The sequence below is a fragment of the Lactobacillus huangpiensis genome, from assembly GCF_019972815.1.
Classification (GTDB): domain Bacteria; phylum Bacillota; class Bacilli; order Lactobacillales; family Lactobacillaceae; genus Lactobacillus; species Lactobacillus huangpiensis.
On sequence record NZ_BPPA01000006.1, the window covers coordinates 1 to 57671 of the forward strand.

General features: G+C 35.9%; 50 protein-coding genes. 4 read left to right on the forward strand and 46 right to left on the reverse strand.

From position 1 onward, the window contains the following. Nucleotides 1-108: 108 nt before the first annotated feature. The 12 genes from LDM90_RS05510 to LDM90_RS05565 all read right to left on the reverse strand — a co-directional run bounded on the left by LDM90_RS05510 (nt 109) and on the right by LDM90_RS05565 (nt 11724). Nucleotides 109-504 carry a MerR family transcriptional regulator gene (locus LDM90_RS05510; RefSeq protein ID WP_198213705.1) on the reverse strand — a complete coding sequence of 132 codons (396 nt, stop codon included), beginning with the start codon at nt 502-504 and terminating at the stop codon, nt 109-111. A 12-nt stretch (nt 505-516) separates the two neighbouring features. Further along, complete coding sequence (locus tag LDM90_RS05515; protein WP_198213703.1) at nt 517-1371, reverse strand: aldo/keto reductase; 855 nt, start codon at nt 1369-1371, stop codon at nt 517-519. Nucleotides 1372-1452: 81 nt separating this feature from the next. Next, a complete protein-coding gene (locus LDM90_RS05520) occupies nt 1453-2022 on the reverse strand; it encodes a GDSL-type esterase/lipase family protein (protein ID WP_223896900.1) in 570 nt (189 codons plus the stop codon). A 305-nt stretch (nt 2023-2327) separates the two neighbouring features. Beyond that, nucleotides 2328-2693 (reverse strand): hypothetical protein, encoded by a 366-nt coding sequence (locus LDM90_RS05525; RefSeq protein ID WP_223896899.1) that lies wholly within the window; start codon nt 2691-2693, stop codon nt 2328-2330. A 122-nt stretch (nt 2694-2815) separates the two neighbouring features. Beyond that, entirely contained in the window at nt 2816-3457 is a 642-nt protein-coding gene (locus LDM90_RS05530; protein WP_223896898.1) for a hypothetical protein, read from the reverse strand. A gap of 135 nt (nt 3458-3592) precedes the next feature. After that, nucleotides 3593-4171 (reverse strand): hypothetical protein, encoded by a 579-nt coding sequence (locus tag LDM90_RS05535; RefSeq protein WP_223896897.1) that lies wholly within the window; start codon nt 4169-4171, stop codon nt 3593-3595. A 155-nt stretch (nt 4172-4326) separates the two neighbouring features. Then, on the reverse strand, nt 4327-5082 hold the full coding sequence (tpiA, locus tag LDM90_RS05540) for a triose-phosphate isomerase (protein WP_198213403.1): 756 nt from the start codon (nt 5080-5082) through the stop codon (nt 4327-4329). A 24-nt stretch (nt 5083-5106) separates the two neighbouring features. Beyond that, entirely contained in the window at nt 5107-6318 is a 1212-nt protein-coding gene (locus tag LDM90_RS05545; protein WP_109586101.1) for a phosphoglycerate kinase, read from the reverse strand. A 106-nt stretch (nt 6319-6424) separates the two neighbouring features. Next, a complete protein-coding gene (gene gap, locus LDM90_RS05550; protein WP_034977515.1) occupies nt 6425-7441 on the reverse strand; it encodes a type I glyceraldehyde-3-phosphate dehydrogenase in 1017 nt (338 codons plus the stop codon). Nucleotides 7442-7504: 63 nt separating this feature from the next. Beyond that, the gene (locus LDM90_RS05555) at nt 7505-8536 is read right to left on the reverse strand and encodes a sugar-binding domain-containing protein (protein WP_045927821.1); all 1032 of its coding nucleotides are present in this window, start codon (nt 8534-8536) and stop codon (nt 7505-7507) included. A 422-nt stretch (nt 8537-8958) separates the two neighbouring features. Further along, on the reverse strand, nt 8959-9951 hold the full coding sequence (argF, locus tag LDM90_RS05560) for an ornithine carbamoyltransferase (RefSeq protein ID WP_198213401.1): 993 nt from the start codon (nt 9949-9951) through the stop codon (nt 8959-8961). Nucleotides 9952-10197: 246 nt separating this feature from the next. Then, on the reverse strand, nt 10198-11724 hold the full coding sequence (locus tag LDM90_RS05565; RefSeq protein WP_223896896.1) for an LBA0864 family S-layer associated protein: 1527 nt from the start codon (nt 11722-11724) through the stop codon (nt 10198-10200). 165 nt (nt 11725-11889) lie between these two features. Here LDM90_RS05565 and LDM90_RS05570 point away from each other — a divergent pair, with 165 nt between their 5' ends. Together LDM90_RS05570 and LDM90_RS05575 are read left to right on the forward strand one after the other, a co-directional pair. Continuing rightward, nucleotides 11890-13326, forward strand: coding sequence for an APC family permease (locus LDM90_RS05570; protein WP_198213397.1), 1437 nt, complete (start codon nt 11890-11892; stop codon nt 13324-13326). Nucleotides 13327-13413: 87 nt separating this feature from the next. Then, nucleotides 13414-13860, forward strand: a complete 447-nt coding sequence (locus tag LDM90_RS05575; protein WP_223896895.1) for a Fur family transcriptional regulator — start codon at nt 13414-13416, stop codon at nt 13858-13860. Nucleotides 13861-14149: 289 nt separating this feature from the next. Here the strand turns inward: LDM90_RS05575 and LDM90_RS05580 are convergent, their stop codons facing one another. The 5 genes from LDM90_RS05580 to LDM90_RS05600 all read right to left on the reverse strand — a co-directional run bounded on the left by LDM90_RS05580 (nt 14150) and on the right by LDM90_RS05600 (nt 20721). After that, nucleotides 14150-15202 carry a hypothetical protein gene (locus tag LDM90_RS05580; RefSeq protein ID WP_223898729.1) on the reverse strand — a complete coding sequence of 351 codons (1053 nt, stop codon included), beginning with the start codon at nt 15200-15202 and terminating at the stop codon, nt 14150-14152. A gap of 474 nt (nt 15203-15676) precedes the next feature. Further along, nucleotides 15677-17086, reverse strand: coding sequence for a zinc ribbon domain-containing protein (locus tag LDM90_RS05585; RefSeq protein WP_223896894.1), 1410 nt, complete (start codon nt 17084-17086; stop codon nt 15677-15679). A 23-nt stretch (nt 17087-17109) separates the two neighbouring features. After that, nucleotides 17110-18084, reverse strand: a complete 975-nt coding sequence (locus LDM90_RS05590) for a zinc ribbon domain-containing protein (protein ID WP_198213389.1) — start codon at nt 18082-18084, stop codon at nt 17110-17112. Between the two features lie 280 nt (nt 18085-18364). After that, nucleotides 18365-18517, reverse strand: coding sequence for a hypothetical protein (locus LDM90_RS05595; RefSeq protein ID WP_223896893.1), 153 nt, complete (start codon nt 18515-18517; stop codon nt 18365-18367). Between the two features lie 491 nt (nt 18518-19008). Continuing rightward, nucleotides 19009-20721, reverse strand: a complete 1713-nt coding sequence (locus tag LDM90_RS05600) for an SH3-like domain-containing protein (protein WP_223898731.1) — start codon at nt 20719-20721, stop codon at nt 19009-19011. A gap of 160 nt (nt 20722-20881) precedes the next feature. Here LDM90_RS05600 and clpP point away from each other — a divergent pair, with 160 nt between their 5' ends. Next, on the forward strand, nt 20882-21466 hold the full coding sequence (gene clpP / locus LDM90_RS05605; protein WP_034977497.1) for an ATP-dependent Clp endopeptidase proteolytic subunit ClpP: 585 nt from the start codon (nt 20882-20884) through the stop codon (nt 21464-21466). 58 nt (nt 21467-21524) lie between these two features. Here the strand turns inward: clpP and whiA are convergent, their stop codons facing one another. The 17 genes from whiA to LDM90_RS05690 all read right to left on the reverse strand — a co-directional run bounded on the left by whiA (nt 21525) and on the right by LDM90_RS05690 (nt 42374). After that, nucleotides 21525-22460, reverse strand: coding sequence for a DNA-binding protein WhiA (gene whiA, locus LDM90_RS05610; protein ID WP_198213386.1), 936 nt, complete (start codon nt 22458-22460; stop codon nt 21525-21527). A gap of 6 nt (nt 22461-22466) precedes the next feature. Next, complete coding sequence (gene mgfK / locus LDM90_RS05615; protein ID WP_198213385.1) at nt 22467-23492, reverse strand: gluconeogenesis morphogenetic factor MgfK; 1026 nt, start codon at nt 23490-23492, stop codon at nt 22467-22469. Between the two features lie 4 nt (nt 23493-23496). Beyond that, entirely contained in the window at nt 23497-24375 is an 879-nt protein-coding gene (gene rapZ / locus LDM90_RS05620) for an RNase adapter RapZ (protein WP_034977488.1), read from the reverse strand. Nucleotides 24376-24468: 93 nt separating this feature from the next. Then, nucleotides 24469-25032 carry an HdeD family acid-resistance protein gene (locus tag LDM90_RS05625; protein ID WP_255358030.1) on the reverse strand — a complete coding sequence of 188 codons (564 nt, stop codon included), beginning with the start codon at nt 25030-25032 and terminating at the stop codon, nt 24469-24471. 29 nt (nt 25033-25061) lie between these two features. Then, the gene (uvrA, locus tag LDM90_RS05630; RefSeq protein WP_223896890.1) at nt 25062-27914 is read right to left on the reverse strand and encodes an excinuclease ABC subunit UvrA; all 2853 of its coding nucleotides are present in this window, start codon (nt 27912-27914) and stop codon (nt 25062-25064) included. Then, complete coding sequence (uvrB, locus tag LDM90_RS05635) at nt 27904-29946, reverse strand: excinuclease ABC subunit UvrB (protein ID WP_034977480.1); 2043 nt, start codon at nt 29944-29946, stop codon at nt 27904-27906. Before uvrB ends, uvrA begins: the two co-directional genes overlap by 11 nt. A 100-nt stretch (nt 29947-30046) precedes the next feature. After that, on the reverse strand, nt 30047-31771 hold the full coding sequence (locus tag LDM90_RS05640; protein ID WP_223896889.1) for a phospho-sugar mutase: 1725 nt from the start codon (nt 31769-31771) through the stop codon (nt 30047-30049). Between the two features lie 132 nt (nt 31772-31903). Continuing rightward, nucleotides 31904-32833 (reverse strand): thioredoxin-disulfide reductase, encoded by a 930-nt coding sequence (gene trxB, locus LDM90_RS05645; RefSeq protein ID WP_223896888.1) that lies wholly within the window; start codon nt 32831-32833, stop codon nt 31904-31906. A 57-nt stretch (nt 32834-32890) separates the two neighbouring features. Next, nucleotides 32891-33910: an NAD(P)H-dependent glycerol-3-phosphate dehydrogenase gene (locus LDM90_RS05650; protein WP_223896887.1), complete on the reverse strand. Its 1020-nt coding sequence runs from the start codon at nt 33908-33910 to the stop codon at nt 32891-32893. A gap of 30 nt (nt 33911-33940) precedes the next feature. Next, nucleotides 33941-34777, reverse strand: coding sequence for a prolipoprotein diacylglyceryl transferase (gene lgt, locus LDM90_RS05655; RefSeq protein WP_223896886.1), 837 nt, complete (start codon nt 34775-34777; stop codon nt 33941-33943). Continuing rightward, on the reverse strand, nt 34774-35736 hold the full coding sequence (gene hprK, locus LDM90_RS05660; protein WP_223896885.1) for an HPr(Ser) kinase/phosphatase: 963 nt from the start codon (nt 35734-35736) through the stop codon (nt 34774-34776). The genes lgt and hprK overlap by 4 nt, the downstream gene beginning before the upstream one ends. 16 nt (nt 35737-35752) lie before the next feature. Beyond that, entirely contained in the window at nt 35753-36028 is a 276-nt protein-coding gene (locus tag LDM90_RS05665) for a hypothetical protein (RefSeq protein ID WP_223896884.1), read from the reverse strand. 8 nt (nt 36029-36036) lie between these two features. After that, nucleotides 36037-37153, reverse strand: a protein-coding gene (gene prfB / locus LDM90_RS05670) for a peptide chain release factor 2 (protein ID WP_223896883.1) whose coding sequence is annotated in 2 segments (ribosomal slippage) — nt 36037-37080 and nt 37082-37153 — 1116 coding nt in all. Because the reading frame shifts where the segments join, the coding sequence is not laid out codon by codon here. A 79-nt stretch (nt 37154-37232) separates the two neighbouring features. Beyond that, nucleotides 37233-39632: a preprotein translocase subunit SecA gene (gene secA, locus LDM90_RS05675; protein ID WP_223896882.1), complete on the reverse strand. Its 2400-nt coding sequence runs from the start codon at nt 39630-39632 to the stop codon at nt 37233-37235. Between the two features lie 130 nt (nt 39633-39762). Beyond that, nucleotides 39763-40311 carry a ribosome hibernation-promoting factor, HPF/YfiA family gene (gene hpf / locus LDM90_RS05680; RefSeq protein ID WP_223896881.1) on the reverse strand — a complete coding sequence of 183 codons (549 nt, stop codon included), beginning with the start codon at nt 40309-40311 and terminating at the stop codon, nt 39763-39765. Nucleotides 40312-40404: 93 nt separating this feature from the next. Beyond that, complete coding sequence (locus LDM90_RS05685; protein WP_223896880.1) at nt 40405-41094, reverse strand: ComF family protein; 690 nt, start codon at nt 41092-41094, stop codon at nt 40405-40407. After that, nucleotides 41091-42374, reverse strand: coding sequence for a DEAD/DEAH box helicase (locus tag LDM90_RS05690; RefSeq protein WP_223896879.1), 1284 nt, complete (start codon nt 42372-42374; stop codon nt 41091-41093). The genes LDM90_RS05685 and LDM90_RS05690 overlap by 4 nt, the downstream gene beginning before the upstream one ends. A gap of 42 nt (nt 42375-42416) precedes the next feature. Here LDM90_RS05690 and LDM90_RS05695 point away from each other — a divergent pair, with 42 nt between their 5' ends. Next, nucleotides 42417-43079, forward strand: coding sequence for a YigZ family protein (locus LDM90_RS05695; protein WP_223896878.1), 663 nt, complete (start codon nt 42417-42419; stop codon nt 43077-43079). 134 nt (nt 43080-43213) lie between these two features. Here LDM90_RS05695 and LDM90_RS05700 read toward each other — a convergent pair whose 3' ends face one another. The 12 genes from LDM90_RS05700 to LDM90_RS05755 form a co-directional block, all read right to left on the reverse strand. Then, entirely contained in the window at nt 43214-44368 is a 1155-nt protein-coding gene (locus LDM90_RS05700; RefSeq protein WP_223896877.1) for a glycosyltransferase family 4 protein, read from the reverse strand. 167 nt (nt 44369-44535) lie between these two features. Further along, on the reverse strand, nt 44536-46332 hold the full coding sequence (locus LDM90_RS05705; protein WP_223896876.1) for an FAD-dependent oxidoreductase: 1797 nt from the start codon (nt 46330-46332) through the stop codon (nt 44536-44538). A 21-nt stretch (nt 46333-46353) separates the two neighbouring features. After that, nucleotides 46354-48159, reverse strand: coding sequence for an FAD-dependent oxidoreductase (locus LDM90_RS05710; protein WP_223896875.1), 1806 nt, complete (start codon nt 48157-48159; stop codon nt 46354-46356). Between the two features lie 16 nt (nt 48160-48175). Beyond that, complete coding sequence (locus tag LDM90_RS05715) at nt 48176-49168, reverse strand: AraC family transcriptional regulator (protein WP_223896874.1); 993 nt, start codon at nt 49166-49168, stop codon at nt 48176-48178. Nucleotides 49169-49326: 158 nt separating this feature from the next. After that, on the reverse strand, nt 49327-50955 hold the full coding sequence (gene rny / locus LDM90_RS05720) for a ribonuclease Y (RefSeq protein WP_373307181.1): 1629 nt from the start codon (nt 50953-50955) through the stop codon (nt 49327-49329). Nucleotides 50956-51090: 135 nt separating this feature from the next. Next, on the reverse strand, nt 51091-52203 hold the full coding sequence (recA, locus tag LDM90_RS05725; RefSeq protein WP_034977431.1) for a recombinase RecA: 1113 nt from the start codon (nt 52201-52203) through the stop codon (nt 51091-51093). 146 nt (nt 52204-52349) lie between these two features. Continuing rightward, nucleotides 52350-53015, reverse strand: coding sequence for an ABC transporter permease (locus LDM90_RS05730; protein WP_223896872.1), 666 nt, complete (start codon nt 53013-53015; stop codon nt 52350-52352). Next, nucleotides 53015-53920: an osmoprotectant ABC transporter substrate-binding protein gene (locus LDM90_RS05735; RefSeq protein WP_223896907.1), complete on the reverse strand. Its 906-nt coding sequence runs from the start codon at nt 53918-53920 to the stop codon at nt 53015-53017. The genes LDM90_RS05730 and LDM90_RS05735 overlap by 1 nt, the downstream gene beginning before the upstream one ends. Before the next feature lie 43 nt (nt 53921-53963). Continuing rightward, complete coding sequence (locus LDM90_RS05740) at nt 53964-54587, reverse strand: ABC transporter permease (RefSeq protein ID WP_034977425.1); 624 nt, start codon at nt 54585-54587, stop codon at nt 53964-53966. A 2-nt stretch (nt 54588-54589) separates the two neighbouring features. Then, nucleotides 54590-55768: an ABC transporter ATP-binding protein gene (locus LDM90_RS05745; protein ID WP_198213357.1), complete on the reverse strand. Its 1179-nt coding sequence runs from the start codon at nt 55766-55768 to the stop codon at nt 54590-54592. A 161-nt stretch (nt 55769-55929) separates the two neighbouring features. After that, the gene (gene pgsA / locus LDM90_RS05750) at nt 55930-56490 is read right to left on the reverse strand and encodes a CDP-diacylglycerol--glycerol-3-phosphate 3-phosphatidyltransferase (RefSeq protein ID WP_198213355.1); all 561 of its coding nucleotides are present in this window, start codon (nt 56488-56490) and stop codon (nt 55930-55932) included. 24 nt (nt 56491-56514) lie between these two features. After that, nucleotides 56515-57642 (reverse strand): helix-turn-helix domain-containing protein, encoded by a 1128-nt coding sequence (locus tag LDM90_RS05755; protein ID WP_223896871.1) that lies wholly within the window; start codon nt 57640-57642, stop codon nt 56515-56517. Between the last annotated feature and the right edge of the window lie 29 nt (nt 57643-57671).

Genomic DNA, 57671 nt, shown 5'->3' on the forward strand with positions numbered 1-57671 from the left:
AAGTAGTTGAATATTTAGTCATGAAAAAAGTGCTCCTAATAGTCAGATTAATGTCTAACTATTATGGAGCACTTCAAAACCTAATTTTAAGAGGACTTTTGGGTTGAATTAAATTTCAACTGCGTTTTCATATGCCAATTTTTCTTTTTCAAAAGTTAACAAGTGATCATCAAAATGATCGATTTTATAATTAAGATAATTAATTGTTTTTTGAATCTCTATCATTTGTTTTTTCAGTTGGTCTCGCTGATCAGTTAACAAACTTTTTCGCTTATCAGAAGATGAACCGACTTGATATATGTTTACAAAATACTTTAATTGCTTTACTGAAATGCCCGCTTTACGCAAAACCTTAATATAGAAAACCCAATTCTCTTCATACTGATCATAGACACGATAGCCGTTCTCGTCTCGTTTAACAGGAGGAATTAACTTTTCCTTTTCCCAATATCTTATTGTATCTTTTGTTAAATCAAATTCCTGACTTATTTCTTTAATTGTCAACGTTATTTTCCTTCAATCTACATTTCTAATTAAATCATGAATATTTTGAACTGCAACCGGGTCACGATGGTCAAAAAACTGACTTTCATTTCTATCTAATGTTCTGATTTGATCCATTTCTTTATGACTTAACTCGAAATCAAAGATTTTACTGTTTTCAACAATTCGTTCGTGATGAACTGACTTTGGGATCACTACTATTCCTCTTTGAATTAACCAGCGTAAAATGACTTGTCCGGTAGTTTTATGATATTTAGCACCTATTTTTGACAACAAAGAATTAGTAAAAACATGGTGTTTACCTTCTGCAAATGGAGCCCAAGCTTCTGGCTGAATATGATGGTTTTTTAAGAAAGAAATTTCATTTGTCTCTTGCATCCATGGGTTAGTTTCAATTTGATCTACTGCAGGAAGAACATCATTATACAAACTTAAATCAAGTACACGGTCGGAAGTGAAATTAGAAACACCTATTGCTCTGATAGTTCCCGCTTTATAAGCTTCTTCCATTGCGCGCCAAGAGCCATAAATATCACCATATGGCTGATGAATAAGATAAAGATCTAAATAACTAAGCTGTAATTTTTTTAATGAAGTTTTAATTGCGCGTTTGGTCGCTTCATATCCAGTATCAGATACCCACAATTTTGTAGTAATAAACAAATCTTGTCGATTAACTCCACTATTTTTAACAGCTTTTCCTACCGCTTCTTCATTGCCATAAGAAGCAGCTGTGTCAATTAAACGATAACCAGATCTAATTGCATCCTCAACCACACGTTCAGCAATACCCAAATCAGTTATTTGAAAAACTCCAAAGCCCAATATAGGCATTGTAATACCATTATTTAGTTTGATTTCTTTCATTTTGTTGCTCCTTTATAAGATTACAAAAAGATTGTAAACCTTAGAGTTAACTCTATAGCAAACAAAATAAAGGAGTATTTTTTAACTTTTTAGTTCGTTTACCAGTAAATCTGACAACAACTTGTATCCCTCTGTTCCAAAATGCAAGCCATCATTCAATTGTCCTTGACAAAGAGTTTTTAAGTCACCATGTTTAATCATAGCTTGAAATAGGTTAATAAAATTCAAATTATAAGTTTCGGCTAGTTTTATTAATTCTGTAGTATAAATAGCTATTTCACGATTGTTCCTCTTTTTTTGTCTGGTCTCATCAACTGCAGGCGGTGAAATCAAAATTACATTTTGCGGATAATATAAACAAATTACGCTGGAAATTATGAGAGACATATTTTTACTAAATTGTGTAACTGGAACATTTTTGTGCAGGGCCAAGTCATTAGTTCCCAAGAGTAGAATTAATTTGTCACAACGCTCAACTTTTAACACTAGATCTGGCAATAATGCGTAAAATGCTCCTGAGTTAATACCAGAAACTGCCGTATTAACTAAATTTGTGCCTGGTATTTTTTCTTTTATCTCTGCATTAATACGAGGCTCTTTTAAGCCTTCTTTGCGTGCAATAATGCTATCCCCTGTTAACAGTAGTTTCACGAGTTTCTCCTAACTTTTCATAAAAAAACTGTAATCACAAAGAGTTGAGACTACAGTTTAATATCTTAACGTGGATTAATTTTACTATACTTCATGTTTTTAAATTCATGAGCACTATACTTATTGGTTAAAGCTTTGGATTTAAAATATTGATTTATTACCAACCCATTTTTTGGATTACCTTGAAATAAAATTTTATGTTTTTTACCAGCTAATTTTTCATTTTTGATTGTAAAAGCAAAACCGTTTTTAAAAGAGTTCTCTTGGACTGGGCTTAGAATGATCCATTCATTACCATTTATTTTTCAAGTTGTAACACGCATGTATTTAGCAAGTTCATTTTTATTACTTTGTTTCCATGAATTAGGCATTTGCCAGGGATACTTTTTTGTTCCTTTAACGAAACCTGTTTTCACAACTTTAACATAATCATTTGCCCAAGGAGTATTAAAAGCAGACTTGTGAATAAACATGGGACTTGGTGTAAGATTATTGTTGCTAAACCACTTACCTTGCCATGTCTTTGGGAATTTAAATTGCTGTCCCAGCATAAACTGGTTCTTCTGATTTTGCGCTGCCTGCACTGTTTGCGTCTGATTTGATTTAATTGGCACATTAAGTGATAGAGTAAGAGATGCTATGGCAGTTAATGCAGTAATTATTTTTGACATTCATTTTCTCCTAAAATTAATTATTATATAGTAATAATTATAAACTTGCTACTCAATTTAAGAAATACATTTTTAAAGCAAAAACTGGTTCCATTTAAAAACCAGTTTTTATTCTGAAATATTTACTTTTTTTGATATTGATTAAAAACAGGAGCATACGTTTCATTCTTAAAATGATAATTTTGGTATTTCTGTGCTAATTTTGGTGAACGGTAAAATTGATCATAGATTTCGCCAGTCTTAGGATTAGCTTCAAACATTACTTTCTGAGTTTTACCGTCAATTTTTTTATTTTGTAAACTGAAAGCATATCCTATTTTGATATTATTTTCATCAATTGGACTAAAAACTATCCACTTTTTATTTTTTAAGTTTTTAGTTGTTACTCGTCCCAAATTTTTGAATATTTTATTGTGTTTTGTAAACCAACTCTGGGGCATTTGCCATAAGTATTTATTAGTACCTTTAACTTTGCCGACCGAAACTAATTTAACGTATTCTCCTGTCCAAGGTGTGTTGAAACCATTTTTCTTAATAATCATGTTGCTCAAGTGACCATGTATATTACTAAACCACTTGCCCCGCCATGATTGTGGAAATTTGAAATCTCTTTTAAAGCCATACTTAGTTTTATTACTGATTTTCTTAACGGATTTTTGCACCTTAACAGTCTGAGCTTGATTTGTCTGGCTATTAATAATTCCACCAGCTGCAGCTAAAGCAATTACTGCTGCTGTCCAAATCGCAGTTTTACGAAGTTTCATAGTATTGCCTCCCTTACTATAATTTTTACCTCATATTATGGACAGGTATTTCCCTTATTGCAAGCGGTATCATTGAAAGTAAACAAAAAGCCACTATGAATAGTGACTTCGATTACTTAGGAAAAATGCATGAAATTACCATTCTCCGTATCTTTTAAGCTCTTTAGGCTTATGACCTCCATATTTTTTAGCCAGCTTGCGCGTTTTCCAATAAACATTAGTAATTCTAAATGAAGATGTAGTTCTATCAATTAAAACCTTATGTCCTTTGTAATGATATAAGCCAAGACTCTCACCAGATAAAACCGGACTTACCCACGGATACATGGATATGTATTTTATACCCTTATCTTTTTTAAACTTTACTGGATAATATGTTCTCGACCAGTTCCGAGCCGCCTTTGGTATTTTGGTACCTTTAAAATTGGCTTCTTGTTTATGCAATGGACTCCCAGCAATTGTGTGGGCAGTAATCTTTATCTTATCAACTTTCTTTGCTTTAATACCATTGATGTCAAAATATTTGCCATACCATGTGCCGCGCATTTTTTTAGGTACAGTAAATTTTCCTAAGTCTCCCTTAACATGTTTTGCGTCTACAGTATTACTAAAACCAGCAAAATTGTTACTATCTTGAATACAGAATCCTAAAATTAGCACTCCCAAGAGTGCTACCAATATTTCTGCTAGTTTAAAATTAACTTTCTTTTTCATTTCACTGCCTCATTTTATTATTTATATATAAATTGTTTATAAAATTATAGTATTTTATATTTTATTACAAATCAAGCACAAAATAATTGTATTTTTCGGTTAAACAAAAAAGTTTCTGCGAATCGCAGAAACTTTTTGATAAATTACATTTAAAACTAATCTTGATAGTTTACTAATTCTAAGAATGAATCAGGCTTAAGTGAGGCACCACCAACTAAACCACCATCAATGTCTGGTTTAGCCATTAATTCTTTAACATTACCAGGATTTACTGAACCACCATATTGAATTCTAACGTTCTCAGCAGTTTCTTCGTTGTATAAATCTTTAACAGTGTCACGAATAGTTTTGCACATTTCTTCAGCTTGATCAGAACTGGCAGTCTTACCTGTACCTATTGCCCAGATAGGTTCATAAGCAATAACTAAGTTAGAAACTTGGTCAGCAGAAAGACCGGCAAGAGCGGCTTTTATTTGACTAACTACCCAATCTTCTTGCTTGTTAGCTTCACGTGTTTCAAGTGATTCACCACAGCAAATAATTGGCGTAATGTCATTAGCAAATAAAGCTTTAGCTTTCTTGTTAATATCTTCGTCTGTCTCGTGGAAGTAGCCACGACGTTCAGAGTGACCAATAATGCAGTAATTCATGCCCATTTCTTTTAAAACTTTAGGTGAAGTTTCACCAGTAAAGGCACCCTCATCCTCAAAATAAGCATTTTCTGCACCGACGCGTAATTCAGAACCATTTGCGGCTTGAGCTAAACTTTCGAGATCAACAGCAGGAGCACAAATCAGTGCTTCAACTTTACTTGCTTCTGGCAATTTATCCTTTACGGCAGCAACAAACTCAGTTGTTTGCTTAGGATTCATATGTAATTTCCAGTTACCAGCAATAATTGGTGTACGCATGTAAATAATGTCCTTTCTTAAAGTTTACTTGTCTGAAATGCAGGCAATTCCTGGTAATTCCTTACCTTCAAGATATTGCAAAGAAGCACCACCACCAGTAGAAATGTGGGTGATCTTAGGAGCAATACCAAGTTGTTTAGCAGCAGCAGTAGAATCACCACCACCGATAATAGTAGTAGCATCAGTTAAGTCAGCAAGAGCCTTTCCAACTTCTAGAGTACCTTCAGCAAAGTTTGACATTTCAAAGGCACCCATTGGTCCGTTCCAAACAACTGTCTTGGCATCCTTTAAAACATCTTTGAACTTGGCAACAGTCTTAGGACCGATATCAAGACCCATCATGTTTTCAGGAATGTCATCTTCTACAACTTTGCGAGCTGCATCATTAGAAAACTCAGTAGCTGCAACATTGTCAACAGGCAAAACAATTTTACCATCAGCGTCTTGCAACAATTTTTTTGCAAGATCTACTTTATCTGGTTCAAACAAAGATTTACCAATTTCATGGCCTTGAGCTGCTAAGAATGTGTAAGCCATACCACCACCAATTAAAATGTGGTCAGATTTTGGAATGAGGTTAGTAATAACATCGATCTTGTCTGAAACCTTGGCACCACCTAAAATTGTAACGAATGGATGTACAGGGTTAGCAACAGCATCACCCAAGAACTTAATTTCTTTTTCCATTAAGAAACCTGCAGCAACTGGCTTGCCGTCCTTCTTCATGGCTTCAGCAATACCAACATTTGAAGCATGGCTTCTGTGAGCTGTACCAAAAGCATCGTTAACATACATGTCACCTAATGAAGCCCAGTATTCACCTAACTTAGGATCATTCTTGCTTTCACGCTTGCCAAAATCATTATCAATATCTTGGAAACGAGTGTTTTCCAAAACATCAACGTCACCGTCTTGCATTTTGGCAACAGCATCTTCAACTTCTTTACCTTCGTTAGCTGGAACAAAAGTTACTGGTTTCTTCAAAAGTTCGCTTAAACGTTCTGCAACTGGTTTTAATGACAATTCTTTCTTATCGTCATCAGACTTTACACGGCCCAAGTGACTAAGCAAAATTGCTTTACCACCATTTTCAATAATGTATTTGATAGTTGGAAGTGCAGCAACAATTCTGTTGTCATCTCCAATGACACCATCTTTAATTGGTACGTTAAAATCAACACGGACTAAAACTTTTTTACCTTTTACATCAAGGTCAGAAACTATTAATTTAGCCATCTATATCCTCCGATAACTTTATTTATTTAATTTTGAAAAAAAGGCGGAAGGAAGAATTTCCCTCCGCCTTCTCTTTTACCACCTAACAGTAATCAAATATTACAGATTAAAGAGTAGCAAATTTCAACAAAGTACGAACCATTTGGCAAGTGAATGAGTATTCATTGTCGTACCAAGCAACAGTCTTAACTAATTGATTGTCACCGGCAGTAGTTACCATGGTTTGAGTTGGGTCAAAGATTGAACCAGCAGTCATACCAACTACATCACTTGAAACAATTTCGTCATCGTTGTAACCAAATGATGGACTCTCGTACTTCTTCAATGCTGAGTTAACTTCGTCAGCAGTAACTTTCTTGTCAAGGATTGAAACTAATTCAGTTAATGAACCATCAGTAACTGGAACACGTTGTGCATGACCGTTAACTTTACCGTTCAATTCTGGAACAACAAGACCAATGGCCTTAGCAGCACCAGTTGAGTGAGGAATAATGTTAACTGCAGCAGCACGAGCGGCACGCATGTTACCACCACGAACAGGACCATCCAAAAGCATTTGGGTTGAAGTGTAAGCGTGGATAGTAGTCATAGTAGCTACTTTAATACCAAATTCTTTTTGCAAAGCATCAACCATTGGTGCTAATGAGTTAGTAGTACATGAACCAGCAGAAACGATCTTGTCGTTTGCATCCAAAGTGTCATCGTTTACTGAGTAAACAATAGTCTTTAAGTCATTACCAGCAGGAGCTGAAATCAAGACTCTCTTGGCACCTGCGTCAAGGTGAGCTTGTGACTTAGCCTTGCTTGTGTAGAAACCAGTACATTCAAGAACAAAGTCAACACCATCATTCTTAACCCAAGGAATGTTTTGAGCTTGAGGTTCTGCGTATACACGGTATTTCTTGCCATCTACAACGATTGAATCTTCAGTAGCTGAAACTTCGTGGTTGAAAGTGCCATGAGTTGAGTCATATTTTAGCAAGTGTGCCAAAAGTGCTGGAGTAGTCAAGTCGTTAATAGCAACAACTTCAATATCCTTTGACTTTTCGCCCAAATCCATAATGCGACGGAATGCCAAACGACCAATACGGCCAAAGCCGTTAATACCAATTTTAACTGTCATATTCTAAAGTCCTCCTTAAGAACTATGTAAGAACTGTAAACATCAATTTATTTTAAATGAGAATTATTTCTCCTTTAAAATCTTCTCTGAGGCTCCTTCATCAGTAATTAACCAGGTTTGATGAGGAGCATTGGGCATATAAGCCTTGATTGCTTTAGCCTTGCGACCACCGCAAGCAAATGCAAATATGTGAGGTATTTTATTTAGATTCTCAAACTGCAAGCCAACCTGATGCACGCGGTCAACAATCTTTCCTTCGCCATCGAAAAAACACCCAAAACACTCGGTGACTACTTTTTTTTCACGCAACTCGGACAAACGAACTGAATCGTATCCTCTGCGTCTTGCCATGTCGTGAGCTAGTCCAATTCCGTGAATTACAACATCGGTTTGTGAAATATCTTCAAGGACATCAGTAAATGTAGATTCACGAATTAAAGATTTGTATGCAGCTGATGAAATCTGTTCTGGTAAATATAACGTTTTATATTTACCACCTGTTTCAGCAGCCATTTCTTGAACGATAGTATTACTTTGAATAGCAACATTTTCGCCCAAAGCTCCACGACCCGGTACAAATACCAATTGTCGATTTTTACTTAAACTTTTAGACAAATTCCTAGTCGATTTTGCAAGAGCTTCACCACCAAGAACAGTAATAATTGAATGTCCTAACGGCAAAAGAAGATCCAGAGCTGCATTAAGCTCTTCACCCATTCTCTCATAAACCAAGTCCTGTAAATCGCTATCACCCGGTACAATAATTGTCCGTTCGATACCAAGTTTACGCGCCAAATCAATTTCTGTTTTGCGAGCGTTAAACAAACGATCTATCAGTGGAGCAGCCTCCTGCAATATCTTTTTGCCCTTTTCTGTCATAAACATGCCAAAACTTTTGATCTCAATCAAACCATGATCACGAAGATATTCAGTTTCTGTTCGCACATTTCTTTCAGAAAGTCCTAGTGACTGAGCCACACTTCTGCGTCCTACTGGTGCATTAAGTGATATTTGCTCAAGAACAAGATATCTTTGTCGAAAAACTTTTAAGATGTCAGGAACGAGAGCTTCAAGCACGGGAAATTCCGAGTACATCAATATCTCTCCTTCTTCTGGGACCAAATTGACCCATTTATTGTCATTAGGTGTCCCAGATTGTCTAAAAATATATGAGAAACGTGACCTGACGCTAATCAAGTTACTCATTTCTCAATCGACAACTATAGTATAGCAACACACAAAAAATAATTCAAGTGAAATCAAACCAATTAGAAAGTCTTAATATTTTACCCAACTTTTGTTTTAAAATGTCTTACTGTCTTTTTCGTTTATCAAAGAAAAAACAATTCAATTTTTAGTTTTTTTCTGTTATACTTGTTGTTGTGCCAATTCTGGGCCCTTAGTGTAATGGATCGCACGTAAGATTCCGGTTCTTAAAATCTGAGTTCGACTCTCAGGGGACCCATTGAATTAAAAAGAGTATCTCTTGCAATTTAGCAAAAGATACTCTTTCTGTTTTAAGCTAATAAATTTTGTATAGCTTCTTGGTTCTCACTATTTAGCTTATCTTTAAGCAAATACGTAAATACTGCTCTCATTGCTGTTTTTTTGTTTGCAGCTTGCTGCCAGACAATAGATTTTTTGCCATCAAGCACAGAAGCCGTTACTTCTTCACCCCGGTTTGCTGGCAAACAGTGCATAAATTTAACGGACGGATTTTTTGTTTTAGCTAGTAGCTCATCATTAACCTGATACTTAGGATAAAAAAGTTTCATATATTCGTCTTTGCTATGCTCTTGATCATATAGACCATACCAAACATCTGTATAAACGAAATCAGCATCCTCTAAAACTTTTTCGTCTTCGGATAGTGTAATTGTGCCACCATTTTCTTGAGCAATTTTTGCGGCTTTATCCAATATTTCCATAGACAGATGTTTTTCTTTAGGACCATACTGAACGAAGTGCATCCCCATTTGTGCACATAAAAATAGTGCTGAAACTGTAATCTGAGTTGCATCTCCTACAAAAACCAGCTTAACATCAGATAGTTTCTTTCCTTGAGGCAAAAATTCCTTGATTGTAATTAAATCTCCAAGGGCTTGTGTTGGATGATCATTATCACTCATAAAATTAACTACGGGTGCAGGTGAATTTTGAGCAATTTCAATAATATCCTCATGACTGGCAGTTCTAACCCCAATGATATCAACCAGATCACCTAGGGCATGACTCGTATCAGCTAAGCCTTCATGACCATTTTCTCCCAATTGAATTTGACCAGGTGCTAAATACAATGCGTGACCGCCAAGTTCAGTCATTGCAGTTTCAGCTGAACAGCGTGTTCTTGTAGACACCTGATCAAAAATCATACCCAGACTTTTTCCTTTTAATAACGATGGATAATATCCATGATTAATAGTTGCTTCAATTTTAATACCGAGTTCAACTAAATATTGCATTTCGTCTTTTGAAAAGCTACAAGTATCAATAAAGTCTCTTTTAACCAAAAAATTCTCCTTAAAATAACTTCTATTTATGTTGTTGCGTACCATAATACAGGAAACCGGCTTTTTTTGAAATCAATGGGGGTCGAATATAGAAAGTCTTAATTACTTTTAAAACATTTTAAAGTAAAAGTTGAAGTATAAATTTTAGTACTAAACTCATAATTGATAGTATTTTTCATTTATATCAAGTTCAAAAATGATAGACAAAAAAAGCAGCTTGATAATCAAGCTGCTCAGTAAATAATTTTAATTCGTGTTACCGGCTGTTAATTCTCCCCTTTGAGCAAACTCAACATAAAGCTTATTGCCATATGAGGATAGCCCTTCAATTTCACGTCTAACATTCAAATGATGGGTCTTCTTAAATGTACCATCTTTATCAACTTTGAAGATGTAATCATTAAAGCCAACATAGAATTGACTGTGCTTTTGATCATAAGTGAATCCTTGAACTGGCGAATGATTGCTTACAAAGTTGCCTTTTGTAGCGCCAACTTCAACAGGAGTCCAAGTGTCACCACTGCGGGTAACTTTCCAATATTCATAATAACCGTGGCCACCATTATGGAACAGGCAATACATTGTATTGTCACCAGCAAATGTAGCATTGTGAATATATCTTGGATTACCATAATTAGAAATTCTAAAGGTCCAAATTTGATTAATCTTCATATCTGACTTACGTATTTGCAAGATTTCTTCAGAAGCATCTGAATTGCTTGAGGTATTATTATTGGCAATTACGTAAACATATTTAGATGATGAACCAATAGCTTGACCATGTCCTAGTTTAATATAAGGACTAACTTTAATATGTGATGCATATTTCTTAAAAGTTGACCAGTTTAGGGTTAATAAGTTTTGTGCCTTAAACTTGTTAATGTGTTTTAAGTCATAAGAAACTAAGTGACCGTTTTGTGCTTTGCTTGAGTTAAAGACTGCAACAGTGAAGTTCGAGCCATGAACAGTAATTCCCTCAGGAATTACACCTACCTGACCCATCTTATCTCCTGCCTTATTGTAGTCAAGACTCACAAATCGAGGCTGGAACAACTTAGTTTTCAATGTTAAACCATTAGCTTTAAAAGTATTAGATCTGTTTTCAGGAGTATAGTGATGAGCTGCATTCCAATTTCTGGATGAAGACTTAGAACTTCCCTTCCACGTAGAAACTTCCTTTGGACCATTTTTAGGAGTTTTATTTGCTCTTGCAATACCTTCATTCTTGTCAGAGCGAACTGTGACATCTACGCTAGCCTTGGCTTTGCCATAACTGTAATCTACAGTGGTCTTTCCTGGCGTACCCGAGTCAATCTTAGATTTAGAAACATTAACTTTATTTGCATCAACAGCGGTTCCAGTACTATCAGTCACATAATTAATCGCATCTTTAGTATTAAATGAATATTGATTATTTTGTACTAAACTGACTTTGTTAGCTACTGAAATCTTATTTCTGGCAAAAAAGTTTTGGCTAACCCAACCAACTGTACGACCGTCAACAATTATTTTCCAAAACTTGCCTTTTTTAGTGGCAATAGACTTCTTAGACTGAATCTGTGCATGTTTGAAATACTTTGTAGAGGTGAATTTGCCAGATGGTCCCTTCTTTGATGCACTATGATAAACTGCGTAGTTGCCATTGCCAGCTATCTTAGTAACAGCCTTATGATAACTTTTAGCAGAAATGTATGAATTATTACTCCCAACAAATAAACCAACTGCGGCTATTGTTCCTGCAACCAGCAGCTTGTTTTTAAATTTTTTCCCCATTAAAGCTTACAACCCTTCTTTTATAATATAATAACAGTTTTGCACTTTTCTGGGCATAAATCAATAATTACCGCCGTTATAAAAATAAACTACTTTTTATTAGATTTTTATAACCATTTAAGCTAAAATAATAAAATTGTTATCTTAAAATAAGGGAGTAGTTTCATGGGTGAAACACCAAACAATTCTAAAAAGATGATGTGGACAACGCTTGCTACTATGGCTTTTTCTATAGTGTGGAGCTTTGGCAACGTTGTTAACGGATTTATATACTTTGATGGTACAAAGGTAATTTTCAGCTGGATTGTTATTTTCCTGCTTTTCTTTATTCCTTATGCCTTAATGGTTGGTGAACTGGGGTCTGTTTTTAAGGATTCTGAAGGCGGTGTCGCCTCTTGGATTAACGCCACCATTGGACCTAAATGGGCTTATTATGCTGGCTGGACCTTTTGGGCTGTTCACGTGGTTTACATTTCCAGTAAAGGTACAGGTGGCCTGAGAGGCATGGCCTGGGGTATATTTGGAAATACAAACTGGTATGACAGTCTGCCAACAGCTTGGACACAATTAGCTACACTAGTAGTCTTTTTATTCTTTTGCTGGGTAGCCAGCCGGGGAATTCCAGTAATCAAAACTTTGTCGACAATAGCTGGTACCTCAATGTTCATCATGTCAATTTTATTTATCATTATGATGTTTGCGGCTCCAATGATTAATCCGCACGCTAATTTCAATACTGTAAACTGGAATTGGCAAAACTTTGTGCCAGATTTTAACATTAAGTATTTTACTTCTCTTTCTATCTTAGTATTTGCTGTTGGTGGAGCAGAGAAAATTTCGCCATATGTTAATAAACTGAAAAATCCATCAAGAAATTTCCCTAAAGCTATGTTAGGTTTAGCCGGAATGGTGATGATTTCAGCTATTTTGGGCACAATAGCTTTAGCATTAATGTTTGATCCAAAGACCGTTAATGGCAATTTGAATGAATACATTTCAAACGGTCCTTACATTGCCTTTCAAAAATTAGGTGAATATTACGGAGTTGGTGGATTATTCCTCTACATTTATGCCTGGTGCAATGTGATAGGTCAATTTTCCGCATTGGTTATAAGTATTGATGCTCCTCTTAGAATGCTGTTAGGAGGCAAAGAAGCTAAAGACTTCATTCCTAAAAAGCTCTTAAAAGTTAATAAGCATGGTGCCTACATTAATGGTATTTGGATGATTGTTATACTTTCGGGTGGAATTATAGCACTTCAAGCCGTTATGCCTGATGCACAAGCAGTAATGGCGCAATTAGTCAAACTCAATTCGATTGTAATGCCAATGCGTTATCTATGGGTTTTTATTGCATATTTGGCTTTACGAAAACAACATGAAAAGTTCCACAAGGGTTTTGACAACTACCAAATGACCAAGCATCAATGGCTGGCATATATAGCTGGCCTTTGGGGATTGGCAGTTACTATTGCATGCTGTTTAATGGGTATGTACTCATCTGATCCATTTACATTATGTCTAAATATCGCTACCCCTGTAGTATTACTGTTACTTGGTTTGATTATGCCAACTATCAGAAGACATCAAGAAGAAAAATAATAATTAAATAAAATCGCCTTGCTTAAGGCGGTTTTTTCTTTACCAAAAATGCTAAACTATAACTAAATAATAAAGGAGATGAGAACTTTGCCTAATTTTCATGATGATGCTGAAGACTTATTGCGTAACCATCACTTAAAAGCAACTAAGCCCCGTTTAAAAATATTAGAATACTTAATGGCACATCATAATCATCCTACTGCGGCTACAATTTTTTCAGCAATTAGTGGTGATGAACCTACTTATCGTGCTACGGTTTACAATACTCTAAACAAATTAGTTGATGCAGGAATTGTAATTGAAATAAAAAATGGTGATGATTCTCTGCACTACGATTACTTTGTCAAACCCCACTTTCATATTATCTGTAAAAAGTGTGGCAAAATTGCTGACGTCTATTATCCTGAATTCGATACAATTGAAAACCGCATGAGAACAGAAGCCGAAAAGCAAACTGGGTTCGTCACATCCTCTAGTCACGTTGAAATATACGGTATATGTCCTGAATGCCAAAAAAAAGAAAAAAAGAGCTAAAGCTCTTTTTTATTTATTATAAATAATTTATTGGTAACTTTTTTTAATCAAATTTATTTTACCATTTGCTTTTGGTGAACTGATCCAATTTCTTATCCACATGCTGAAAATTTGAGAACCAAGTAGATCAATATATCCTTTTTGTTCTGCATTTAAAAGTAAGTTACTAAAAAAAATGTTTTAAAAGAAAAATGAATTCTACTCTTTTTAATGAATCTCTTTTAATCTTGGCATTTTTGAATTTATAGCTGTTAATTACATTATTAATTTCATTTTAAAACTTTGTGAGTTATCTAAGGTAGTATAAATCGCTAAATTTTTTATTTTTATTTTGCATGGCAAGTCGCGGTGTTTTCCAATAAATTTGATCAGTTGTTATCGAAGCACTGCTTGCAACAACTAAAACTGGTTGACCCATTTCCGAATGCAGACCGTAATATATGCCATCTCCTGTTCCCTGCATCCAAGCTCGAAAATTAATCCATCTGATGCCATGAATATTCCTGTTCAATTCTCCTGTCATTTTCCAATTTTCGGTTCTTATTTGATAGTTTTTAGACATTTCTCCATATGTTTTATGCTCAAAAAATTTATCTTCGATCCGATGCAGTTCATATTTTTCACCATCTTCAATAGTATAATTTGAGCCAATTGTCGTAGTATTCATATGTTTATTAAAATAACTATACCAGTTACCTCGCATAGCAAACGGCATGATGAAAGCTCCGGCATCACCCTGCATTCTTTGGCTCATTAGCTTTGGACTGATCCTTAGATCAAAGATCCTAGTTTTACGCGCATTTTTGCTAATTAAATTATCCCAGCCATTTTCTTTCAAGTATTGACTCATAGTTCTAATTGTTGCTTGTCCCAACTCTTTCATGCCATTGTTCGTATATAAATAAACAACATTATCTTGACCCACTTGTTTTAAAGTATAGAGCACTTCGTGATCTCCTATTTGGTAAACTACACCAAAGCTCGAAGGTACATGAGGAAAATATTCGCTGTTTTTAACAGCAACACTAATTCCATTTTCTTTTTCGTCTTCTAATGTTTTTTGCCAGTCACCGCCATATTTTTTGGCAGCATATACCGCTATGACAGTTGCTGTTCTTTTAGGATTTATGCTGGAATCAATTGCCTTACCTTTTCTAGGTGCAGATTTAGTCTTAGAATTAGATTCATTTGGTTTTGATTTTACTATTTCAGGAGCAGAAGCAGATTTTGTTTGTGTATGCTGGCTACAAGCCGATAACATTAAAAGCACTAAAGATGAAAAAGCCAAAAATTGCAGTATTTTTGACATTTTTAACTTACCTAATATTTTCAAGAATTTCATTTTTGAATTTTTAAACTCTTTCTTTAATTCTCCGATTTTAAAATATTATCATATTCTTCATTACTATACTGCTTAATCAAAGGCCAAGTTTTATCAGTACTACCCTCATCGAAAAATACCAATTGACTGGTTTCTTCTATTTGGTGATCTCCAATTAGTCGTTCAATTACTTGTTTAAAAATTCACCACTTTCGGTATACAATAATGTTTTCTTGCCTGCTTGACAGGTTTTGCCATCAACATTAGTAGCCTTAATATTATAGTAAGTTTTGCCTTTAGCAGTTTTATTAACATAAACGTGTACTTTTTTGGTCTTCTTAGCAGCACTGACTTCAGTACACCGCTACTAAATGCGTTATTTGATGTTTTATTTAAACCAACTAATAACAAAGCTGCACCAGACACTAACATCATCATTTTTTGTAAAAACTATTCTTTTTCCTTTTTAAATCCCTTCTTAATTTATTTACCTTATTAATACCTTTTATCACTAACTATTTTACCGGTTCCAATTGATTTGATCTTTTGACTTTCATTATCTTCATCATCACTGCCAGATGAACGGAATGAAGCACCTTTATACAGCAAAACCTGTTTTCTTTCAGTATCACCACTTTCAAAAGTAAAGGTAATTTTATAAACTACATTACTGGACTTATTTGGTGCAGGATTAACAGAAATTACAGAACATGACATATCATAACTGTCAATGTCGTCATCTTCATCATATCCTTTGTCCATTTTCCGTAACTCTTGATAACTCTTGTTCTCCGCTCCATTAACAAAAGCATCTTCATCGGGATTCTTAAAATTGTCCTCTAATATTTCTTGGGCATCTTCTTTGGCAATTAGACTATCCCACTTAGGCTCAATGGTCTTATGACTATCATTTGCATCATCGTATTGCACATCACCATAATTCATTTCCTGAGATTTAATAGTATTATTACCCACTTTAGCCTTAACATAAATTTTCAACTTATCGGTTACTGGATAATCCTTAAATGTTAATTTACCTTTTTTGTTTAAAGTACCAACATTTTTATCATTCAAGTAAAGGATTGCACCAGGGGTACTTTTAACCGTGAAATTTTCAGTCCTAATTCCCATATCGACTGTTCCACTGGACCACAAATCATAATTTGATGTAGTCGATAGATTCCTGCCTGAGATATTAGACTTAACTTTTATGTGGTATGTCCCGACGAACAAGCGTCTTAATTTAACACCATATTTATTATCTTGTTTTTCACTAGCAAAATTACCCGGTTTAACCTGACCAATGTATTTACCATTGACAGTTATGGAAGAATTTGAATGATTAGTGGCTACGGTTGCATAAATTGTAGGTACCCTTAATACATACCTCGGAAAAAGCAGCATATGATGACCAGATTGAACAAGATGAATTCTATTGAATGATGCGTCTTCTTTTAAATAATTAATTAATTCGTTAACAGCTTTATGATGTTCAGCAAAATAAGTCTGAGTTGGTTTTAAAGCCTCATCTGTTACCTGCATGGCAGAATCGTCCGCAACAACGTCTTTAGCTAATCCGGCTTTTGTATCAATTAAATCTGATTTAATTCTATTAATTTGATTTTCTTTTGAATAATGGTTTGAGCCCCAAGCATAAAATATTGTAAAAACTGCTAAAAATGCTACACCCAGAGTGAGCAAAACTTTTGTTTTCTTCTTCATAGGTTGAGCATAATAAGCTTTACGTCCTTGAGATGAGGTCTGTTTCTTAACTGTTTGCTGATATGCTTGTCTTGATGGACTGGCATGCTCTTTTTCTGCTAATTTGAAACCGCAGTTAGGACAAAACTCGACGTTGTTCTCTAACTTTGTGCCACAATTGGGACAAAATCTTTTTTCACTCATTATTACTTACTCCTTTAACCTTATCAGCTAAAGGCTGAAAACAACTGGTTCATTAATGAATCATAAGCTGAACTATATATCAGCGAAAACAAAATTATTAGAGCAATAATGATAATAAAGAAAGAAATGATGTAACCATACATTTTGTCACGTACCGGCTTAAGATTTTCACCTAAAGTAATCACCTGAAAACCCATAAAGAAGTTTGCAATTATTAGCAAAAACAATAAAACTGCCATTGAGCCGTTACTTGACCCTAATAACATGATAATAAACGTTAAAACAGTCAGAATTAAGTTCAAATTACTACTATGAACACCAGAATTAACAAATTCGAGCAAATTTTTGCCGCGACCATAAATAAATCTATAAGCTGCATAATAGCCACCAATAACTATCACTTCAAAAAGGACTGAGAAAAATAATAGTGCAATTGTAGCATTAAAGGCAATTCCAGAAACTGTATCTCCTAAGCCAAAACCTCCCGCATTGTATCTATTAGCAACAACTTTCATTCCAAAATAAATTCCTAAAACTAGCACAATATCTTCTGCAAGGATAGTCACCCAGCCATACCAACTTTCTCCAGTAAGTTCTGAAAATGGATGTTTCCATGAAGCCACACACCATTGCCAATAGTTGTTAAACTTCTCTTTTCTTGCGCTACTTGAAGTTTGATATTGATTATTAGCTTGTTCTTGATTTGAAACAGCTGGTTGAACATAATTTTGCGGTTTTGGTGGCATGGCCTTAGCTTGTGCAAACTGGCTTTCAATTTGACTATTTCGCTCAGAAGTAGATTGCTGATCATTTAGAGTTGTACTTTGTTTTATATGCTCCGGCTCAATTCTTTCCGGAGTAATTGGTGAGTTTACAGTCTGCTTATAATTTTCTTTATTTTCTTGAACATTACTGATGTTACGTAAATCGGTACCACATTTAGTACAAAAATTAACGTCAGATTCCATCAAAGCGCCACAATTGGGACATTTTTTCATTTATTTACTCCTATAAAAAATAATTATCTTTAATCATTATTTAAAATTGGTTCTTTTTTGTTATCAAATTAATCACCAACTTTAGCCCAGTCAAAATCTTTACCGAATTAACATATTCTCCATTGCCATTATCTTGGAAATTATAAATTTCAGGATTGCCTTTTGAATCATTATTTAGAGGGAACAAGTAAACTGCTAAAGGCTTGTTCAAATAATGAGTACCCGGTTACTCAGCCATTTTTTGTAGTTTTTCATAATCTGCTTTAGTTGCATTTTTAAGCTATTTATTATCAAGATTATGTGCTTCAACACCAGTTAAATGCTGTTCATCTGGAGTCAATTCAGCTTTAACATTTTGAATACTAAAGAGCCCCTTCACTAAAAGAACTACAACTATAATTACTTTAATAGTATTCTTATGTTTATTCTTCATTCAACCACTCTTTCCTAAACACAAAATTAATGCTTTCATAAATAAAAGCATTAATTAAGATGCATTTTCCTACAAAATAAGCAAATTTTATATTGCATACAATTACTTTAGTTAACCTGTAAAACTAATTGTAAATGTGCTACAAATTATAATAGAACTGCTGTAGCAGTTTTGGAACATCATATAAAAATAATAAAAAGAGAGATTATAGTAGCAGTAAACTTTTCATTTATGAACATGCAAAACGATTTAGACCAAGTTAAGAGTTTTTACTATTAAAAATGCTTTTTTGCTTTTTGTTTTTATATAATATAATTATTTATTCATTATTTATAAGTGTAATTATAAAATCATGAATTAGTAAGATATAACTATCTTTAAGATTTTCTAAACATGTAATTTTATTTTTTTATTGAAAGAAAAATATTCTTTTTTAAATTTCAAATAAAAAAATAAGAGCATGTTAGCTCTTATTTTGAATAATTTTTGTTCTAATTAATATTTGTGCTTACGAGTAACTCAGCTCTTTGAGCTAAATTAACATATAACTTATTATCACTTACTGATAGTCCCTCAATTTCACGACCAGTATCAAATGAATAGGTATCCTTTATTTTACCATTACGTCCAATCTTAAAGATTAAATCATTAAAGGCTAAATAAAAGTTTTTGTTTTTAGCATCATAGGTAAACCCCTGTACTGGAGCGTTGTTATTAACAAAGTTGCCATCAGTTTTTCCTACTAACTTTGGATACCAGTTATCACCGGTACGAGTAAATTCCCAGTATTCATAGCAATTATTTTCTGTGTCATGATAAATTGTATACATATCATAGTCAGAAACTATTACACCATTTTGGAAATAACGCGAACTCTTTCCATCATCGATCCAAGTTTTAATTGTCCAAATTTTATTAATCTGCAAGTCACTTTTACGTATTTGAATTAATTCTTCAGAATCATTTGTATCTTTCAAAGTATTGTCATTGTTTAAAACATAAATGTATTTGTCACTTGAGCCCATAGCTTGTCCGTGACCGATTGGAATATACGGACTAACTTTGATATGTTTAACGTAATTGTTAAACTTCTTCTGGGTCATATCAAGCAAATGTTGTGAATTATAGGGATTGGTCAATTTGTTCAAATCATAACCAACAATATGACCTGACATTAAATCTGTATGGCTCAAAAGACTTGTGTATGTCCAACCATCAGAAACGGTTACTCCTTCGGGAATATGTCCGACACGGTTAATGTTATCATCAGTTGGATCGGCAACACTTAGTAAAACCGGTTGATAAAACTTGGTTTTCAGTGTCAAATTGCCACTAGTTAAAGTATGTTTACTATCTTCTGGACTATACTCTGTTGGACTAAGATAGTTTAAGGATGAACCATAATGAGTTTTCCATGCTTGATAATCATTTGTGCCTGGCTGAGCTTGGAAGGAATTAAATGTATCTGCATCAACAACTCCTTCTTTAGTGCTCTTCCTAACCGTTACTTTGACTGTGACAGTTGCGTCTCCATAAGTATATTTCACTTTATATGTTTTAGGAGTACCACAATTTATACTATCTTTAGAAACAATTACCTGACTATTGTCAATTACAGTTCCCATGCTATTTGTAACATATGAAATTGCATCTTTTGTTGAAAAGTTATAAAACTCATTGCGAACTAAAGTAACAGACTTAGGAACAGCAATTTTGTTTCTGTCAAAGTAATTTTCATTTACATAACCTACTTCACGACCATTTACATAAATACGCCAATAGCGATATTTCTTGGTTTCGATCAGTTGATCCGACTGAATATGGCTGTACTGAAAATTAATGCCATCAGCTACTTTAGTACTAACTTTGCCGTCTTTAACTTCTTTCCAAACCTTATAGTTTTTGTTACCGGCAACTTTTGTCATCATAGCAAAACCAGTAACAACCTGTTTTGGCTTAGGCTTAGGTTTAGTATTATCTTGGTTATCTGTACCATTTTGATCAGTTTGACCAGATTTATTGGTATCAGTATTATCAGAATTTGCATCAGTTGAGCTGTTCGATGATTTATTATTATCATCTTGAACTGGCGGCTGAGTGCTACTGGAATCTGCCGCAACTGATGTAGTTGGCAAACCGGTATAGATCAATAGTCCGGCAACTATAGTCAGTAAATAGGTTATTGTTTTCTTACAAAGCTTCAAAATATATCCTCCAATATTTAAGTTTACCTTTAAATTATATAATAAAAACTTCATTAAAAAGAATACAAAATTAATACACTTTCATTGACAGCACGTAATGTAAGTGATTTAATTAGCACTGTACTTGATAGAGTGCTAATTATATTTAGGAGGTAGAAAGATGCTTGTACCTACAGTTATTGAACAAACTGCACGCGGCGAACGCGCATATGATATATATTCACGTTTATTGAAAGACAGAATCATCATGCTAAGTGGTGAAATTAACGATGATATGGCAAATTCAATTATTGCACAATTACTATTTCTTGATGCTCAAGACAACACCAAGGATATTTCACTTTACATTAATTCACCGGGTGGTGTGATTACTTCTGGCTTAGCAATCATGGATACCATGAACTTTATTAAATCAGATGTTTCAACCATCGCTATTGGTATGGCAGCCTCTATGGCTTCCATTTTACTTACTAGTGGTGCAAAAGGTAAACGTTTTGCATTACCTAATTCAACGGTTCTAATTCACCAGCCTTTAGGTGGTGCTCAAGGTCAGCAAACTGATATTCAAATTGCAGCCAATGAGATTTTAAAGAGCCGTGAAAAGATTAACCGGATTTTACATGAAACTACTGGCCAGCCTTTAGAAAAGATTCAAAAGGATACTGAGCGCGATAACTACATGACAGCTCAGCAGGCTAAAGACTATGGTTTAATCGATGAAATTATGGTTAACCAAAAGAAATAAACGTTAGCAATCAGCTTGTATCAAAGAAGAAACCCATCCGCATGGATGGGTTTATTTTTTATTTCTGTATGTTTTCTGCTATATCATGAATTTTTTTGAAACGATGATTGACTCCTGATTTTGATATCGGACCGTCCGGAACTTGCTGTGCTATTTCTTTGAGTGAAAGTTCAGGTTCATCTAATCTTAGTCTAGCCAAACCCTGCAATTTTTCAGGAATATTTTCTAAGCCAATTTTGCGCTCAATTAGCTCAATGTCTTCAACCTGTTTCGCTGCAGCATTTGCCGTCTTTTTTAAATTGGCTGTATCACAATTAACAAGCCGGTTCACAGAATTCCGCATGTCACGCATAATGCGCAGATCTTCAAAAGACAGCATCGCATTCAACGCTCCAACAATATGTAAAAAGTCACCAATTTTTTCAGCTTCTTTTAGGTATACAATATAACCTCGTCGTCTTTTCGTACTTTTAGCATTCAAATTAAAACGATCATTCATAATCTTAAGTAAATCATCATTATGATCTTGATAAATAGAATAAATCTCTAAATGATACCTGCTCGTATTGGGATTATTCACACTGCCACTGGCTAAAAACGCACCCCTGAGATATGACATTGCTCCTTCACGTGACTTAATGATTCTGTCTGGGATTCTGGTGATTAAATTTAACGAGGGCGTTAAAATTTCTAAATTATTCAGTATTTCTTTGACATGATTTTGCAGTCGTACCAAATACTGGTTATTTTTCTTAAGCTTCATTTTGCGTGAAACTATTAATTGTGGCTCAACTTTATATGCAGTTTTTATTAAAGAAAATATACGTCTGGCAATTGCAGGATTTTCAGTAGTTATATCAAGGCTAAACTGATGTTCGTGAAAATTTAAGACACCATTCATGCGCAAAAAAGCAGCCAATTCTGCTTTAGCATGTTCAGGATGAATAGGTAATGAGGTCAACTCTTTTTTCACATTACTTGCATAGCTTGCCATTGTTTGTTATTCCTTCCTGCGAGACATTGCGGCATATGCCAAGTTGATGATTTCCTCAGCTACTTTTTTACCATCATGAAAAACCAAGCCACTATGCTGGTCAATAAAATCATCAGTAATCACGCGACACCCCTGCTCACGCAATCCCTTGAAATCATTTTTAACAGGTTCAAGGTAGGCGTCATAATCTTTAGGATTGAACTTAGGCATATCTATTTTGGCACCATTAACCAAAGTCGTATTAATGTAGTGTCCACCAAGATGGGCATTGATTACTCTTACATGATCACAATCTGAAAAATGATCTGTCTCACCTAATTGGGTCATAATATTGCATATATAAATTACCTCTGCATTAGTTTTTTTGACAGCCTCTCCTAAATTAGGAATCATTAGGTTAGGCAAGATTGATGTAAACAAACTTCCAGGTCCTAAGACTACAGCATCAGCATTTTTTATTGCCTCCAAAACAGGCGGTACAGCTTCTGGTTCAGACTTGGAATTTGTATTTGTAACCCATACTCGTTTAATTCTTTTGTCTTTATCAGTAATTTCTTTTTCACCATCTTGAATAGAACCATCAACAAATTCTGCATTAAGCGTTAAGGGCTCATTAGAGGCTGGAAAAACATGACCGTCCACTCTCATCATTGTAGATAAAGACTGTACTGCATCAAAAATATTTCCGTGCATTTCATTCAAAGCAGCGATAATCAAATTACCAATGGCATGGCCAGAGAAAAATGAATCGGAAGAATCAAAGCGATACTGGAAGACATCTTTTTCTTCTTGGGAAATTTCACTTAACGAAACTAAAACATTACGGATATCACCAGGTGGAACAACATTAATAAAATTGCGAATAGAACCAGAAGAACCTCCGTCATCTGAAACTGTCACTATCGCTGTGATATCAGCATTCTTCTCTTTGAGCGCATTTAAAACAACCGGCAGCCCTGTACCGCCACCAATAACTACAACCTTAGGTCTCCTGCTTTTCGTAGTGCGAATTGCTTTTTCATCAAATGTCATATAATCACCTATTTCTAGCGTAACGACTAATTTCACGATGGGTGATGTCAACCGTGTAATCTTCAGCCAAATCTTTTGCTAATTGGTGTGCGATTGCTACACTGCGGTGCTGCCCACCTGTACAACCAATCGCAATAGTTAACTTGCTTTTACCTTCTTTGATATATCCTGGTAAAGCATCTTTTAATAAATCCAAAAATTTCTGATAAAAGCTGCGAGTTTCTTTTTTCTCCATCACATAATTAAAAACTCTCTTATCAAGACCGGTAAATGGTCGCAATTCTGGAATGTAAAATGGATTAGGTAAAAATCTGACATCCATCACAATATCAGCGTCAATCGGCATGCCATATTTAAAGCCAAAAGATAATACTTCAATTGAAAAGGGCTGTTTATGCTTTTCACTAAATCTATTAGCCATCTCTTGCTTCAATTCTTTTGGACTTAGATTAGACGTATCAATTATGTCATTTGCACGACTTTTGATGCCGGTTAAAATTCGTCTCTCTTCTAGGATACCATCAAGTAAACGACCGTTATTGGCCAAAGGTGGTACACGCCTTGTTTCTTTATAGCGTGCTACTAAAGTATTATTTGTCGCATCTAAAAAGACTATCCTTGTTTGAACATTGCCGTTATCTTCAAGTGAATTGATTTCATTATCCAAATCCTTATAAAACCGTCTAACACGTAAATCAATTACCACAGCCACTTTGGTAAAACCATCTGAATTCACGATCAAGTCCCAAAAACTTGGCAAAAGCGTTGGAGGCAAATTATCTACTACAAAATAGCCCATGTCTTCTAAAGCATGAGAAGCTACGGTTTTTCCTGCTCCACTCATTCCAGTAACAATCAGTAGCTGCTTTTTGTGCTTAGCCATTTTTGCTGACCTCCTATTACTAAAATTATAACATACCAGGTGTGCCCTTACTTTTTTGGGTAAAAAAAAAGTTCATTTGAACTTTTTCATATATTATCTGTTAACAAATGCAGCAATAATTTCGTTAATTCCAAAGATCAATAGCCAGAAAGACACTAGCCAAATCAAGGTTAATGCGGATAATGCCGGATTAAACATCAAACTAATTGCTATTAACAATCCCAAAATGTTTAAAATAATGTTTATCCAAAAGAAAAAGGTAGAAACCTTTCTCATATTCCAAGAAAAAATAATGCCAGAGATTGAGTCAAATAGAAACCAAAATGCAAATAAATATGCAATAGTTAATCCACCAGCATCATAGGAATAGAGAAATAAAATTCCTACGATAATATCAAGCACTCCTGAAACTATTGACAACCAGCTAGAAGGGATAAAATACCTAAAACGGCTGTAAAATACTAACCAAACAAAACCTTGGACAATGGAAACGATAGCAAAAAGCAAAACAAATGCATGTAGCGCTTTACCAGGATGGCGCAATAAAAATAGTCCAGCAATTATCATTAATATACCGGAAATAAATGCGGCCCAGTTAAACCCGCGATTTCCTCTGTAACTAGAAAAATTATCCATTTTTATTCCTCCTTGCGCTATATTGTACACTTTATTGTGAATAATTAATACTATTTACTTGGTTTTTCACTAGCCTTTTTAGTTAATGCTGTGTCCCTTTTTAGCACTGGTTTTAAATATTGCCCCGTGTAGCTTTCTTTAACTTTGGCTACTTGCTCTGGGGTTCCGGTAGCAACAATTTTGCCACCAGCCTCCCCTCCTTCGGGTCCAAGGTCAATCAACCAGTCAGCATTTTTAATCACATCTAAATTGTGTTCAATTATTAAAACAGTATTTCCTTGATCAACCAATCTTTGCAATACTTCCAATAAACGCTTGATATCATCGGTATGTAGTCCAGTTGTAGGTTCATCAAGAATATAGAAATTCTTTCCCGTTGACAACTTTTGTAGTTCAGCTGCCAGCTTCATTCTTTGAGCTTCACCACCAGAAAGAGTAGTAGCAGACTGACCCAATTTGACGTAGCCTAAGCCAACATCCACGATTGTCTGCAATTTACGAGCAATCTTAGGAATTTTTTTGAAAAAGGTACAAGCCTCACTGATTGTCATATCCAATACTTGTGCAATGTTCTTCTTACGGTATGTAACTTCTAAAGTTTCAGAATTGTAGCGACTGCCATGACATACTTCACACGGAACATAAACATCTGGTAGGAAGTTCATCTCTATTTTAATAATACCGTCACCATGACAGGCTTCACAACGACCACCTTTAACATTAAATGAAAAACGTGCTTTGGTATAACCGCGGAGCTTGGCTTCATTTGTCTGAGCAAACAGCGCTCTAATATCATCAAAGACGCTGGTATATGTGGCGGGATTACTACGTGGAGTGCGTCCGATTGGGCTTTGGTCAATATCAATAATCTTTTCAATATTTTGATATCCGCTAATACTCTTATATTTGCCAGGTTTGGTTTGATTTCTATTTAATTTCTGTGCCAGGGCACGCTTTAATATCATATTAACTAAAGTTGACTTGCCGGATCCGGAAACTCCGGTAACCACAATTAATTTGCCAAGGGGAAACTCAACCTTGAGGTTTTTAAGATTATTTTCTGCCGCACCTGTTAATGTGATTTTCTTGCCATTGCCTTTACGCCTTTTCAAAGGCACAGGGACAAACTTCTTACCAGCCATATATTGCCCGGTTAAGGATTTATTGTTTTGTTCAACTTCTTCAGGAGTTCCGGCAGCCATGACTTTACCGCCGTATGTACCAGCACCTGGCCCCATATCAATCAAGTAGTCAGCTTGTCTCATAGTTTCATCATCATGCTCGACAACGATAAGTGAATTGCCCAAATCACGCATGCGCTTTAGAGCAGCTATCAACCTGTCATTATCACGTTGGTGCAAACCAATTGAAGGCTCATCGAGAACATACATAACACCTGAAAGATTAGAACCAATTTGAGTTGCGAGTCGAATTCTTTGAGCTTCGCCACCAGACAAAGTGTTAGCAGAACGTGACAGTGTCAAGTAATCTAAGCCTACGCTATTCAAAAAATTGAGTCGATCGCGCACTTCTTTTAATATCGGTTTTGCAATTACTGACTCCTGCTCGTCAAGTTTGATATTTGTGAAAAATTCAAGAGCATGACTAATTGCCAAATCAGAAGCTTCAGCAATGTCTTTGCCATTGACTTTGACAGCCAGGGCTTTACGATTTAACCGCTTGCCATGACAGGTTGAACAGGTCAGCTCAGTCATATATTTTCCCATAACATCACGCATGAATTTGGACATTGGATGGTAATAGCGTCTTTCAACATTTTCCATGGCACCTTCAAAAGGTGCAGTAGTGTCATTAACGCCAAAATCACCAGTTACATGAAATTTAATTTTCTTAGTCGAGCCATGCAGAATCGTCTCTCTTTGCTTTTTGGTTAATTTACCAAAAGGTTTGTCTAGGGGAATTTTTAACGCTGCACAAGCTTGTTCAAGCATTTCCCCATAGTACTTCGAATTCTTCCATGGTGCGATTGCACCTTCTGCCAAAGTTTTACTTTTATCTGGGACGACTAAATCTTCATCGACTGATAACTTCACACCCAAGCCATCACAACCAGGACAGGCTCCAAATGGTGCGTTAAAAGAAAATAGACGCGGTTCCATTTCACCTACAGTAAAACCACATTTAGGACAAGCATAGTACTCTGAAAAATTGATCATATCACTACCGATAACATCAACATTCATATAACCATCCGATAAACGCAAAGCAGCTTCTACTGAATCAAAAAGTCGCGAACGAATACCTTCTTTAACAATTAAACGATCAACGACGATATCAATTGAATGGCGTTTATTCTTTTCTAAATCAAATTCTTCACCAATCTCATGCATAGTACCATCGACAATGACACGCACATATCCGGCGCGTTGTACCCGTTTAAAAACTTCTTTATGAGCACCTCTTTTAGATCTAATTACAGGTGCCAGAATTTGAATACGACTTCGCTCAGGTAAAGCTAAAATACGATTTACCATCTGCTCGACTGACTGACGCTCAATTAAGGTGCCATCATTTGGACAAACCGGATGCCCAACTCGAGCCCATAATAATCGTAGATAGTCATTGATTTCAGTCACTGTGCCAACAGTTGACCTGGGATTATGTGAGGTAGTTTTCTGATCAATTGAAATCGCAGGATTTAAACCATCAATCGAATCAACATCAGGTTTGTCCATTTGACCCAAAAATTGCCGTGCATAGCTTGACAATGACTGAACATACCTTCTTCGTCCTTCAGCATATAATGTATCAAAAGCTAAAGAACTTTTCCCAGAACCTGACAAACCAGTAATAACGACCAATTTATCCTTAGGAATTGACAGGTTAATGTCTTTTAAATTATGTTCACGGGCTCCCCGAATAACAATCTTATCATTTACCATTTAATGCTTTCCCTTTTTTCTTTATTGGACTTCTAGTTGAACTTTCCAATTCCATGATCGCATCCCGTAAAGTAGCGGCTCCTTCAAAGTCAAGTTTCTTAGCAGCCTCCTGCATTTGTTTACGCAAGTCTTTAATCATAGTTCTCTTTTGTTTGGCAGTTAATTCATCAAAATTCAAATCGGCAAAACTGTCAGTTTGAGCGTCTTCATCAGCAACTTTTGTGGCAGAAATCACATCTCTAATAGGTTTAACAATCGTTTTCGGTTTCATGCCGTGTTCTTCATTAAACTTAATCTGTAATTTACGTCTTCTCTGCGTTGCTTCAATGGCTTGTCGCATTGAATCAGTAATCGTATCAGCATACATTATTACCGCACCATCAGAATTTCTAGAAGCACGACCCATTGTCTGAACGAGAGGTCTGTAAGAACGCAAGAATCCCTCTTTATCAGCGTCAAGGATTGCAACCAGCGAGACTTCCGGTACATCAATACCTTCACGCAACAAGTTAATACCAATTAAAACGTCATATTTACCGGTTCTCAAGTCACGTAATATCTGCATACGTTCCAACGTTTTAACATCTGAATGCAGATACTGCACTTTGATGCCCAGATCCTTCAAATAATCCGTCAGATCTTCGGCCATTTTTTTGGTTAGAGTAGTAACAAAAACACGTTCATTCTTTTCAATTCGTTTGTTAATTTCGGCAACAAGATCATCAATCTGTCCTTCAACCGGTTTTACTTCAATCTTAGGGTCAAGCAAACCTGTCGGCCTGATAATTTGTTCAACTTTGTGATTTGTTCTCTGCAATTCATAATCACCTGGAGTTGCCGAAACATAAAGAATTTGGTTAACGTGCTTCTCAAATTCAGCGAGTTGCAAAGGTCTGTTATCAAGAGCAGACGGTAAACGAAAACCATAATCGATTAATGTCTTTTTACGATTGCGGTCTCCGTTATACATTGCCCTTATTTCCGGCATTGTAGCATGAGACTCATCAATTAAAATCAAAAAGTCATCAGGGAAGAAATCCAGCAAAGTATACGGTGGCTCTCCCTCTTTACGTCCTTCCATATGGCGAGAATAATTTTCGATACCATTGGTATAACCGACTTCGCCCATCATTTCCATGTCAAAAGTCGTACGTTGCTTGATACGTTCGGCTTCTAACAATTTACCTTGACCCTCAAATTTTTTCACTTGTATTTTCATTTCTTGTGAAATTGCTTTAAGAGCCCTTCTCATTTGTTCTTCATTAGTCATAAAGTGAGTAGCCGGAAACAGAGATATACTTTCTCTTTCACCAATTACTTCACCAGTTAAGGCATCAACTTCTACAATTCTGTCAATTTCATCGCCAAAAAATTCAATTCGATAAGCATGATTAGAATTACCTGCAGGAAAAACTTCTACAACATCTCCACGAACGCGAAAACGACCACGTTGAAAGTCAATATCATTACGATCATATTGGATATTAACAAAATCACGCAACAGAGTATTTCTATTATATTCTTCGCCTTCATGAACAGTAATCACACTTGCAGCATATTCTTTAGGATCACCTAAACCATAGATGCACGAAACAGAAGCAACGACAATGACATCATTACGTTCCATCAAATCGCTGGTAGCTTGGTGACGCAACTGGTCAATTTCATCATTAATTGCAGAGTCCTTTTCAATATAAGTATCGGATTGAGGCACATAAGCTTCCGGTTGGTAATAATCATAATATGAAACAAAATAGTCAACAGCATTATGAGGGAAAAATTCCTTAAATTCGCCATATAATTGGCCAACTAAAGTCTTATTATGAGAAATAACTAAAGTGGGTTTATTTAATTTTGCAATAATATTGGCCATTGTGAAGGTTTTACCTGTACCAGTAGCACCTTCTAAAATCTGTTCCTTATAGCCTTTTTTGAAGCCAGTAGCTAATTTGTCGATAGCTTGTTGCTGATCACCTGCTGGATTAAATTTTGAAACCAGATCAAATTTACGTTCTTCTTGTCGTTTAATCATCGAAAAACCTCTCGTAGAAAAAGTTGGACAAAACAGCCCAACTTTCATTTTCACTTATTATATTTTACACTCTCGAACGTATTTTCGCATCCTTTTTGTTTTATTTTAACAGTTTTGCTAATGCTTTTTGATAACTTTCAGCAGCTTCAGTTGCAGTAGCAATATCTGATTTATTTACTCCAACATAAGCTTTAATTACTGGTTCTGTACCTGAGGGCCGCAAAGCCAGCCAAGTTTCATCGGCCAAAAAGTATTTTAATACATTTGATTTAGGTAAATCTCTCATTGGTTTAGTGCCATCTTCATTAGATTCCTGTTGCTTTAAAAAGTCTTGAATTTTAACGACCGGGATTCCATTTATTTTTTGTAAGTTTTCAGAACGCAATTTTGCCATCAATTCGGCCATTTTCTTTTGTCCACCAATTCCTGGCATTTCTATAGCTTTGGTAATTTCATACGATGTGCCATATTTTTGCCAGATTTCACTCAAACCATCTAAGACTGTCATATTCCTTGAGGCATAATAAGAGGCTACTTCAGCAAACATTAACGCACCTTGCATAGCATCCTTATCTCGAGCAAATGGTTTAAAAAGGTAACCATAACTTTCTTCAAATCCCATTAAAAATTTTCCATCATGCATTTTATTCATGCGGTCAATTTCTTCGCCAATAAATTTAAAACCCGTCAAAACTGATTTTGTTTTGATACCAAAATCCTGTGCAATTTTAAGCGGCATGCTACTTGAGACTATTGAAGTAATTAATTCATAGTCACTTATGAGTTGACCATTATTTTTCAAATTAACCAATAAATAGTAAATCATCAAGGTAGCAATCTGATTGCCTGTTAAAACTTGAAAGTCACCATTTTTTGTTCGCACACAAGCACCCATACGATCTGCATCAGGGTCAGTTGCAATGATTAAATCGGCATTTTTTTCATTTGCCAGCTTAATCCCTGGATCAAAGACATCACGATATTCTGGATTTGGCTTTTTAGTAGTGGGAAATTCTGGATCGATGATTGCTTGACTGGTAACGGGTATTACATTACTAAAACCACTTTGCCTAAAAGCTCGTTCATAAAGCATTTTACCTGTACCATGCAAAGGAGTATAAATAATTGTTAGCTTATCGGCATTTTGCTTTATAAGTTCAGTATTAACATTTACCGTTTTCAGTTTTGCTAAATATACTTCATCAATATCTTCTCCAATTAGTCGCAAAATTCCCTGAGCCCGCAGTTGAACTACTGGTGCAGTATTGACAGTAAATATATCAGTTACTTTTTGGGAGTATTCAAAAACACGCTCAGCATCTTCAGGCCCCATTTGGGCACCATCAGCACCATAAACCTTGTAACCATTATATTGCTTGGCATTGTGAGAAGCAGTGATATTAATTCCTGCATACGAATGTAAATATCTTACTGCAAATGAAAGCTCAGGAGTTGGTCTTAGATCATCAAAAAGATAAACACGAATATTATGAGCTCCTAAAATTTGAGCTGCATGCTCCGCAAACTCGCGAGAGTGATAGCGAGAATCAAAAGAAATCACTACACCCCTTTTTTGAGCTTTGTCACCTTTTTCATCGATCAGACGGGCCAAACCTTCCGTCACTCGACCTATAGTATATAAATTAATACGATTAGTCCCTGGCTCAAGTCTGCCCCGCATTCCAGCGGTTCCAAAGTTAATGTCTTGGCCAAATGCATCCGCAATCCATTTAGGATCTTGACTCAGCTTTGTTAACTGTTCTTGCAAGTAATCAGCCATGTTGTGTGCATTTTGCCATTCTTGAAATGTTTTTTCAGCTTTCATTTAGATAAGGTACCCCTTTTTCTAGCAATAAATTCGGTTTCATAGATTCTATTCTAGCATTTATCATTATTATCATCCGTAAAAATAAAAAAAGAATTCATTTAAAATGAATTCTTTTTTTAATCTTTATATTTAACGATCATTTAAGTCTTGGAGATAATTATAAGCTTCTTGACCGGCTATACTGCCATCACCAACTGCATTAGCAATCTGACGTAGATCTTTAGCACGCACATCACCTAAAGCAAAAATGCCATCAACATTGGTTCTCATGTGTTCATCAGTTGGTATCCAGCCCTTCTCGTCAGTTATTCCCAAATCTTTAAATGGAGCTGTTTGAGGAATAACCCCAACATAAATAAAGACACCTCGAGTTTGCAAATGCTTTTCTTCTCCTGTTTCTTTATCTTTGTATGTGACTCCGGTAACCTTTTCGCCATCTCCATCAATAGATTCGGTCAAACCATTCCAAATAAAGTGCATTTTGGAATTAGCGAAAGCACGTTTTTGTAAAGTCGGCTGAGCCCGTAATTGATCACGACGATGGATAACCGTGACTGATTTAGCACTTTGTGCCAAATAAATTCCTTCTTCAATAGCTGAATCACCACCACCTATAACAGCAATGTCTTCGTCCTTAAAAAAGGCAGCATCACAGACTGCACAATAAGAAACACCTTTACCGGAATATTCTTCTTCACCCGGAACTCCTAAATGACGATGATCAGCTCCGGTAGCGATTATTAATGCAGGAGCGCTATATTCACCAGTGTCTGTTTTTACGATTTTCTGGTCTCCGTCTATAGTTACTGTTTGAACATCGCCATACTCAAATTTTGTACCAAATTTCATGATTGAATTATACATTTTTTCACCTAGTTCAGGTCCTTTTATTTCACTGAAACCAGGATAATTATCAATCGCATCGGTATTATTCATTTGCCCGCCATACAAACCACGATCAAGCATCAGAACTGATAAATTTGCACGAGAAGCATAAAGAGCAGCTGTTAATCCACCCGGTCCTGCTCCTACAATAATTACGTCATACTTTTGTGTCATAGTTTTACCCCCAGTACTCTCTTATTTTTCGTAAGTAATGTTACAACGAATTGACCGCTAAAGTCTAATTTCCTGTTTAGGACTTCTACCCATCATCTTGGTAATTTCATCGTCAACATTGGAATTTTGGTATAACACTCGGTAAATTGCTTCGCTGATTGGCATATCTATTTGCTTTTCCTGACATAATTCATGCACAGCTTTCACTGTTGTAGCACCTTCTACAACCTGACCCATATTCTGCAATATGTAATCAAGACTCTTTCCTTCTCCTAATTGCTTACCACAACGCCAATTACGTGAATTAACTGAAGTACAGGTAACAATTAAATCACCTATTCCTGAAAGTCCACTGAAAGTCATTGGATCAGCACCAAAATAATTAACTCCTAAACGCGTAATTTCAGCTAAGCCACGAGTCATTAAAGCTGCTTTTGCATCATCACCATAATGTTTTCCTACTAAAATACCAGCTGCAATAGCAATAACATTTTTAACTGCTCCTGCCACTTCAACGCCAATTAAGTCATTGTTAGTATATAAGCGGAAATAATCATTTGAGAACAATTGCTGGACTTTTTGCGCATTTTCCCTGCTTGTTGAGGCACATGAAATTGCAGTTAAATCTTTTTGAGCTACGCTTTCTGCATGACTCGGTCCTGAGATTGCTACAATTTTGTCCTCATCATCCGGATAGATTTCTTCTGTCAATATTTCAGAAATCAATTTTTTAGATCCCGGCTCAATACCCTTAGTCGCTGTCACAATAAGTGGCTTAGCATTAGTCTTTTGTAACACCTTGCTTACATTTTGAGCAACACTGCGAATAGCCTGAGTAGGCAGAACAAATAAAACGATTTCTGCATCCTTTAGTGCTTGATTTAAATCACCCGTTGCAGTAACCGTCTGATTTACCTGCCAATTCTTCATGTAATGTTCATTAGTATGATGCCGATTAACCTCATCATTAACTTTTGCGTTATTACCGTACAATACGATTTCATAGCCTTTATCAGCAAGCATCGATCCCAGAACCGTGCCCCATGAACCTGCTCCTAAAACTGCAATTTTTGTCATTTCTAACTCTCTTTCACTTAAAACAATTTATTAGTCTCGACTATAAGGATACTTCAAGCCGCTGCCGTCAAGATACCATTTCGGTTTAACTACTTTTCTGCGATAAATAAATAATCCTACGACCACAGCAAATAGTATTAAACTAAGCATTTGTGAAACGCGTATCGAACCCATTAAATAAAGGCTGTCGGTCCGCATCCCTTCCACAAAAAAGCGCACCACAGCATACCACGCCAAATAAAGCATAAATATTTCACCTTGTTTGAATAAATGCTTTTTATGTCTCAAAAACAATATTATTAACAAACCAATTAAATTAAAAAAAGATTCGTACAAGAAAGTAGGTTGGTAGTAGATTCCACCGATTTTCATTTGGCTAATGATAAAATTAGGCAAATGCAAGCTTTGTAAAAATGCTAATGTTGTTGGTTCACCATGGGCTTCCTGGTTAATAAAATTACCCCAGCGTCCCAATATCTGAGCCGCCATTACACCTGGGGTAATAACATCCAACATCAAAAATGGGGGCAGCATTCTTTTATAACAAAATACCAAAAGAACTGCCAAACCAGCTAACAGACCACCGTAGATAGCAATGCCGCCATTCCAAATAGCAATTATCTGATCGAGATGCTGGGAATAATAATCCCATTCAAAGATAACATAATAAATACGAGCACCAACATATCCAATTGGAACAGCCCATAATAGCAAATCCATGAAGTCGTCACTTTCAATTTGTCGCTTGCGTCCCTCAATAATTGCCATTGATACGGCTATGATAATCGCTACTGCCATGATAACGCCATACCATTTGACATTTAAGTTTCCTAATTTAAATGCTACAGGATTAATGGTCAATGTCATTTATTCTTATCCTTTGCTGAATCTTCTTTAGAGTTTTTCTTAATTAACTTCGTTAAGTTATTATCAAAAGTTTTAGTGGCGTTGGATCCACTTCTTTTGGCACGGAAATTCATTGTGGCAATTTCAATAATGTCTTCCATGTTGCGGCCTACTTTAACTGGAATAGTAATTTGTGGCACTTCAACATTGCAAATATCACGTTTGCTCTCTTCAAAGCCTAAACGATCGTAATTTGCCTTATTATCCCAATTAACAAGCTTAATTACCAGTTGAATACTTTCACGGTTTTTGACGGCACCAACACCAAACAAATCCATGACATCAATTATGCCAATGCCGCGAATTTCCATTAAATGCTTCAAAATGGCCGGTGCTTCGCCCATCACCGTTTCAACATCTTTTTGATAGACATCAACCCGATCATCCGCAATTAAACGATGACCACGATGAATCAAACCCAAGGCAGTTTCAGATTTCCCAACACCGGAATCACCAGTTAAAAGGACACCCATACCCTTGACTTCAATCAGAACACCATGAATAGTATCGCGAACGGCCAGACGTTCTCGCAAATATTCCGTTAATATACTAGAAACATAAGTGGTTGATTCAGGTGAAGAAAGGATTGGAATTTGTGCATCATCAGCAGCTTTAACTAATTCAGGCGGTACACGCAGAGAACGTGACACAAAAAAGCACGGCGTATCAGGTGTGCAAAGCTTAGTAAAAACATCGACCAAGCTATCGTGATCTAACCTGGCAGCATAAGAAATTTCTGTTCTACCTAATAACTGAATACGCTGGCGCGGATAAAAATCAAAGTATCCTGTCAATTCCAACCCTGGTCTGTAAATATCCGATACTATAATTTCTTTATCGTTAATATATTGTTTTCCATGCACAACGTGGACAATTTTATTATCACGAATTAAATTCTTTAATTTGACCGCATTTGTCATTTTAAATTGCCCCTTTTTATTTGTCGACATCTTTAGTTTTAGCATCACGTACTTTTTTACGTTTTGGTCTGGCTTCATTATTTTGGTTCCAGTTGTCCCAGTTATAGGAACTAGGCCCTGAGTGTCCGCTCTTATTTTCATCATTTTTAGTAAAATGATTAATCAGCCATATAATGCCAATAATAACTAAAGCTGCGGGCAATAACAAAATAAAGACATGAAACATGGCGTAAATAATACTCAAAATGACTACAGCAAGTAAAACTAAACCAATAATTCCCCAAAAACTCATCTAATCACCTACTCCGGGTTTTCCTGACTTAAAAGCCACTGCAAATATGCATAAACAAATGGTTGCAGCTTACCATCCATTACACCATTCGTGTCAGAAGTTTCATAGTCTGTGCGCAAATCTTTAACCAAATTATAAGGATGGAAAACATAAGACCGAATTTGAGAACCCCAGCCAATTTCTTTTTGGTCACCTTTAAGTTCCTGTTTGTGTTTACGTTTCTTTTCTTCTTCTAAATGAAACAATTTTGCTCGCAATTCATTCATCGCAGTTTCCCTATTTTGCAGCTGAGATCGCTGTGCCTGAGATGTTGTTACAATTCCTGTGGGCAAGTGAGTGATTCTAACGGCACTTGAAGTTTTATTAATATGTTGTCCCCCTGCACCACTTGAACGATAGACATCAATACGAAGATCCTTAGGATTAATATCAACTTTAATACTGTCATCAATTTCCGGAATGACCTCAACAGAGGCAAAAGACGTATGTCTTCTTTTAGCTGAATCAAAAGGTGAGATTCTAACTAACCGGTGAACCCCATTTTCCGACTTCATTAGACCATAAGCATTTTTGCCAATAATTTTAGCACTGACACTTTTAAGACCAGCTTCTTCTCCAGGTTCATAGTTATTAATTTCAAACTTGAAATTCCTAATATCAGCATAACGCTGATACATTCTAAGAAGCATTTGCCCCCAGTCCATAGCCTCAGTACCACCAGCACCAGGGTGAATTTCAATAAGCGCATTATGACTATCATATTTACCAGATAAGAGCAAATCTAATTCATAATCATGAAATTCAGTCTGCAACTGTTGCAAATCTGCTTCAACTTCTTTTTGTAAATCATTATCTGGTTCTTCACGCAGTAATTCTACTGCTGTCGTTTCATTTTCATAATCAGACTTTAATTTATCAAAAGAATCGCGTTTTTCTTTTAACAAATTTGTTTCACTGATCAAACTTTGGGCTTTTTCTTGATCATCCCAAAAAGAGGGATCCTGCATCTTGTTTTCATTAACAATAATATTTTCAGTAATTGAATCTAAGTCAAAGAGACCCCCTAAAGTGGTCTAACCGCTTTTTTAAACTATCTAATTCATTTTGAATTTCACTTATTTCCATTTTTAAGCATAACACCTTTATTCTTAATAAAATTTCAGTAAAAAAGAGAAAGCAGCTGCTTTCTCTTCAATCTTAACTGTTAACGACTAAGATTTTGTCTAATTTCAGCTTTCATAAATAAACGAGTTACGTCAAATTCAATATTTGAAACCATTTCTTCAAACATGTTGTAACCGGAATCCTGGTATTCAACCAACGGATTAAGTTGACCGTAACCACGCAAACTAATTGATTGCCGTAATTGATCCATTGCATCTATATGATCAGTCCAACGGTCATCAACTACTCTCAATATAACTACTTTTTCAAATTCAAGCATTTCTGAAGGATCAGCTAAAATTTCTTCTTTTTCTTCGTAATTTGCTTCAACAAGATCATATAGTTTTTGCTTTAAGTCAGATACTGTAATTGTTTTGAAGTCAATTGCATCTGTTTCTTCTTCGTTGGTTAAACTGGAAGAAATAAAGTCCCGTAATGAATCAAGACGCCACTTGCTGCGATCACCTTGCGTAAACATATCTACTTGACTGTTAATAGTTCGACGAATCATTGGAATTAAAACATCCTTGAGGGAATCTTCTTCACCAATAACTTGCATCCTTTCACCATAAATAATTTCACGCTGAATACGCATAACATCATCATATTGTAGAGTTTGCTTACGAGTATCGTAGTTATTACCTTCAACCCGTTTTTGAGCTGACTCAACTTGCCTGGTGATCAGACGACTCTCAATCACTTTATCATCGTCATTATCTGATAGACGATCAAGAAAATCTTTTACCCTGTCACCACCAAAACGCTTCATCAAATCATCTTCAAGTGAAAGATAAAAACGTGTAACACCGGGGTCACCCTGACGACCGGAACGTCCACGGAGCTGATTATCAATTCTACGGGATTCATGACGCTCGGTACCAATAACAGACAGTCCACCTAATTCTTTGACACCTGGCCCTAATTTAATGTCAGTACCACGACCAGCCATGTTAGTAGCAATAGTTACGGCACCACGTTGACCAGCATTCATAATGATCTGAGCTTCTTTAGCATGGTTTTTAGCATTCAGGACCGCATGCGGTATTCCTTCTTGGTCAAGCAATTTACTTAGTCTTTCAGAACTTTCAACCGCAACAGTACCGACCAAAACTGGTTGACCTTTAGAATGACGTTCTTTTATTTCATTGACAACAGCCGCAAACTTAGATGACAAAGTTGGGTAAAGAATATCAGGATTATCTTTTCTAATTAACGGGCGGTTAGTTGGAATCGTAATAACCTGCATATTGTAAATTTCACGAAACTCTTCTTCTTCCGTTTTAGCTGTACCAGTCATCCCTGCAAGTTTTTTATACATTCTAAAGAAGTTCTGGTAGGTAATTGTAGCCTGAGTCTTGGATTCTTCTTGAATCTTTACTCCTTCTTTTGCCTCAATAGCTTGGTGCAAACCATCAGAATAGCGCCGTCCCTGCATAACACGACCAGTAAACGAGTCAACAATTAAGACTTCACCATCTTGAACAACATAATCAATATCTTTAAGCATAATGTAATTTGCTCTCAGAGCCTGATCAATATGGTGTACTAGTTTTTGATTCTCAACATCGTATAAATTTTTAAGTCCAAAATGATCACAAGCCTTTTGGATACCTGTTCTGGTTAACGAAATAGTTTTAGTAGGCCAGTCAATCTTATAATCACCATAGTCTTTGTCATCGTCTGCATCATCATCACTCTTATCCTCTTTAAGGGTTTTGACAAAACGGTCTGCACGAATATAGTCACCATTAGCTTGTTCGGCTTCACCCGAAATAATCAATGGCGTTCTAGCTTCATCAATTAAAATTGAGTCGACCTCATCGATAATAGCATAGTTAAGCTCGCGTTGAACCATTTGTTCCTTGTAAACAACCATGTTATCACGTAAATAGTCAAAACCAAGTTCAGAGTTAGTTGAATAAGTTACATCACAACTATAAGCTTCCCGTTTTTCATCTGGTGACATCGCATTAAGATTAAGACCAACTGTTAAGCCTAGCCATTTATATAGCTGACCCATTTCTTCTGCGTCACGACTGGATAAGTATTCGTTGACAGTAACAACATGAACACCTTTTCCTGTTAGTGCGTTCAAATATACAGGCATGGTTGCAGTCAAAGTCTTGCCTTCACCGGTCATCATTTCAGCAATATTACCATAATGCAGTGCAATACCACCTAAAACCTGAACATGAAATGGGTAAAGTCCTAAAACTCTTTTGGCACCTTCACGAGCAACTGCAAAAGCTTCTGGTAAAAGTGAATCCAAAGTTTCACCATTTTTTAGCCTATCACGAAATTCAGGTGTTTTAGCCTGCAATTCTTCATCAGAAAGTTGACCATACTCTTCTGCATGATCTTCAACTTTACTAGCAATTTTTTCAAACTTTTTCAGTTCTCTTTTATCATTATTGTATAGTTTCTTTAAAATGTTTACCATTTAATCGATCCTTATATGTAGTTAAAGTATAAAAACACATGATAATTTTACCATGATTGACGCTAAATGAAAAATAAACAAAACAAAGACCTCACACTAAATGTGGGGCCCCTGCTTGATAATACTATTTTTATTTTGTTTCAATCAAACCATAACGGCCATCATTTCTGCGATAGACAACACTTGTACCGTTAGTTTCACCATCTTGGAAAACAAAGAAATCATGTTCAAGCATATTCATTTGCAAAATCGCTTCTTCAGGACTCATCGGTTTCAAACCAATTTGTTTATTGCGAACAATAGAAAACTCATTGGCTTCTTTATCTTTAGAATCCTCTTCTGCACTTTCAACAAAGAAATCGTTAAATCCTTTTTCACGACTCTTACGATTCACACGAGTCTTATACTTTCTGATTTGTCTTTCAAGTTTTTCTGAAACAAAATCAATACTGCGGTACATATCGTCAGTTGTTTCTTCAGCTCTCAATACTAAGTATGGCAGTGGTATAGTTACCTCGACTTTAGCCTTGTGATCACGATACACCTTTAAATTTACATGAGCAATCATATCTTGATTCAAATCAAAATACTTCTCTAATTTTTTTAGGCGCTTTTCTACGTAACTTCTTAAAGCATCAGTTACCTCAATATTTTCACCACGGACATTATACTTTAACATATGAGATTCTCCTTTCAACTGCTTATGCAGTCTTATGTTATCTATATTATAGCAAAATTATAGCAAAACATGAAAGCGCTGAACAATTTAGTTTTATCTGCATAAGGTAAAACTACTAATTTTTGCATTAGGAAAAACTTCTGCCAACGCATCCCGTGCATGATAAAGCGTTCTGCCCGTAGTATATATATCATCTAATAAAAGTATCTTGTATTTCTTCAAATTAATCGTAAAGTTTTTCTTAACAAAAAAACTTTGCTCACTTCTTAATCTTTCAGCGCGATTTTTTTCTCCCTGTGCACTTAGCCCTGGTTTTTTACCCAATACACAGGTTAATGAAACCAGATTACCATATATTGAACTGATAGTATCGAATTGTCTTTGTTCAATATGTTCTGGAGAAGTGGGCACAGGAACATAGAGGTCGGCTTGATATTTAGTTAGATTTTCCCGACATAATTCCTCTAATACTTTGTGCAAAGCATAATCACCATATCTCTTATAATTAACCATTAAATCATGAAAAGCCTCATTATATAAATATAAGGAATGATTTTTTAGTAATTTTTGTCCATAGATTTTCTGCCAATTAATACAATCTAAACAAAATTTATTTTGGCTCAACTTACCAAAACAATTTGGACAATGTTTGTCAGGGATGCGCATATATTTACTTTGACAATTAGAGCAAATACATTTGGTTTCCTGTTTGTGCCAAGAAAATAATTGGATAAATGACACTTTAGCAACAAAAAGCTGCCCACACAGTAAGCACCTTCTCATTTGTTCATCTCGCGAATTTGTTTCATTGCATTACGAATGATGTTGGTATATTTATGATAACAAAATAAAACCAAACCACTGGAATCAGTTTTGTCTCTTCCGACCCTACCGGCTATCTGCACTAAGCTCGAAGCAGAATAAATTTTATCATCCGCTTGAACAACAATTACCCAGACATGATTAAAAGTAACCCCTCGTTCCAAAATTGTAGTTGTCACTAATAGCCGAGTTTTTCCTGCTCGAAACTTTCCAACTTTTTTAATTCTATCTGTATCGTTTGCATGAACCCCAGAAATCTCAATCTTACTAAGTTTTGGCTCTTTTTTTAAGGCATCAATATAAAGATTTATTTGATCAACACGAGGTACAAAAAGCAATAATGGGTGGCCTGCTTCTACAACTTTTATAATGTCTTTAATGAGATTAACATTAATTTTGTTTTGATGCAGAAATGGACGGAGAAATAATTTTTCTTTTGGTACAGGTAAAAGATTTCCATGGAACCTTCTTTTCAATTTTAGTTTCTGCAATTTACCTTTTTCTACCGATGCTAATAAATCTTTAGTAGGCGTTGCGGTTAAGTATACTCTCTGTCCCTTGTCATTAATTGCATTTTCTGCTGCAAAATGCAATTCTGAATTATGAACATAGGGAAAAGAGTCAGCTTCATCAATTACAAGTAAATCAAAAGCATGAAAAAACTTTAATAATTGGTGTGTCGTACAAATAGTTAATTGTTCTAGGCCTGGCTCTTGGTACTCACGGCCATGATATTTACCGATTTTAATTTCACTAAAGGCATTTTGAAAACGTGGATATAACTCGTTTACAACGTCGATTCTTGGAGTTGATAGACAACATCTTTTTCCCTCTGCTAAACAGTGTGCTATTAAAGGAAAAAGCATTTCTGTTTTACCTGCACCAGTTACCGCATGAACTAGTGAGTCCTGACCGTTGATATAATTTTCAATTAATTTACGTGAAATTTTAGCCTGTAGTGAGGTTAGTTCACCCTTCCACGTTAATCCACCATTTGCTTTTATCGAGAAATTTATTTTTTGTTTATTGCGAATTAAATAATCACCCTCTACAATTCTTCCCAGACCAATGCAAGTTCTACAATATGTTTTGCCACTTGGCAGTTTAGCATAAGCCCTGGCATTGCAGCGCAAGCAGCGACCATTTTTAATTGCCTCGATTTTGGTTAAGCCAGCCTTTGTGCTAAAATCCATTTGACTACTAACCCATTGGCGGCCTGCTAGATTTGAAATACTTTCCATTTTGTCCTCCAATAATAAATACGCAAAAAAGGGCTGATTTTTTTGAATGAAAAAGAAAATTATTTGACCATTAAAGAAAATGGCAATCACGAATTAACGATTAAAAAAAGTCGTTTTATTACGACTTTAATACGGACCCCAACTATTGAAGAAGCTGAAAAGGCAATTGCCGCTGTGTCTAACAAATACCGTGATGCCACTCATAATACGTTTGCTTACACCATTGGTTTAAACGATGAGCACGTCAAAGCAAGTGACAATGGTGAACCATCTGGTACGGCCGGAGTTCCAGAACTAAAAGCCTTGCAGTTAATGAAACTCAAAAATGTCACTGCAGTAGTTACGCGCTATTTTGGCGGAATAAAATTAGGGGCTGGAGGTTTGATACGTGCATATTCTAATAGTGTGACTAAGGCAGTAGAAGCCGTAGGTGTAGTTAAACGAGTTCAGCAACAGGGAGTTAAATTTCAAGTCGATTATAAAAAATTCGATGAAATCCAGCACTATCTTAATCAACAAAAAATCTTTATTGACAATATTGATTATGGCGTCAGCGTGACAATTTCAATTTACATTGATGAAGGCAAATTAGAGGAATTAGAGAATGACCTCACTAATATTTTGTCCGGCAAAATACAGTTTATTTTTCTGCCTAAAAGATATAATGAGGTTCCCGTTACTCAGCACAATTATCATGATCAATAAAAGCATAATTCAATAACTATACAAAAGAAGAAGACAATCCACATTTAAGGAATTTGTCTTCTTTTTTTCTTGTTAATTTTAGCAGTAGTCAAATTGACTTTTAAACTAAAATCTCTTGTCAGTATCTGCCAAGTTTAATCTTTCTTTTTCTTTTTTAATTGCTCAGGCTTGGCTTGCCCAAGATGCCAAACTTCCACCGTAGGATCTTTCTTACTCCGAGAATTAATCAGCTTTTGGGTCAAATTCATCAGCGGTTTATATTTTTCTCCTAAAAGACCAATGGATTCCACAAAAAACTCTAGGGCAACTGCCAGACCTGCAATTAAAACCCACATCCCCCACATTGGTGACAACAAAAACAAGAGAGAAATGAATGAAAAAATAAGTGATAAAGCATAAATCGTTAAAACCGTTTGTCTGTGGGTCAAACCCATTTTCATTAGTTGATGATGCAAATGGTGCTTATCGGCTTGCGAAACGGGACGGTTATTTAATTTGCGCCGAATCATGGCATAAATCGTATCTGTAATTGGAACCCCTAATATAGTGACTGGCACTAACAGAGAAATAAAAGTCACATTTTTTAAACCTTTAAGTGAAAATACCGCAATCATAAAGCCAATGTATAACGCTCCTGTATCACCCAAAAATATTTTTGCGGGATGAAAGTTATAAGGTAAAAATCCTAATAGGCAGGCAGCAAGCATAAAACAGCCAATAGGTATGTATAGTTGACCGGTATGCAGGAAGAAATAACCAACGATCCCCATGGTAATAAGTGAAATCATCGAAACCCCATCGGCCAGGCCATCAAGACCATCAATTAAATCAACTGCATTAGTTAAGGCCAATATCCAAAAAATAGTAATTGGTAAACTCCACCAGCCTAAGTGTATTTGTTTATTAAGAAAGGGCAAATTTAAGACGTTCATCCTGATGCCGGCAAGAAAATAAATTACCAGAGCGCCAATAAATATACCCAACATTTTTTGCCTTGGCTTTAGCTCCATAATATCGTCAATTATACCAGTCAAGACAATCACACTGGATCCTAAAAGTATGCTAAAAGCCTCATGTGTCGGGAATTGCTCACGCAATAAAACAAAAGCGCCAATATTGAAGGTCACAAAAATACCCAATCCGCCTAAAGTTGGCATTGGTTTTTTATTTACCCTTCTTTTATTTGGAATGTCGACTGCACCTAATACAAAAGCCAATCTCCTAATAAAAGGCGTGATCGAAGCTTGTATAATCACTAAAAAAAATAATTCAACAATAATTTTAAACATAGTCGGCTACTTTCATTTATAGTTGTCTTAATTATACAAGCTGGAACAAAAATGCACAAATTAGGTTAATTGAACACTAGTTTTTTTAACAAAAAATTGTTATTTAAAATCAAAAAAGAACTAGGTTCAAATGAATCCAGTTCTAATTAATTCACAAAATATAAAAACTACATGTGAGAGGCAGCTGAACTTGCATCAGCCTCTTCTTTGACATTGGTTACAGCACTTTCTCCAGCTATTCTTCCAAAAACAACAGCATTAGTAATGCCCATCCCACATCCGGGATAAGTCATTCCGCGCCAACCACCTGTAGTACTACCTGCAGCATAAAGATTGTTTATCTTTTTATCAAAATTGTCCAGAACTTCAGCTTTGGTGTTAATAGCTAATCCACCTGCCATGTCTGGTGTTGAAGGAGCCAGTTTAGCAGCATAAAATGGTGCTTTGAAAGCTGTTAAATCTTTTTGACGACCAAATTCTGTATCTTCACCTTTAATAACGTCATTATTCCACTTTTTAATTGTTTTCTCTAATACCTCTTGGTTTAGGTTAATCTGCTGAGCTAATTCTTTTATCGTATCAGCTTTCTTGAAGTAACCATCTTCTACCTCACGTTTTAAATGTGGTGACGGAGCTGGTGCTGAAAAAGCAGCTGGCATTTCATTTGCCATGCCTTCATCAAAAATTAACCAAACGTAGCCTTGATCAAGACTTGCGATTTTCTTAGAGGCATATTCAAAATACATATCTTCCCTAAAGTGCCTTTTAGCATCTGTGCCTACCCAAATGTAAGGCTTTGTCCAGGCAGTACACAGAGGACCGATACATACATTATCGCCGGATTGAGTACCAATTGAGTTGGCTATTGGCATCCACATATCTTTTAACTTAGCGCCAATTTCAGCGCCCATAGTGATACCATCACCCATTTGTCTGATTGAGCCATATGATTCTCCAACAGCAAAATCAGGCGCAAAACTCTTAAGCATTTCTTTGTTACGAGAAAAGCCTGCTGTAGCAATAATAACACTTTGGGCTTTGTAGTTACCCTTATTAGTATGTACACCAACTACATTATTATTCTCGTCAGTTATTAAGCTCTCAGCTGTGATATTAAAAATAAATTTTGTGCCAACTTCTTTTGCCTTATTGTAAAGCGGCTTTGACAGACCATAGCCACTTTTTTCGACAGTTAAATGTGATCTGGCTGCCGGAATAGCATAGTCTTTCATTGCTTCTTCATTGCCAATTTCTTGGACTTCTTGAAAATTGACACCAACTTCACCAGCCAGCCATTCATAATCTTCTGCGCCATGTTCAACGATTGTTTCTCTCATACCCGCGTCTTCATAGCCTTGACCAACTGCTTTTAAATAATTATTCCAGTTTTCCTTGGTATCTTTTATTCCCTGAGATTTTTGCAAACTAGTGCCCCCACCAGCGTTGTAATAACCACCAGACAGAGTCATATCGGACAACATATAACTTGAAGTATATTCCAAGCAAATTACTGAGGCACCTTTTTGCCTTGCAGCAATAGAAGCTGAAAGACCAGCAGCTCCCGCTCCAATTACCAAAATATCTGTTTGATCTTCAAATTCTAAATCACCTGGATTTATGTTGCGATAATCTTTGCCATTAACCTTTTTCTCAGTATTTCTCAAATCAACTTTTTTATCAAGACCACTAGGATCGCCAGCCTTTGAAACTGCATCTCTGACTGCTTTTTGGACAGCTTGAAAACTAATAGTTGCTCCAGTAACTGCATCAATGTTATATGACTGATGCTCAACAATTAGCTTTGGTGCCTTTTTTAAAGCAGCAGTACTTATACCAGAAGTTTCATCCTGTTGATCAATTGTTACATTCGTAATTTTATTGTCTTTGACTGTTACCGAAACCTCGACTTCACCGCGATTACCAGAGCCTTGTCCTTGATAAACGCCATCTTTTAAATTTGCCATTTCTTATCCTTTCGTTAGAAACTAAGCTTGATTTAACGCAGATACAACAGCCTCTTTAAATGCACGACTTGATGCAGAAGCTCCAGATACAGCATCTACATTAACTGTTTTGTTAGTCAGCATTTCTTGTTTCATTTTCTTAATCGCTTTTTCACCGTAGTCAGGTGATTCGCTTTCTTTTAAAACTTCAATATTTGTTGGACGCTTATCACTGTCAACTGTTACTCGCACTACTATTTCATTGCCCATGCCGCTTGAAGATTTACCAATATATTGATTTTCAGCAGTGGAGTAATCTTCTTGTTTAGCATCTGATTCAGGAAATGCAGCATCAGCATTATTTTCACTAACACTGGCACCTGAGACTACTTGATCATCTTTAATTTTGGCAGCATTTTCTCCAGCTATCTTACCAAATATTAAGCAGTCAGCCATGTCACCCCCGCCATTGTATTGATTTGCACCTATATGACCCAGTTCACCAGCAGCATATAAGTGTGGCAAAACTTTCTGATCTGTATCTATGACTTCAGCATTTTCATTTCGACGTGGTCCACCTTGAGTGTTTAACATAGTATGTTGCTGAGCTAAAGAATAGAACGGACCTGTAAGTGCAATTTTGACCATTGATTCTGGCTTACGTCCACACTGATAATCGACTCCTTGATCAACAAAGAAATTATATGTGTTCAAAGTATTTTCTAAAACTGCTGGATCAACTTTAATTTCTTGAGCTAAATCTGTGATAGTTTCTGACTTAACTACTTTAGTTAAAGCCTCTTTTTGAAACTCATCATTATCAGCTGAGAATAGTTCATCGTATTTTTTCTGATCAAAAATCATATGAGGATGTACTTGGGCTAAAGGAATTCTCCAAAGACCATGATTATAGCGATGACCATGACGGGTTGGATCGTCTTCTGCTACATAACGCGTACCATCATCACCAACTGTGATCAAGGATCCGGCAAATAATGCTTTCCAGGCCATAATATTATGAGCTCTTTGGCCTTTAGGAGCGGCTAAATTAACAGTCCCACCTGGTTCATAATTATTCATATGCCATAAATCCGCACCAACTTCTATAGCCATCTTGATGCCATCGCCATTGTTATAAAGCGTACCGTATGGTAATAAATTAGTTTCACCTAAATAGTCCTGCACCATTTGTTCGTTATTTTCAAATCCACCAAGAGCTAAAACTACACCATTTTTTGCTTGAACATTGAACAGCTTGCCTTTATTTTCAATCTGTACACCTATAATTGTCTTATCCGTATCCTGAATTAAGTGCTTTGCTGGTGTTGAATAAAGTACATCAATCTTGTCGCTGCGATCCAGTACATTCTGCCGCAATTTTTTCCAAAGAGCAGCATCAAATATCTGATCATGCACTAACAAGTCATCATTGGTGTCTGCGCCTTCAAATTCAGGATATTCAGCACTCATATAAGCCAACATAGCAACATTTTTGTTACCTGGATTATTTTTCACACTAAATGCTTTTCCACCCAAATACTTTTCAAAGTAATCTGGTAAATTGACCATTCCTTTTACAAAAGTTTCAAGCACCTGTTTATCTAAATCAAGTGGAGCAGTCATTTTTTGATAATACTTTTTGAGCTTGTCATAATCATAACCTGCTTCAACAATCTGACCACAGTATCGGGTATTACCACCTTCATGTCCTTCTGGCGCACTATCTACTAAAAGGACTTTTGCTCCTTTATCTGCAGCAAAACGCGCTGCTGTAGCACCTGCTCCGCCAAAACCTATTACAACAACATCATAAGTCGCATTCCAAGATTCATTATCTTTTAAAAACATTTTGTTTTCTCCTCAATTAAATTGCATTAATACTATTTGCCTGTAAAATCTTTTGCAGTCTATATTCTCTGACCGTAACTCCAGACCATTTTTTAAAAGCTTTATAAAATGAAGCAACACTATTAAAACCGACTAAAAAACTTACTTCAGCAGTATTTAAAGTCTTATCTTGAAGCAGGTTTTGTGCCAAAATTTTTTGTACAATACTGAGTTGCTTTTTAAATGTGGTACCCTCATTTTGCAGCCATCTTTGCAAGGTTCGTGAAGAAATACCTAATTCACCTGCTACATCTTTTAGCTGAAAATTGCCCCCAGCAATCAGCTTAAAAAGTGTGTTTTGTACAACGGCTGAAATTGGAGGATTAATATTTAATTTTTTAATGTACTTTTTTAAACCGGGTTCAATAAAGTTCCACATTACATCGTTCTTAGTTATAAATGGTTGTTCTAAATCACGCTTTCTAAACACCAAATAATTGTCTAAACTATTTTGACCTATAATGCCTAAATAACTATTGATTTTTGATCCATATTTGTATTTGCTACCAACAGATACAGGAACAATATTTTTATTTGTTCCCGCTCTAATCAGACTAACTAAAGAAATTTGATCAACTAGTAGACTAAAACGTGAGAATTTACGATATTGATCCAGATATCTGATATGAATTCTTAAATTTTCACCCTCTTTAAATCTTCCCATTTCGATTGGCCCTATAAGCTGCTGGTAGGTTGCTAACCGAGAGATTGCCTGTATTCCGTTTTTACTTGACAATGCAGCAAAATATGGAGGAACAAACTGGTAAAAATTTTGAACATCACTGCAAGCCAGCAGCTGCTTATCAGTGGCTTCTTTATCGAGTACTTGAAATACGTGTGAATTTTTTATCCATTTAGCATTAAGATATTTATCCATCATGCCAGAATCAAGTAATCCAGAAATTGAATCAAAGGGATAATCTAACTCTTGTAAAAAGTCTTTTAGTTCAGTTGTTATCTTTTGGTTCACAGTGTATTCCTCCATTCAATTCGTATTGTATACCCTTTCATTTTAGTAAAATATGTTTAATTGCGATAATTTATGTTTAAATGCGCCACATTATAGTTGAATTATAATAAAACGAACAAATAAAAAAGGTTGAATTTTTTAAAATTCAACCTTCTACTTTACTTCGCAATTGATACAGCTCGTTTTTCACGAATAACTGTTATTTTAATATTACCCGGGTAATCAAGTTCCTTTTCAATTTGGTTACGAATGTCTCGTGCCAATACGGTAATACGATCATCTGAAATTTTATCAGGCTCAACCATTACGCGAACTTCACGTCCAGCTTGAATAGCATATGCCTGTTTAACACCATCATACCTGCTAGCTATTTCTTCCAGGTCAGTAAGTCTTCTAATATAATTTTCCAAACTTTCGCTTCTGGCACCGGGTCTTGCAGAAGAAATTGTATCCGCTGCAACTACCAATTCAGCAATAAACGATAACTTCGGCACATCTCCATGATGTGCTGCAATTGCATTAACAACCACATCCGGCTCATGATACTTTCTAGTCAATTCCACACCTATTTCAACGTGTGAACCTTCAATATCATGGTCGACTGCTTTTCCAATATCGTGTAATAATCCCGCGCGAACCGCTAATTTTTCATTTAATCCAAGCTCCGCAGCCATTGTCCCAGCTAATTTTGCAACTTCAATTGAGTGACCCAAAACATTTTGGCCGTAGGATGTACGGTATTTAAGTCTACCCAATATTTTAACCAGTTCAGGGTTCATTTTATGAATTCCCAGCTCCATTAGAGCGCTTTCTCCAGCTTCGTAAATATCATCATTTACCTCTTTACGAGCCTTATCGACTGTCTCTTCGATTCTAGCCGGATGAATTCTTCCGTCCTTAATTAAACGCTCCATTGCCCTTTTAGCAATTTCACGTCTAATTGCATCAAAACCACTTAGTGTGACAACTTTAGGAGTATCATCAATAATTAGATCTACTCCGGTAAGTGCCTCAAAAGATCTGATATTACGCCCTTCTCGACCGATAATACGACCTTTCATTTCCTCATTAGGCAAATCAACGACTGATACTGTAGTTTCGGCTACTGTATCAGCAGAACTGCTTTGAATAGCATCAATAATTATTTTACGTGCATAGTGATCCGCCTTGGCTTTTACTTCTGCATTACTATTACTAATCATTTCTGCTCGTTCTTTAACCAATTGGTCTGCCAATTGATTTAAGACAAGCTTTTTCGCCTGCTCCTTGTCTAAATGAGCAACTTCATAGAGTTTTTGTGTAGTCTGTTCGACCAATTCATCAGCCTTTTGCAATTTAGCAGTTAATTCAGTTTGCTTTTGTTCCAGCTGTTCATCTTTTTTAGCTAAATCTTCCTCTCTTTCTTTTAGCAAAGAGTTTTTATGATCAAGAGTATCCTCTCGTTGTGTTAAGCGATTTTGATCGCGTGCTATTGTATCACGTTTGTCGTTTAATTCATCTTCAACTTTTTGTCGATAATCTTGAATTTGTTCTTGAGCTTCAAGAATTTTTTCCTTTTTAGTGTTTTGCGCACTTTGTTTTATAGCGTCAGCTGCCTGCTTTTGTGCATTGACTTCAGCCTTAGCAGCATCGACTCGTGCTTTTGCTTCGGTTAAAATATGATCGGCATCGTTTTGGGCATTTTGGGCTTTCTTCTCCCAAATTTTTTTACGTATAGCGTATCCTGCAACTGTGCCTACTATAATTGAAATAATAGCAATCGCGACGGGAATCAAAAATTTACTCATCATGATTTCTATCGCCTTTTTTATTTTTTTAGATTATTCACACAATATTAATGATAAAGAACCACGGGGATTATGTCAAACGTCATGAAAAAAACCTCAACCAGTTTTCACAGGTCGAGGTCTATTTCCTCATAGTTAGCTGCTTTTGCTGTCAGCTTCTTTTTTATCAGAAGCTTCCTTTTCTTTGCTTGCAACTTTCTTAGCTTTTTTCTCTTTTATTTTTTCCGGATCTTCTCTTTCAGCTACGGATTCCTCATCAATACCAAAAGCCTGACGAACTTGTTTCTGAACATCATCATAAACATCAGGATGATCTTCAAGATACTTTTTCGCATTTTCACGGCCTTGTCCAATCCGCTCATCATGATATGAATACCAGGAACCAGCTTTAGCAATAATGTCCTTGTCAGCGGCCATATCTAAAAGTTCACCGCTTTGCGAGATGCCTTTGCCATACATCATATCAACTTCGGCAACTTTAAAAGGTGGTGCAACCTTATTCTTAACAACTTTGATCTTTACGCGGTTACCAGTGATTTCACCACCAGTTTGTTTAATTTTTTCTGCTCTTCTAATTTCAAGTCGAATAGTTGCGTAAAACTTAAGTGCACGACCACCTGGCGTAGTTTCAGGATTACCAAACATGATCCCAACTTTTTCACGTATTTGATTAATAAAAATTGCTATAGTTTTAGTCTTATTAATATTACCTGAAAGTTTACGCAATGCTTGACTCATTAAACGTGCTTGCAGTCCAACGTGACTGTCACCCATCTCGCCGTCAATTTCAGCTTGAGGTACAAGTGCAGCAACTGAATCAACTACTAAAATGTCAATCGCACCACTCGTAATCAGTGTATCCGCGATCTGCAATCCCTCTTCACCAGTGTTAGGCTGGGATAAAATTAATGAATCAACATCTACACCAAGTGCCTCTGCATAAGCAGGATCCATGGCATTTTCAGCGTCAATATAAGCAGCGGTACCACCTCTTTTTTGCACTTCAGCAACCGCATGTAAAGCTACTGTCGTTTTACCAGAAGACTCTGGTCCATAAATTTCTACAATTCTACCACGGGGATAGCCGCCAACTCCTAAGGCCGCATCAAGAGCAAGCGAACCTGAAGGAACAGTTGAAATTTTGGTGTCAGCTTTATCACCCATACGCATGACGGCGCCTTTACCAAAATTCTTTTCAATTTTCTTAAGCGCATTTTCCAATGCAGCTTGTTTTTCATCTTTGGCCAAGACTCTTGTCCTCCTATAAATAGTTTCATCATTTTAATACGTAATAATTATACTTTGCTTTAGTGTATATTTGCAAGAAAAAAGGCGAACAAATGTTTATTAATTTCATTCACAATAATAATTACGCAAAAACCAGCAAAACTTTTTTAGTTTGCCTTTTTTAATCCTTTTGGTTCTAAAATTTTTTGCAAGAAGTTCAAAATGACATCTGCTAAAATTGCCATTAATGCTGTAGGAAGAGCACCAGCCAGTATGATTGCACTGCCGTTTGTAGCATTAGTGCCACGGATAATAATGTCACCTAAACCGCCGGCACCAACAAATGAGCCAATTGATGTAATACCAATAGCTATTACTAAAGCATTTTTTAAACCTGCTATAATAACTGACATTGATAAAGGCAAACGAACCATGTAAAGCAGCTGCAACTTTGTCATACCCATCCCTTTACCAGAATCAATAACATTTTTATTAACATTACTCATACCAGTATATGTATTTTTAATAATAGGTAAAAGTGAATAAAGTGTAACTGTTACAATAACAGTCATAACACCTAGCCCCAAGCCGATCATTACTATGGACAACAGGGCCAAAGATGGGATAGTTTGAATAAAGTTGGCAATTTCAACAACAAAGTCACCTAAATGACCATTACGGGAGATAAAAATTCCTACTGGAATTCCTATAATTGCAGCAAATAATACCCCATAGATTGAAATGAGAAAAGTACGATTAAATTGTTCCAATACGTAACTGCCATTATGGGCATAATAATAAATAAACTGCTGCCACAATGATAAATGAGACATTATTTCTCCCCCCTAAAGTAATTATGCTTTACTAAAAATTGATGTGCAACAATAGCCGGCTCAAGCAATTTATCATCAACTTGGAAATTCATTTTACGAATATCATGCACACTCACATTGCCAACTAACCGTTTCAGTATCGGCTTTAATTCAGGATGCTCACGCAATAAATAATTATTAATCAACATCCCACAATTATATGGTGGAAAGAAATGCTTATCATCTTTGAGGAGATGTAAATTATAACTGTCAATTCGACCATCTGTTGAATAGCCCAAAATGACATCCATTTTTCCACTATTCAAAGCAGAATATACTAAACCTATGTTCATAGGATGGGCTTTAGCAAAAGTCATTCCATATGCTGTTTGGAAAGCCGGATAACCCACTCCTGGAGCATTAACCCATTCAGATGCTACACCAAAAGAAAATTTGTCTTTAACTTTCTTTAAATCTGAAATTTTATAAAGATGATATTTCTTTTGATCTTTTGCTCTAACCATAAAGGCATAATTATTAGCAAAACCATAGGTATGCAAATAAGTTTGATCCCATCTCTTTTTTACTTCTCTGCGAACTGTATCATTTGCCTTCTTGGAATCTTTAATCGCAGGTAAGAGCAAATTGGCTGTTAATTCACCACCATCATACGCAGCTGCTTGAATATCGGCATCATGACGATACAATGCCTGGTGCTGCATAGGTGCAGACCCTAAATTATTAACAATAGAAGTCTTGTATGATGTTTCATGCTCAATTAATTGGGCAACAATATTAGCCATAATTTGCGACTCAGTCGTTGTCAGTGCCGTAATTCTAATATTTTTTTCACTACCCTCACTATCAGAAAGTCCCGGTAGACCACAAGCACTAGTAGTAAGCATTATGAGCAGGGTGGCTATCATTAATAATATTTTTTGCAAATACTTTTTCACGATAAACACCTCCTTATATTCCCTTTGGAGTCAGCTTACGTTCCAGCTTACCCAATAGGTAATCCGTAAGAAGTGCCAAAATGATTACTGGAATCGTTCCTCCAAAAATCAAATCCGTTTGGTAGAGGCTAAGTCCGTTAAAAATAAAATCTCCTAAGCCGCCAGCTCCGATATACGATGCAAGAGTTGCCCAGGCAATTACATAAATAGCAGAAAGTCTGATTCCTGCCATAATTACAGGCATGGCTAAAGGAATATCAACTTTTAAAATAAGCTGCATATTAGTCATGCCTAACCCGCGTGCAGAATCAATTGTATCTTGATTAACATCAGTTAATCCAACATATGTGTTACGTAAAATGGGCATTAAACTATAAAGAAAAAGAGCGATAATTGCTGGTACTTTACCAACACCAAAAAATGGTATCATAATTGCCAGCAAAGCCAAAGCCGGTATAGTTTGTAACATACTGGCTATTGCTATTACCACTTTAGCAATTCGCTTAAATTTCATTAATATAACGCTCAGTGGAACTGCAACTAGTATTCCCAGTCCTAAAGAAATAGCAGAAATATATATTTGTTGCCAAGTTTTTACTAATAACTCGGAACCGTGTTGTGCAAAAAAGGCTGACATTATTATTTCGCCTCTTTTTCTGAAGAACTTTGCAGGTGACTTTTATCGCCCCATATTTTTTCATAAACAACATTTACTAAACTAGCCCGAGTGACTATACCTACTAATTTTTTGTCAGAATCTGTTACTGGTATGTAACTCTTATTACGACTCATAATCCGACTAAAATTATCACGTAGATATTCCTCAGGACCGACAGTGCCTAGCTTAGTAATCAATATATCACTGACACTACTTACTTTAGGGTAATTCCTTTGCAAATCATCAATTGAAATGTAACCTTTGAGGTGGTCTCCATTATCAACGACTAAAAGCGTATCAACGCGATGCTCCTTCATCATAGTTAAAGCATCAGTGAGTGAAGCACCTAAATCAATTTTTGTTGGATTGGTCAACATCACATTTTTAACTTTTACAGTTTCATATTTTGCTTCTGACAAGCGCTCCTCACCAATCAAGCTCTTAACGTAGTCATTTGCAGGATGATGTAGAATCTGGTCAGGTGTTCCTACTTGGATCAACTGTCCATCATGCAAAACAACTACTTTAGTTGCAAGCTTTAATGCCTCATCCATGTCATGAGTGACAAAAACAATTGTTTTGCCTAAGCGTACTTGTAAGTTTTGAACCAAGTTCTGCAAGCTTTCACGCGTTATTGGATCGAGTGCGCCAAATGGTTCATCCATTAATATCAAGTTTTGATCTGCCGCAAGCGCACGTACGACACCTATTCTTTGCTGCTGACCACCAGATAGCTCTGTTGGGTATCTGTCTAAATATGACTCAGGTAATTCAGCCATTTTAATAAGCTTTTGTGCTTCTCCAGCCAGCTTTTCTTTAGGCCACTTTAATAATTTTGGTACTAAAATGATATTTTCTCTGATGGTCATATGAGGCATTAAACCATTATTCTGAATAACGTAACCGATATGACGCCTTAAATTGACAGGATTGAAACTTTTAACATTCTTGCCGTTAACAAGTACTTCACCTTTAGTTACACTGTTCATGCGATTTATCATACGCATTATAGTTGTCTTTCCTGAACCGGAGGTGCCAATCAGGCAGCAAAAATCACCTTTTTCTATTTTAAAACTAATATGTTTAACAGCTGCATTTTTCATCTTAGGATATATTTTTGAAACGTCCCGAAATTCAACTGTTGGTACTTTTTCTACCATAAAATTTCCTCCTTTTTCCAATATTCCCTTAATTTAATCCTAACAAGTAAATGTAACTTAATCAACAGTCTGTCTTTTCAACAGCAGTTTATATTAAAAATAATGCACAAAAAAACACTACTAAATGCAGTGCTTTTTTTCTATATTAACTTTTCATTAATTTACATTGATCCTTCGAAAACATCCCATGAACTGCGGAAATAATCCCAACCAGAATAAATTGTAAAGATTAATGCAATGTATAGCAAAATTGTTCCTATGTGATGGAAGTCTCCGATTAACAGGAAAATAATTGAAAGCATTTGAAAAGTTGTTTTAATCTTGCCAGGCATGGCTGCAGCCATAACTTGACCCTTGTTTTCTGCCAATATTAAGCGCAAACCTGTTACTGCTAATTCACGACAAACTATAATAGCGATAACCCAGTCAGGAGCCAGATTTAACGAAATTAACATGATAAAAGCAGTCATGGTAAGCATTTTATCTGCCAGCGGATCCGCAAATTTACCAAAATTGGTAACAAGGTTGCGTGATCTTGCTATGTGCCCATCAAACCAATCCGTTGCAGATGCCACTGCAAAAACAATAGCTGCAATGACTAGTTTCCAATAAACAGTTGTTCCTGCAACCTTAACACTAGCATCGCCACCAAAAATGACAATTAACATAAAAACTGGTATCAATAATATTCTAAAAACCGTTAACTTATTAGGCAAATTCATTCTTAACTTTTCCTCCCAAAATAATTATCTTTCATTACTATCATTCCCACCTGAAGAAGTGCCACCTGAATGACCAGATTCACTACTGTGTTCATTATTATTTGACTGATTGCTATCATGGCCTGACTGATTATTATTCTGGTTACTCTGGTTATTATTTTGATTACTTTCTTGGCTATTGGATGAACTAGAATTATTGTTGCCACTAGTACCATTATTAGTGCTATGACTGCCAGTTTGATTATGGCTCTGGTTTTGATGATTTGAATTACTATGTCCTGAATTATTGGTCGTGGTTCCAGAATTGTTCTGATTATTTTGAGTTTGATTACTTTGATTGCTGTTGCGTTTACCAATATAAAAGGTCAAAGAAAGATTCGAATTCTGAGCAGTATATGGAACTTTTTTACCACCAATTGTAACTGAAGTCCCGACAGCATTACTGAAAGTAACAACAACAGTTTGAGCAGTTTCAGGAATCCTCAATGTGTGCTTTTGACCAGCAGTTAAAGTCTGACCACTTTGGTTAACGCCGTTCATAGCAATAGAAACTGTAGTAGCCTGATCACCGGCTCGCACAACCAAATTACGATTATTTTTTAGACCGGTAATTTGGAACTGATTTGTAGCTAATTCTTTAATTTTTACGCTCTTCTTTTTAGGTTTCTTGATCTTTTGACGACGTTTATCATTATCTGAAGAAACTGATACATCACCCGCTGTACTATTATTTTCATTGCGGTTAGAAGAGAAATGAGCATAAACAACATAGCATACCAAAATAACAACGATTATTCCCAGGCCAACAATAATTCGTGGAAGGTAATCTTGCCATATCTTTTTCTTATTATTAGTTGTTTTGCTGACTTCTTCACTTTTATTGTCAATCGAATCTTCAACAAATTCTTCAGGTTCAGCCTTAGGTATATCCTCATGATATTCACTTAGCAGCTTTTTACCATCTAAACCGACTATTTGAGCATACTGTCTGATAAATGCTCTTACATAAAAATCACCCGGAAGCTTATCAAAATCATTTTGCTCAATCGCCGTCAGATATCTGCCTTGAATTTTGGTTGCTTTTTCAATATCTTCAATTGAAAGTCCCTTAGCCTCTCTGGCACTGCGTAATTTATCTCCGATATCTGCCATAGTTACCTCTTTAAATCTTAAATTTACTC

Excerpts from the sequence above, each read along its gene's own strand:
- LDM90_RS05515 (WP_198213703.1), bottom strand. The coding sequence starts at position 1,371 with ATGAAAGAAATCAAACTAAATAATGGTATTACAATGCCTATATTGGGC.
- LDM90_RS05525 (WP_223896899.1), bottom strand. The coding sequence starts at position 2,693 with ATGTCAAAAATAATTACTGCATTAACTGCCATAGCATCTCTTACTCTA.
- LDM90_RS05530 (WP_223896898.1), bottom strand. The coding sequence starts at position 3,457 with ATGAAACTTCGTAAAACTGCGATTTGGACAGCAGCAGTAATTGCTTTA.
- LDM90_RS05535 (WP_223896897.1), bottom strand. The coding sequence starts at position 4,171 with ATGAAAAAGAAAGTTAATTTTAAACTAGCAGAAATATTGGTAGCACTC.
- tpiA (WP_198213403.1), bottom strand. The coding sequence starts at position 5,082 with ATGCGTACACCAATTATTGCTGGTAACTGGAAATTACATATGAATCCT.
- LDM90_RS05545 (WP_109586101.1), bottom strand. The coding sequence starts at position 6,318 with ATGGCTAAATTAATAGTTTCTGACCTTGATGTAAAAGGTAAAAAAGTT.
- gap (WP_034977515.1), bottom strand. The coding sequence starts at position 7,441 with ATGACAGTTAAAATTGGTATTAACGGCTTTGGCCGTATTGGTCGTTTG.
- LDM90_RS05555 (WP_045927821.1), bottom strand. The coding sequence starts at position 8,536 with ATGTACTCGGAATTTCCCGTGCTTGAAGCTCTCGTTCCTGACATCTTA.
- LDM90_RS05565 (WP_223896896.1), bottom strand. The coding sequence starts at position 11,724 with ATGGGGAAAAAATTTAAAAACAAGCTGCTGGTTGCAGGAACAATAGCC.
- LDM90_RS05570 (WP_198213397.1), top strand. The coding sequence starts at position 11,890 with ATGGGTGAAACACCAAACAATTCTAAAAAGATGATGTGGACAACGCTT.
- LDM90_RS05580 (WP_223898729.1), bottom strand. The coding sequence starts at position 15,202 with ATGAAATTCTTGAAAATATTAGGTAAGTTAAAAATGTCAAAAATACTG.
- LDM90_RS05585 (WP_223896894.1), bottom strand. The coding sequence starts at position 17,086 with ATGAGTGAAAAAAGATTTTGTCCCAATTGTGGCACAAAGTTAGAGAAC.
- LDM90_RS05590 (WP_198213389.1), bottom strand. The coding sequence starts at position 18,084 with ATGAAAAAATGTCCCAATTGTGGCGCTTTGATGGAATCTGACGTTAAT.
- LDM90_RS05595 (WP_223896893.1), bottom strand. The coding sequence starts at position 18,517 with ATGAAGAATAAACATAAGAATACTATTAAAGTAATTATAGTTGTAGTT.
- clpP (WP_034977497.1), top strand. The coding sequence starts at position 20,882 with ATGCTTGTACCTACAGTTATTGAACAAACTGCACGCGGCGAACGCGCA.
- whiA (WP_198213386.1), bottom strand. The coding sequence starts at position 22,460 with ATGGCAAGCTATGCAAGTAATGTGAAAAAAGAGTTGACCTCATTACCT.
- mgfK (WP_198213385.1), bottom strand. The coding sequence starts at position 23,492 with ATGACATTTGATGAAAAAGCAATTCGCACTACGAAAAGCAGGAGACCT.
- rapZ (WP_034977488.1), bottom strand. The coding sequence starts at position 24,375 with ATGGCTAAGCACAAAAAGCAGCTACTGATTGTTACTGGAATGAGTGGA.
- uvrA (WP_223896890.1), bottom strand. The coding sequence starts at position 27,914 with ATGGTAAATGATAAGATTGTTATTCGGGGAGCCCGTGAACATAATTTA.
- uvrB (WP_034977480.1), bottom strand. The coding sequence starts at position 29,946 with ATGATTAAACGACAAGAAGAACGTAAATTTGATCTGGTTTCAAAATTT.
- LDM90_RS05640 (WP_223896889.1), bottom strand. The coding sequence starts at position 31,771 with ATGAAAGCTGAAAAAACATTTCAAGAATGGCAAAATGCACACAACATG.
- trxB (WP_223896888.1), bottom strand. The coding sequence starts at position 32,833 with ATGACACAAAAGTATGACGTAATTATTGTAGGAGCAGGACCGGGTGGA.
- LDM90_RS05650 (WP_223896887.1), bottom strand. The coding sequence starts at position 33,910 with ATGACAAAAATTGCAGTTTTAGGAGCAGGTTCATGGGGCACGGTTCTG.
- lgt (WP_223896886.1), bottom strand. The coding sequence starts at position 34,777 with ATGACATTGACCATTAATCCTGTAGCATTTAAATTAGGAAACTTAAAT.
- hprK (WP_223896885.1), bottom strand. The coding sequence starts at position 35,736 with ATGACAAATGCGGTCAAATTAAAGAATTTAATTCGTGATAATAAAATT.
- LDM90_RS05665 (WP_223896884.1), bottom strand. The coding sequence starts at position 36,028 with ATGAGTTTTTGGGGAATTATTGGTTTAGTTTTACTTGCTGTAGTCATT.
- secA (WP_223896882.1), bottom strand. The coding sequence starts at position 39,632 with ATGGTAAACATTTTAAAGAAACTATACAATAATGATAAAAGAGAACTG.
- hpf (WP_223896881.1), bottom strand. The coding sequence starts at position 40,311 with ATGTTAAAGTATAATGTCCGTGGTGAAAATATTGAGGTAACTGATGCT.
- LDM90_RS05685 (WP_223896880.1), bottom strand. The coding sequence starts at position 41,094 with ATGAGAAGGTGCTTACTGTGTGGGCAGCTTTTTGTTGCTAAAGTGTCA.
- LDM90_RS05690 (WP_223896879.1), bottom strand. The coding sequence starts at position 42,374 with ATGGAAAGTATTTCAAATCTAGCAGGCCGCCAATGGGTTAGTAGTCAA.
- LDM90_RS05700 (WP_223896877.1), bottom strand. The coding sequence starts at position 44,368 with ATGTTTAAAATTATTGTTGAATTATTTTTTTTAGTGATTATACAAGCT.
- LDM90_RS05705 (WP_223896876.1), bottom strand. The coding sequence starts at position 46,332 with ATGGCAAATTTAAAAGATGGCGTTTATCAAGGACAAGGCTCTGGTAAT.
- LDM90_RS05710 (WP_223896875.1), bottom strand. The coding sequence starts at position 48,159 with ATGTTTTTAAAAGATAATGAATCTTGGAATGCGACTTATGATGTTGTT.
- rny (WP_373307181.1), bottom strand. The coding sequence starts at position 50,955 with ATGAGTAAATTTTTGATTCCCGTCGCGATTGCTATTATTTCAATTATA.
- LDM90_RS05730 (WP_223896872.1), bottom strand. The coding sequence starts at position 53,015 with ATGTCTCATTTATCATTGTGGCAGCAGTTTATTTATTATTATGCCCAT.
- LDM90_RS05735 (WP_223896907.1), bottom strand. The coding sequence starts at position 53,920 with ATGATAGCCACCCTGCTCATAATGCTTACTACTAGTGCTTGTGGTCTA.
- LDM90_RS05740 (WP_034977425.1), bottom strand. The coding sequence starts at position 54,587 with ATGTCAGCCTTTTTTGCACAACACGGTTCCGAGTTATTAGTAAAAACT.
- LDM90_RS05745 (WP_198213357.1), bottom strand. The coding sequence starts at position 55,768 with ATGGTAGAAAAAGTACCAACAGTTGAATTTCGGGACGTTTCAAAAATA.
- pgsA (WP_198213355.1), bottom strand. The coding sequence starts at position 56,490 with ATGAATTTGCCTAATAAGTTAACGGTTTTTAGAATATTATTGATACCA.
- LDM90_RS05755 (WP_223896871.1), bottom strand. The coding sequence starts at position 57,642 with ATGGCAGATATCGGAGATAAATTACGCAGTGCCAGAGAGGCTAAGGGA.